Here is a 57,671-nt window from a genome sequence, read left to right as displayed (position 1 = left end):
GTCCAACGACGAGGATTGCGATCACGGCAACAACAAGGATCTCGGTCCAGCCGATATCGAACATGGCGTCCGCCCTACTGGGGTGGCGCGGCCTTCAATGGGGCCGGCGTCAGCTCGCCTTGCTCTGATCGTTGGCCTTGTCCATCGACGCCGTCGTGGAGTCGTGCTCGATCGTCTTGTTGTTGTCTTTTTCCTCGGTCTCGTCTTCGGCGAGCCCCTTCTTGAAGCTCTTGATGCCTTTCGCGACGTCGCCCATCAGCTCGGAAATCTTGCCGCGACCGAACAGGAGCACGACGATCACCGCGACGATGACGATCTGCCAAATACCTATGGACATGAATGACTTCTCCTCAAACGTCTCAAGCGCATCGCGCGCTGCACGTCATTTTTCGGCGGCACTATTGCAGAAAGGGTCCCGACCCGCAACACACCCTTAGGCGGACCGCAACCCACCGTTCCAGGTTGCCGGATTACCCTCGTTATTCGGCGGCGAAAACCAGCGCCGCGGCGGCGTCGAAGCCGACGACCACATGCTCTCCGGCCGCAAGGTCGGATCCGTGCCGGCGCACCGAAAGCGGCCGATCCAGCCCGCGCACCGCGATGTCGAGCAGGTCGACCTCGCCGAGGAACCGCCGCCGCAACACGCGGCCGGGAGTCCTGTCGAGCGCCAGCCGGTCCGATCCCCGCGTCACCCTGATATCGTGCGGCCTGAGGCCGACGACAACCGCCTCGCCTTCGGAAAATCCCGGCACGGGCGCCCCGCCGATCGGCGTTTCGACCTCGCCGCCGGTGACGCGGCCGGGAATTTCGTTGAGATCGGAGAAGAAGCGGGCAACGAAAAGATCCGCCGGACGCCGATAGAGATCCTCCGGCGTTCCGACCTGGACGATGCGGCCGCGGCGCAGCAGCGCGATGCGGTCGCCCATGCGCATCGCCTCTTCCGGATCGTGGGTGACGACGATGCAGGTCGCCCCGGTCCGCTCCACCGCCGTCAACGCGTTCTCGCGCACGTCCTCGCGCAGGCGCCGGTCGAGGCCGGAGAACGGCTCGTCCATCAAAAGCACGCTCGGGTTCGGCGCCATCGCCCGGGCAAGCGCCACGCGCTGCTGCTCGCCGCCGGAAAGGGCGTGCGGATAATCGTCGGCATAGGCGGCAAGGCCGACGGCCATCAGCGCCTCGCGGGCGACCTTTTCGGCCTCTGCCTTCGGCAGGTCGGTCAGGCCGAACATCACGTTTTTCACAATGGTCAGATGCGGGAACAGGGCATAGTCCTGGAACATCAGCCCGACGCCGCGGCGCTCCGGCGGCAGGAAGACGTCGGGGCCGGCGACCTCCCCGCCGTTGACGACGACCCGGCCGGCGCTCTGGCGCTCGATGCCGGCGGCGATCCGCAACAGGGTCGTCTTGCCGCTGCCGGACTGGCCGAGGAGGCACAGCACCTCGCCCGGCTCGACCTCCAGCGAGACGTCTTCCACGCTGGCGACGCTGTCATAGTGGTGGGTGATGTTCTCAAAGACGAGGCGGCCGGAGGCACCGGTGTCCTCGCCTTCTCGCTCTGCGGATAGGGCCAAGCCGCTTACCTTTCGTCCTCGTCGAGGGGATCCTCGTCGCCCCGCAGGTCGGCGCTGTCGGACGGCACCGGAATGGCGAGGTCGGCGGGAACATTGATATCGAGGAGGCCGGCGCCCTTCAACTCCTCCAGGCCCGGAAGGTCGCCGACCGCTTCCAGGCCGAAATGGTCGAGGAAGGCTTCCGTCGTGCCGTAGGTGACCGGCCGGCCGGGCGAGCGGCGGCGGCCGCGCATGCGTATCCAGCCCGTCTCGAGGAGCACGTCGAGGACGCCCTTCGACATGGAAACGCCGCGGATCTCTTCGATTTCGGCGCGGGTCACCGGCTGGTGATAGGCGACGACGGCAAGGGTCTCCAGCGCAGCACGGGAGAGCCTGCGCGGCTCGACCGCCTCCGGGGCAAGCAGGAAGGACAGGTCCTCGGCGGTCCGGAACGCCCATTTCTCCGCCACCCGGACGAGATTGACGCCGCGCCCGGCATAGGCCGACTGCAATTCGCGCAGCAGCGAGCCGACGTCGACATCGGAGGGCAGCCGTTCGGCCATGAACGCCTCCGACAGCGGCTCTGCGCTGGCAAAGAGCAGCGCTTCCAGCATGCGCAGATGCTGGCGCCGGTCTTCCGGAGAAAGGCTGGTGACGTTGTTCATGCCGGTCCCCTCGCCGCCCGCGCGATCATGGCTTGCCCTTTCCGGGCGTGTCGGCGCCCGGCTCGTCGCCCTGCCGCGGCGTCTGGCGCCGGCGCACATAGAGCGGCGCGAAGGCGTCCGCCTGGCGCAGTTCCACCTTGCCCTCGCGGACCATTTCCAGACTTGCCGAAAAGGTGCTGGCGATCGCTGTCGCCCGTTCTTCCGGCCGTGCCAGATAGGCGACCAGGTATTCCTGCAGGGAGGTCCAGTCGTCGGCCATGCCGACGAGGCGGGCGAGCACCTGGCGGGCCTCCTCCAGCGACCAGACATCGCGCTGGCGCACCGAGACGCGGCGCACGCAAGTGCGCTGGCGCTGGATCGCATAGGCCGACAGGAGCTCGTAGAGGTCGGCCTCGTATTCGGTGCGGCGGACCGTGTCGAGCGCCTCCGGCATGCCGCGGGCAAAGACGTCGCGGCCGAGCCGGTCGCGGTTCATCAGGCGGGCGGCGGCATCGCGCATCGCCTCCAGGCGCCTGAGCCGGAAGGCGAGCGCTGCGGCCATTTCCTCCGCGCTCGGCTCCTCCGGATCGTCGCCGGCCGGCAGCAACAGCTTCGATTTCAGATAGGCCAGCCAGGCCGCCATCACCAGATAGTCGGCGGCGATCTCCAGGCGCAGCCGGCGCGCCTCCTCGATGAAGCGCAGATACTGCTCCGACAGCGCCAGGATCGAGATCTTGGTCAGGTCCACCTTCTGGGTGCGGGCGAGTTCCAGCAGAAGGCCGAGCGGGCCCTCAAAGCCGTCCACATCGACGAGCAGGGTCGGGTCCGCGGCCGAGCGTTCCGGCTCAGCGCCCCAGGCCGCGTCTTCCTCCTCGCCGACGCCCATCAGGTCGTCCCGTCCGCCATCAATTCCATGAACTCCGCCCGCTCGGCCACAGGATCGCCGGCAATGCGCCTGCCGACCAGCGCCATCGCCCGGTCGGCCCGCGCCCTGGCCGCGCCTTCCAGCAGCGGGCTTGCCGCGGCGACGGCCTGCATCTCGTCCAGATCGCCGTTGCAGTGTAGGGCAAGATCGCAACCGGCGGCAAACAGCCCCTCGCAGCGCTCCGCGATGGTGCCGCCAAGCGCCTTCATGGAGACGTCGTCGCTCATCAAGAGGCCGGAAAAGCCGAGGTCGCCGCGGATGATGTCGGCAACGATAAGCGGCGAGACCGTCGCCGGGTTCGCCGGATCGAGCGCGCTGTAGACCACATGGGCGGTCATGGCGACGGGCAGGTCGGCGAGCGCCCGGAACGGCGGGAAGTCGTGGGCCGCCAAATCTTCCAGCGGCGTCTCGACCGTCGGCAGCGACAGGTGGCTGTCGGCGGTGCCGCGGCCATGGCCGGGAATGTGCTTGATGACCGGCAGGACGCCCTCCGACATCAGTCCTTCGGCGGCGGCCCGGCCAAGCGCCGCAACCGTTTGCGGATCGGTTGCGTAGGCGCGGTCGCCGATGACGTCGTGGGCGCCGGCGACGGGAACGTCGAGCACCGGCAGGCAGTCGGCGGTGATGCCGAGGTCGGCCAGGTCGCCGGCCATCAGCCTGGCGCCGAGGAACGCTGCTCGCTTGCCCCTTGCCGGGTCCGCCGCATAGATCTCGCCATAACGCCGGCCCGGCGGATAGATCGGCGCGAGCGGCGGCTTCAGGCGCTGCACCCGGCCGCCCTCCTGGTCGATGAAGACGGGCGCGTCGGCCGTGCCGACGGCGTCGCAGAAGGCGGCGACGAGGCCGAGGATCTGTTCGGGATCGGAAAGGTTCCTGGAAAACAGGATCAGGCCCCAGGGCCGCTCGGCTTCCAGGAAGTCGCGTTCGGCGTCGCCGAGGACGAGCCCGGAAACGCCGCAGATGAAGGCCTTGTGGGAAACAGTCATGACCCGGCCTTATCCGCAGGGATCGGCCGGGTCAAGACGCTTTGCTACGGCGATATCCGTCAGTTGCGCCGGATGAAACAGTCGCCTCCGGCGCTCTTCAGGTTGGAACAGAAGTTGTCCGCCGCGCCCCGCTCCATCGGCCCGACCCGCACGCGGTAATAGGTGCCCTTGTCGCCAAGGTCGGCGCGCAGGATCATGGCGTTCTGGTTGTTGAAAAGCTGCGGATAGCGGCTCTGCAGCGACTTGTAGGCTTCCTGGGCCTGGGCCTCGCTGCGCTGCGAGGAGACCTGGACGCTGTAGGTGCCGGCCGGCGGTGCTGCCGTGGCGGGCGTTGCCGCAGCCGCCTCGGCGGCATTGCTCGGCGGCGCCGACGGCGGCGGCGTCACGGCCGGGCCCCTTGCGGCCGCAGTCAGGTCGAGCGGACCGGTCTGGCCGCGATTCGTCGGCGGGATGTCCCGCCCTTGCGTGCGCACCGGCTGGGTGGTGACCCGGCGGGCGGTCGGCGAGACCGGCGAATCGGCCGTCGACGGACGGGCCTCCGGCAGCCGGGCATTGCGCGGCACGGCGGGGGTCGCCGGCCGGCTTGCCGGTGCCTCGGTCTGGACCTGGCGCGGCTCCGGCTCGCGGCTTGCGACGTCAGTCTCCGAGGACGTGTCATCGGTCGCCGCCGGGGTTTCCTCCGCCTCGGATGCCACGGGTTCTTCATCCGCCGCAGGACCGCTCGCCTCGGCGTCGTCGGTCGCCTCGGCAGGCGCTGCCTCGTCGGTGTCGAGCGCGGCAAGCTCGGTGCCGGGCTTCGGACGCGGCACGTCGGCCTCGCCGGAGAATTCCGGCGTGTCGGCGTTGCCGGCAAGGAGATCGGCGTCCGTGGCCTCGGCCGTGTCGGCGCCTTCCCCGGCATCGGCGGCCGCTTCATCCGCGGTCGCGCCGATGTCGTCGGTGGTCGGGCGGATGCGCACGGTTTCCACGGGCGCCGCCGCAGCGGGCGCCGCGTCGTCGGACTGGTCGACGATGGTGCCGTCCGGACGGACCACAACGGTCCGCACACGCCGCGGCACCGCGCCGCGGGCCTCGGCCTCCGGCACGCCGGTCTCACCCTCGGCGGCCAGCGGGTCGACCGGCTCCTCGGTGCGCACGATCAGGCGTTCCTCACCCGGCTCTCCGGAGCCGCCGACACGGTCGTAGATCAACTTGGAACGTTCCGGCTCGCCCGTGCCCTGCGGCTCTTCCGGCTTGACCTTCACCTCGCCGGTATCGGCGTAGATCATCGGCGGCGGGCCGCTTGCCTCTTCGCCGGCCAGGAAGCGGTAGCCGAGGAAGCCGGCAAGGCCGAGCACGACGATGCCGCCGACGACGGCAGCGACCATCATGCCGCGGCCGCGTTCGCCGTCGGCCGGGCTCGCTTCGAGCTCCTCTTCGGTGTGCGGCGGCAACTGGTGGTCGTCGCCGGAATATTGCGGCGCGGCCTCCTCGGCCGCCAGCGCGATGTCGTCGGTATCGGCATAATCGCCGTCCGGCGCGTAGCCGGCCTCGGCGTGATAGGTCTCGTCGTAGTGCTCGGCCTCGTAGCCGGCGGCGACGGGCGCGCCATAGGCCTCGTCGAGATCGACCGCGACCCGCGGCGGCTCGAGCGCGGCATCGTCAAAGGCCGGATCGTAGGCGTCGGACCGGTATTCCCGCGGCACGAATTCGCGGCTGTCGTCTTCGCCGTCCTCGTAGCCTTCGACCTCGGCGTACCCCTCAGCGGGATAGTCGGTTTCGTCTTCGGAGCCCGTCTCGGCATAGATGGCAGGCTCGTAAACGCCCTCGCGACCCTCCGCTGCAAGCGGAGAGCCGTCGGCGTCGTAGGAGCCCTCATAGGCCGCGCCGTCGCGGGGCGCTTCGGCGTAAATCTCCGGATAGGCGTCGCCTTCCCCAGGCTCGTCCGTCGTTTCCGTCAGGTCCGGGGCTTCCGGCGCCTCCGCATCCTCTTCCGGCGCGTAACGTTCGTCGATGCGGTAGGGCTCGCCGGCGGTGACTTCCGGGAAGAGCGCGGCTTCCACGGCATCGATATTGCCGTCGTCGCCGATGCCCTCGTCGGCCGGAACCTCGGCGTCGAGGCCGGGCTCGATCCGGCCATCGTCGGCATAGGCCGCGCTGTCGTCATCGTCCGCATAACGGCTGTCGGCCCTGAGGTCGGGACCCCGCCAGGCGACGTCGTCGTCCGCCGACGGGGCCTCGGTGATCACCTCGGGCGCGTCGTCGGCTTCGGGCTCGTCTATGCCCGGGTCTTCGGCAACAGGTTCTTCGACGGCAGGCTCTTCGACGGTAGCATCCGGAATTTCCGGCAACGGCGTCAGGTCGAGATCGGCCGGGGCCTCGTCCTCGAACGACGGCTCAAAGCGCGGCTTTGATATCTCCGGATCGTTGGCGATCGCCTCGCCGACGGCGGCGGCAAGTGCGCCTTCCAGGTCATCGAGGTCGATCGGAGGGGCTGTCGTCTCGGCCGGCTCCTCGTCGAGGGACGTTGTCTCGACCGGCGGAGCGGCATCGATCTCCGGCTCGTCGAAGGCCTCCACGGCCGGCGCGTCGTCTTCGGCGGCCGGCTCTTCGTGGACGACCGGCTCCTTGCGCGGCGCAGGCTCCTCAAAGCCGCGGCGCATGCGCGCCAGCAGCGAGGCCGACCCGCCTTCGATCGCCGGCGCGGATGGCTCGTCCCGGCTGGCCACCGGCCGGGCCGTCGTCGGCGTCACGCGGGAGCCGAGAATGGCGCTGAGCTGGCTGGCGAGGTCGAGCGGTTCGGGGCGTTCGGGCTCCGTGGTCTCCGGCTCGGCGGCTTCGGGCTCGGCAGGCTCCGGCGCGACCCGGACATCGTTCGTTTCGGCCGTTTCCGGTTCGGCCGCATTCGGCTCGGGGAAGACCTCGGGTGCCTCGAGCGCGGCGGCCGGGCTCTCGTTCTCGGCCGGGAGTTCGATTTCCGGTGCGGTATCTTCGGGAATGTCGTCTCGCGACGCGACCGGATCGGAGACGGCAGCATCGAGCGGATAGCCGGCAATCCGGTCCTCGGCCTCGTCGGCCTCCAGCGACGGTTCAACGTCGCGTTCGTCATAAGTATCCGGGAGCACTTCGCCGGATTCAACGGAAGCCTCGGCGCCGACATCGGCGTAGGGCCCGTCGTCCTCATCCGGCTCCGGCTCGTACCCGGCCGCCTCGATATCCGGGGCGGCCTGACGTTCTTCAGGTGAATCGGGCTCCGGCTCGGGCGGCGCAAAGCTCGCCTCGAACTCGGCCAGAAGCTCGCGCTCCAGATCGGCGGTCGGATCACCGGCGAAGACGTCGTCTTCCGGCGCGCGGCCCGGGTCCTGCGGCGTGCCGACGGGGGGCGTTACCGCTTCTACCTCCGGCGCGTCCTCTTCCGGCCCCTTGCCGTCCGACAGGTCCTCGCTCGGCGCGGCCTCTTCGGGCTCGGTTTCCCGGCGCCGCGGATAGAGCGGACCGCCGCTGACGATCCGCGCCAGTTCGACCAGCGGATCTTCCTCATAGGTCCGATCATCCGGCGCGTCGCGCTCGTAGCCGGCCCCGAATTTCTTGGCTTCTTTGGACATTTCGGCAGAGTTCCCACGCTGAATACGACACGCATGATCCCTCGCCGATCAGACCACCGTGTCTTAACGCATTTCATCCGGCGCGCTGGCGCCCAGAATAGCCAGGCCCGCTTGAATGACCGCCTGAACACTGTGAACGAGGGCAAGTCTGGCTAAGGATGACTGTCGATCTTCAACGTTAATAAAGCGTAATTGAGGCAAATCCTTGCCTCTGTTCCACTGGGCATGGAGCGCACTCGCCAGGTCGTAAAGGTAAAACGCGACCCGGTGCGGCTCGTGTGCCAGGGCTGCCGCCTCAACGAGGCGCGGCCATTCGGCGATCTTTGCAATGAGAGCGATTTCGCCCTCGTCGGTCAAGAGGTCCAGCGGCGCGGCCTCCAACGCGGCCGGCGTGAGGTCCAGGCCCGGCAGCTCGTTCGCTGCCTGGCGGAACACCGAGGCGCAGCGGGCATGGGCGTATTGCACGTAGAACACCGGGTTGTCGCGCGACTGCTCGGTGACCTTCTGGAAGTCGAAATCGAGCGGTGCGTCGTTCTTGCGGTAGAGCATCATGAAGCGCACCGCATCGCGGCCGACTTCCTCGACGACGTCGCGCAAGGTGATGAAGTCGCCAGAGCGCTTCGACATGCGCACCGGCTCGCCGGCCCGGTAGAGCTTGACGAGCTGGCAGAGCTTGACGTCGAGCGCCGCCTTGCCGCCGGTCACCGCCTTCACCGCCGCCTGCATGCGCTTGACGTAGCCGCCATGGTCGGCGCCCCAGACGTCGATCTGGGTGGTGAAGCCGCGCAGGAACTTGTCGTAGTGGTAGGCGATGTCGGAGGCGAAATAGGTGTAGCTGCCGTCGGACTTCAGGAGCGCACGATCGATATCGTCGCCGAAGTCGGTGGAGCGGAACAGCGTCTGCTCGCGGTCCTCCCAGTCGTCGGGAAGCTGGCCCTTGGGCGGCGGCAGGGTGCCGACATAGATGAGGCCCTGCTCTTTCAGCGCCTCGATCGCCTCGGCAACCCGGTCGCGGTCGCCGGAGACCAGCGAGCGTTCGGAAAAGAAGGTGTCGTGCGTGACGTTGAGCGCTTTCAGATCCTCGCGGATCATCGCCATCATCATGGAGATGGTCGTCTCGCGGACTACCGGCAGCCATTCGGCCTCCTCAAGGCCGAGAAGGCTGTCGCCATGGGCCTCGGCGATGGCCTGGCCGACCGGCATCAGGTAGTCGCCGGGATAAAGCCCTTCCGGGATCGCGCCGATCTCCTCGCCGATCGCCTCCTTGTAGCGCAGGTAGGCGGAGCGGGCGAGGACGTCGACCTGCACGCCGGCATCGTTGATGTAGTACTCGCGGCCGACGTCGTAGCCAGCATATTCCAGGAGGTTGGCGAGCGCGTCGCCAACGACGGCGCCGCGGCAATGGCCGACATGCATCGGCCCGGTCGGATTGGCCGAGACGTATTCGATGTTGACCTTTTCGTCGGTCTCGATGGCGCCCTTGCCGTAGGCGCTGCCGGCGCCGATGACCTTCTTGAGGTGGCGTGCCCAGAAGCCGGGCTCCAGGCGGATATTGATGAAGCCGGGACCGGCGATCTCGACGGCGGCAACGTCCGCATCCTCGCCGAGCCGGGCGGCGAGCGCGTCGGCGATGTCGCGCGGCTTCTGACCTGCCGGCTTTGCCAGCACCAGGGCCGCATTGGAGGCCAGATCGCCATGGGCGGGGTCGCGCGGCGGCTCGACGACGACGTTGGCCAGATCGAGTTCGCCACCGTCTTTTGTTTTGATATCAGATGCTTCAATAATTTTCTTGATGCGCGACGCGAAGTCTTTGAAGATGTCCATGGTCCGCTTTTCTGCTTCTTTCCGGCGCGGCGCGCGCCCGGGGCCGGCACCTATCGCAATTCCGGGGTATCGTCAAACAGCCGCTCGTGCTCGCGCCAGGCGTAGCGGTCCGTCATCCCGGCAATGTAATCGCAGACCCGGCGGGCCACCTTGTCCCGCGTCGCGCCTTCCAGCCCCTGGTGCCATTCCTCCGGCATCAGGTCCGGATCGGCAAAGAACGCCGCAAAGAGGTCGCGCGCGACCTTTCCGGCCTTGGCCCGCGCCTCCATCACCGAGGGGTGGCGGTACATGCACTCAAAGAGGAATTTCTTGATCGCACGCTCCGGGCCCGCGATGCGCTCGGAAAAGGCGACGAGCGGATGGTCGAGGAGGCGCACCGCCTCGGGCGTATCGACCTTGGAGCGCGCCACCCGCATGCGCACCTCTTCGGCAACGTCGCGCACGAAGGTTCCGATCAGGCGCCGTACCGTCTCGTGGATGAGGCGCGAGCGCTCCAGCCCCGGATAGGCGCGGTTGAGATCGGCAAGCGTCGGACCGACCAGCGGCACATCCAGAAGGTCCGCGGCGGTGAAGAGATCGGCTCTCAGGCCGTCGTCGATGTCGTGGGCGTTGTAGGCGATGTCGTCGGCAATGGCGGCAATCTGCGCTTCCGCCGACGGCCAGGACCACAGCATGAGATCGTTCAGCGGCACATAGGAGCGGATGGCGTGGGGCAGCGGGCGTCCGGCATAGCGGCCGACGGGCGTGCCCTCCCGGTCCGTCAGCGGGCCGTTGTGCTTGACGAGGCCTTCCAGGGTCTCCCAGGTGAGGTTCAACCCGTCGAAATCGGCGTAGCGCTGCTCCAGCCGGGTGACGATCCTCAGCGACTGGGCATTGTGGTCGAAACCGCCATAGTCGGCCATGCAGTCATCGAGCCTCTCCTCTCCCTCATGGCCGAAGGGCGTATGGCCGAGGTCGTGGGCAAGCGCCAGCGCCTCGGCGAGGTCCTCGTCGAGGCCGAGGGTCCTCGCCAGCGAGCGGGCGATCTGGGCGACTTCGATGGAGTGCGTCAGCCGCGTGCGGAAGTGATCGTCCTCGTGATAGACGAAAACCTGGGTCTTGTGCTTCAGGCGCCTGAACGCGGCGGAATGGATGACCCGGTCGCGGTCGCGCTGGAAGGCCGTGCGGCTGCTGCTGGCCGGCTCGGGAAAGAGGCGGCCGCGGCTGGCGTTGGGGTCCGCGGCAATCGGCGCGCGCGGTGGCGGAGAATAACGCGGCACCTTCCCTGTCCCCCGATTCCGGCGATGGCCGCGTCCTGGCGGCGACCGCGCAATTGACTCACCCGCCGTCGTTCATAACTATTTGGCAACGACGAACACAAGGTGACGCCCCGGCATCGATGCGCCGGACCCGCACCGCCCAGCCACGAGCGAGATCGCCATGACCGCCACTTCAGACGTTGTCGTAACAGAGCGCGCCGCCACGCGCATCGCCAAGATCCTTGCCGCGGAAGACGCCGGCACGATGCTGAGGGTCAGTGTCGAGGGCGGCGGCTGTTCCGGCTTCCAGTACAAATACGACCTGGTGCGCGAACGCGCCAGCGACGACATCGTCATCGAGAAGGCCGACGCCACCGTCGTCATCGACCCGGTCTCCCTGCAGTTCCTGGAAGGCTCGGAGATCGACTTCGTCGACGATTTGATGGGCCAGTCGTTCCAGATCAAGAACCCGCATGCCACTGCCTCCTGCGGCTGCGGCACGAGCTTTTCCATATGACGGTCTCGGTCGCGACCTGGAACGTCAACGGAATCAAGGCACGCATCGACAACCTGCTGACATGGCTTGAGGAATCGAAGCCCGACATTGCCTGCCTGCAGGAGATCAAGTCGGTCGACGAAAACTTCCCGAAGGCGAGGATCGAGGATCTCGGCTACAACGTCGTCACCCACGGCCAGAAGGGGTTCAACGGCGTCGCGATCCTGTCGCTTCTGCCAATCGACGAGGCGACGCCGCGGCTGCCGGGCGACGACGGCGACGAACAGGCCCGGTTCCTGGAGGCCGTCGTCTCGGTCGAGGGCGGTGCGCTGCGGGTCTGCTGCCTCTATCTGCCGAACGGCAACCCGGTTGATTCGGACAAGTTCCCCTACAAGCTCTCCTGGATGGAGCGGCTGGAGGCGTTCGCCCGCGACCGGCTGGCGCTGGAAGAACCGCTCATCCTTGCCGGCGACTACAACGTCATCCCGATGCCCGAGGACGCCAGGCATCCCGACGAATGGGTCGGCGATGCGCTCTATCGCCCCGAATCGCGGGGCGCATTTCGCCGGCTCGCCAATCTCGGCATGACGGATGCCCTGCGTGCTTCAAGCGATGCCGACGGGCTCTACACCTTCTGGGATTACCAGGCCGGCGCCTGGCAGAAGAACAACGGCATCCGCATCGACCATCTGATGCTGTCGCCCCAGGCGGCCGATCGGCTTTCGGGCGTCACCATCGAAAAACACGTGCGCGGCTGGGAAAAGCCGTCGGACCATGTGCCGGTGCGCATCGAACTCACCTGAGTCCGGCCCCGGACCGCGCGCCTGCCGCCGGCTATTCGCAGAAACACGCACCGCGTGCTACACTGGCCGCGATGGGATAACGCGCGCACTCACGATTGCTGCCTTCCTTGCGGCCCCTGCCGTTGCGGCTCCGGGCGCGCCGGCGTTCGCCGCCGGCCCGAAGGTGCCCTGCTCCTGCCGCTACCAGGGCCAGTCCTATCAACTCGGCAGCACCGTCTGCCTGAAGACGCCCGAGGGCGAGCGCCTGGCGCGCTGCGAGATGGTGCTCAACAACACGTCCTGGCACTTCCTTGAAAAAGGCTGCCCGCTTGCCGCCACGCCCGGACGACCCGGCGGGTGGCATCTTCAGGTGAGCGAGGCGCCGTTGGCCCGACCTGGCGGACGGGGAGGAAATCCGCCGCGTCGACGGATCGATCCGGCAGGATAGGACAACGGCTAACGAAACGTAGCGTACTCATCGGAACTTACAACGACGGTGCGCCGTGTCCGGCGCCTACTGCGCCGAGGCGTAGGTCGCGATCCAGCTCTCCGCGCGGCTCGAGGCCTTGCGGCGCTGGGTCTCCGTGGCCGCGGCAAAGGCGGCCTCCTGGCTGTCGAGGATCCACTGGTCCTTCGGCAGCACCGCCTGGTGGCGCGCGATGGTCAGCCAGGTGAGGCCCGCGGTCGGGCGCTGGGGCACAACCTCGCCATCGACCAGCAGCTTTCCGAGCAGCGCCTGTGCCTGGTAATGGCCCTTCTTGGCGGCGAGCTGCAGCCAGCGGGCGGCCTGGCGGCCGTCGCGCTTGCCGCCGCTGCCGTCCAGATACATGCGGGCCAACTGGAACTGGGCGTTGGCGTCGCCGAAATAGGACGCCGCATAGGAGAAGATCTCCCGGGCGCGGCGGGCATTCGGCTCGATGGCGGAATCCTTGATGCCGCTCAGATAGTAGGAGCCGAGCTCCACGAAGGCGTTGGCGACAAACGGCGCGTCCGGAGAGGACGGCGCCTCGTCTGCGTGGGCGTTGGCGATGCTGCGGAAATACTCGAACGCCTTCATGTCGTCCTCGGCGACACCGTCGCCTGCGGCATACATCCGTCCGAGCTTCCATTGCGCCAGCGGATGTCCCTTGTCGGCGGCAAAGCTGAGCGCATCCACGGCGGCGTCCTTGTCGCCGGCGTAGTAGGCGCGCGCGCCGGTCCGGAACGCCTCGACCGGCGAGCGGTCGGACGGCGCCACCGCCGTCGTACCGTCGAAGGCAAGGGCCGGAACGGCCGCCGTCAGGAGACTGGCCGCAACGGCTCCGGCGGCGACTGCCGCCGGGAGCCGTGACGCACTACTGGTCCGCATAGCAGATTTTTTCCACAGCTCCGCCCGGATGGGTGACCGCGCCCTTGTAGGCGGGCCCCACGGTCTGGGCGTATTTCCACAACGTGCCGGTGGTGTACATGGTCTCGCGCGGCTGCCATTCGGCGCGCCGCTTTTCGAGTTCCGCGTCGTCGAGCTTGACATCGAGCCGGCCCTCGATGGCGTCGATTTCGATGATGTCGCCGTCCTTCAGGAGGCCGATCGGGCCGCCGACCGCCGCTTCCGGGCCGACATGGCCGATGCAGAAGCCGCGGGTGGCGCCGGAGAACCGGCCGTCGGTGATCAGCGCGACCTTGTCGCCCATGCCCTGGCCGTAGAGCGCGGCCGTGGTCGACAGCATTTCGCGCATGCCGGGACCGCCGCGCGGCCCCTCGTAGCGGATGACGAGGACGTCGCCCTCCTCGTACTGGCGGTTGGACACGGCCTCGAAGCACTCTTCCTCGGAATCGAAGCAGCGCGCCGGGCCGGAGAACTTGAGGTTCTGCATGCCCGCGACCTTCACGATCGCGCCGTCGGTGGCGAGGTTGCCCTTGAGGCCGACGACACCGCCGGTCGGCTTGATCGGGGTGCTGGCCTGATAGATCACGTCCTGGTGCTCGTTCCACGCGACCTTTTCCAGGTTCTCCGCGATCGAGCGGCCGGTGACGGTCAGGCAGTCGCCGTGCAGGAAGCCATTGTCGAGCAGCGTCTTCATCAGCATCGGGATGCCGCCGGCCTCGAACATGTCCTTGGCGACGTATTTGCCGCCCGGCTTCAGGTCGGCGATATAGGGGGTCTTCTTGAAGATCTCGGCGACCTCGAAGAGGTCGAAGTCGATGCCGCATTCATGGGCGATCGCCGGCAGGTGCAGGGCCGCGTTGGTCGAGCCGCCCGAGGCGGCGACGACGGTTGCGGCATTCTCCAGCGCCTCGCGGGTGACGATGTCGCGCGGGCGGATGTTGTGGGCGATGAGCTGCATCACCTGCTCGCCGGCGGCCATGCAGAAGCGGTCGCGGATCTCGTAGGGCGCCGGTGCGCCGGCCGAATAGGGCAGCGCCAGGCCGATCGCCTCGGAGACGGTGGCCATGGTGTTGGCGGTGAACTGGCCGCCGCAAGAGCCGGCGGACGGACAGGCGACCTGCTCCAGCTCCTCAAGGTCGCTGTCGCTCATGCGGCCGACCGAGTGCAGGCCGACGGCCTCGAAGACGTCGACCACGGTGACGTCCTTGCCGCGGTAGGTGCCCGGCAGGATGGTGCCGCCATAGATGAAGATCGAGGGCACGTTGAGACGGCACATGGCCATCATCATGCCCGGCAGGGACTTATCGCAGCCGGCCATGCCGACGAGGGCGTCGTAGCAGTGGCCGCGAATGGTCAGCTCGACGGAGTCGGCGATGACCTCGCGGCTCGTCAGCGAGGCCTTCATGCCCTGGTGGCCCATGGCGATGCCGTCGGTGACGGTGATGGTGCAGAACTCGCGCGGCGTGCCGTGGGCCGCGGCGACGCCCTTCTTGACCGCCTGGGCCTGGCGCATCAGCGAAATGTTGCACGGCGCGGCCTCGTTCCAGCACGAGGCGACGCCGACGAAGGGCTGGTTGATCTGGTCCGGACCAAGGCCCATGGCGTAGTAATAGGAGCGATGCGGCGCCCGCTGCGGCCCTTCGGTCACATGGCGGCTCGGCAGTCGCGACTTGTCAAAAACCTTGGCGTCCATCTCTCAAATCCCTATCGGTCGTGCGGTTGCGGTTGTCGGGTCCGGGAGCGCGGCCTACTGCGTCAAAATCCTCGAAATGCGCAGGCGCCGTGCCTCCTTTTGTCCGCCGCTCGGACCGATCAGACGGTCCCCTCTCCGGGAACGTCGCATGGGAGACTTCCTCGTCCCACTTTGTGGCCGAACGGCGGCATATTCTCGCCCCGCCGGGTATAGTCGATCGATCAAAGGCTGTGTGTTGCATCAACGACACATTCGCGTCCCGGAGACTATTCCGGGGCGTCGCGGGCCCTCTGTTTGCGGCATCGGAAGCGTTTACCGTACGTGCGAAAACCGGTGCCGTGGCGTTGTCTTTTTGCGACGTCGTGCGGAGCGGGGGCCCGTTGTCGCGCGGGGCGCCTCAGGCGCTCGCCTCGAGCCCCGGCACCTCGGCTTCATCATCGGACGCGAGACGTTTCGGCGGCGGCGCCATCGCCTTGGCGAGATCGATATAGACCTTGCCGGGAAGCGCCGGGGCGAACAGAAACCCTTGCGCGGCCGTGACGCCGAGCTCGCGCAGGCGGTCGACCTGCTCGGCGTGCTCGACGCCCTCGGCAATAATGCCCATGTGCAGGTTGGCGGCGAGCTGGACGAGCTTGTCGACGATGGCGTCCGCATTTTCGTCGGTCAGCAGCGTGTCGATGAACATCTTGTCGATCTTGACGATATCGACGCCGAGCATCTGCAGGTAGGCGAGCCCGCTGTGGCCGGTGCCGACGTCGTCGAGCGCGATGCGCAGGCCGAGGGCGTGCATCTCGGCGATGATCTTGCGGGCCTTGTCCATGTCGGCCAGCGGCTGGCGCTCGGTGACCTCGAAGACGAGCTGGCGATAGCTGATCGGGCCGTCGCCGAAGATTTCCTCGATATCCTCGATGGTCCGCCTGTCCTTGAAGTGGATGGCCGACAGGTTGATGGAGACCTTCAGTTCCGGGCGGCTCTCGTAAAGCGGCCCCAGCTCGTCCCGGGTCTTGCGCATGAGCTGGCGGGTGATCTCGATGATATGGCCGCTGGTCTCGGCGAACGGCATGAACGAACCCGGATAGCCGATGGTGCCGTCGGGCTTGGCCCAGCGCGCCAGCACCTCGCAGCCGCGCAGGTGCCCGGTCTCGATGTCGACGACGGGCTGGTAGTAGGGCACGAACTCCTGCTTGACGATCGCCTCCAGGAATTCGCTCGAGTCGTTGCGGGAGGCGACCATCGCCATGCGCAGTGACACGATCATGATGATGAGGCCGAAGGCGATGGAACAGGCGGTGACCAGAACGTTGAGCGGCTGGATCGGCTCCCAGGCCGCGCTCCAGGGCGCCGAGAGACTGACGCTGACGGGAAAGTGGCGGGAGGTCCGGGTCGCTTCCAGCCAGTCGCCGCCCTCGTCGCGCAGCGACTTGCCCTCCTCCAGCCAGATCGTCCCGTCCTTCAGCCGAACCACCGCGTGCATATGGTCGCGAAGGTTCTCCGGCCCGGGGTCGATGTCGAGGACCTGGGGAGCGAGCCGGGCGACCAGCCGGCGCCCGTCCTTCAGCGCCCAGCCGATGACGGCGGCGTTCTCGCCCTTGGCGTCGCCGACAATGCCCATGGCAATCGACGAGGCCGACTTGCGGTAGGGCGGCAGCAACGTCGCCGCCGCCAGGCGCCCTTTCGGCTCCAGGCACATGGCAAGGCCCTTCTCGTCGACCATACCAACCGAATCGATGAAGCCGGAACCGCGGGCAACCTCGATGAATCCTTCCCGGGATTGCGGGGAACAGTCGGTCTGCTTCCTGTCGTGCAGCAGGTGGAGCGCCTGCGTCGCCTCGGAGATGACCCGGTCGGCCCGGTGCACATAGCGCAGGGCCGCGCCGTGCAGCTCCTCCATGCCGCGGCGCTCGGCGTGGCTCTGCAGGATGAAGCGGGCGAGCAGGAACGGCCCGATCGCCAGCAGCAGCGCCGTCAGGAACGCACGGAGGAAAGGGAGGCTGCGGGCTAACAAGGGAACACTGTCCGCGTGCACGGGTTTCGACGGCGACAGTTTGCCTTTTTTGGGTAAATGACTGCTGAACAGGGTTAATCGAATACCGCTCGCGGTCCCCCCTTGCCGAAAACGCAGACGGGGCGGCGCTGCCCAGGCAACGCCGCCCCGTCGAACCGTCAGGCCACCGGGTCTGTCGCTACATCTTGAATTCCGGCAGCTTCTTGTCGACCGCCACGTTCTTCAGCGTGACGAAGACCGGCATGCCGTCCTTGTAGGGCGGATAGTCCTCGCCGCCGATCAGCGGCAGCAGGTATGTGCGGCAGGCCTCGGTAATGCCGAAGCCGTCCTCGGAGATGAACTCCTTCGGCATCATCTTTTCAACGTTGGCCACATCCGCGAGCGGTGCCTTGCCGATCTCCCAGGCATAGGGAGCGTCGGAGGTGCGCACCACCGTCGGCATGATCGCGTTCTCGCCGGCGAGCGCCATTTCCACGCCCGCCTTGCCGAGCGCATAGGCCTGGTCGACATCGGTCTTGGAGGCCAGGTGCCGGGCCGCGCGCTGCAGGTAGTCGGCGACCGCCCAGTGGAACTTGTAGCCGTGGGCGTCCTTGACCATGTTGGCGACGACCGGCGCGGCGCCGCCGAGCTGGGCATGGCCGAAGGCATCGCGGGTGCCCTGGTCGGCCAGGAAGGTGCCGTCCTGCCAGTGGGCGCCCTCGGAGACGACGACAGTGCAGTAGCCGTGCGAGTCCACCTTGGCCTTGACGGCGGCAAGGAACTTCTCCTGCTCGAACGGCACTTCGGGGAAGATGATGATGACCGGGATGTCGTTGTCGGCATCGGCGGCAAGGCCACCGGCGGCCGCGATCCAGCCGGCATGGCGGCCCATCACCTCAAGCACGAACACCTTGGTGGAGGTCAGCGCCATGGAGTTGACGTCGAACGAGGCCTCGCGGGTGGAGACGGCGATGTATTTGGCGACGGAGCCGAAGCCCGGGCAGTTGTCGGTGATCGGCAGGTCGTTGTCCACGGTCTTGGGGACGTGGATGGCCTGGATCGGGAAGCCGAGGGATTCGGAGATCTGCGAGACCTTGTGGCAGGTGTCGGCGGAATCGCCGCCGCCATTGTAGAAGAAATAGCCGATGTCGTGGGCCTTGAAGACCTCGATCAGGCGCTCGTATTCGCGCCGGTTGTCCTCAAGGCTTTTCATCTTGTAGCGGCAGGAGCCGAAGGCGCCGGCCGGCGTGTGGCGCAGGGCGGCGATGTCGGCGTCGGACTCCTTGGAGGTGTCGATCAGGTCCTCCGTCAGCGCGCCGATGATGCCGTTGCGGCCGGCATAGACGGTGCCGATCTTGCCGGCATTGGCGCGCGCGGTCTCGATGACGCCGCAGGCCGAGGCGTTGATGACCGAGGTGACGCCGCCCGACTGCGCGTAGAATGCGTTCTTTGCCATAGACCGTTTTCCCCTTTTCAAATGGATTGCAGCAGGACTTGCCCGGCCCGCTTATACAGGATCGTGGCGGTAATTTTAGCCGCCTTTCGCTGCGGCGCAGTGACATTGCCGCAACGCCGCACAAAAACGAACGGGAGCGCCGGGCGTTTCCCCGGCACTCCCGCAATCATCGCTGGCAACGGACCGTCAGGCGTTCCCGCTGCGGCCCTTTTCAACGAGGTCGCCGATATAGCGCGGCAGGGCGAAGGCCGCCCGGTGCACCTCCGGCGTATAGTAACGGGTCTCGATCGCGGCAGCCTGGAAGCGCTCCTGGAGGGTCTCCAGCGGAACGGTCCGCAATGCCTTGTCGTCGCTCGCCCAGCCGAGCGCCATGTGGCCGCCGATATAGGTCGGCACCGCCACCACATAGGCGCTGGCATCGGCAAAGAGCTTTGAGAAATGCCCGATGCTGGAGACCAGTTCGCCGCCCTGCAGGAACGGCACGCCGTTCTGGGTGACGAGCACGCCGCCCGGCTTCAGGCAGCGCTTGCAGCCGGCATAGAATTCGGCACTGAAAAGCACCTCGCCCGGCCCGATCGGGTCGGTGGAGTCGATCAGGATGGCATCGAAGAGCCGGTCGGTCTCGGCAACGAACTTCATGCCGTCGGCGATCACCAGGTCAAAGCGCGGATCGTCGAAGACGGGCGCGTTGAAGCTTGAAAAATGCTCGCGCGAGAACTCCACCACCGAGGCGTCGATCTCGACCTGGGTGAGCCGCTCCACGCCCTTGTGCTTCAACGCCTCCTCGGCCATGCCGCAGTCGCCGCCGCCGACGATCAGGACCTCGCGCGCCGCGCCATGGGCGAGGATCGGCACGTGGGCCATCATCTCGTGGTAGACGAACTCGTCGCGGGCGGTGACCTGCACCACCTCGTCGAGCATCAACACGCGGCCGTAGGCGGCGTTCTCGATCAGCGCCAGGTGCTGGTGCTCGGTCTTTTCCTCGTAGAGGACGTCGGACGCTTCGAGCGAGAACCGGAGGCCGTTGTGCAGCGTTTCGGAAAACCAGCGCCGCCCGGTCAAGCCCCCCGCCCCCTCAGGATTTCGCTGACGACGATACGGTCCGGCTTGAAGGCGGACCGGATGACCTCCACGCAGCGCTCCGGCATGGCATCGCCGCACATGAAGACGTCGAACGCCGCATAGCCATTCTCCGGCCAGGAATGGACCGAGATATGGCTTTCGGCGAGGACGGCAACGCCGGAGACGCCGTTCGGCTCGAAGCGATGCAGATGGATGTGCAGCAGCGTCGCGCCGGCGGCCTCGACGCACTCGACCAGGGTCTTTTCGATATGCCCGCAATCGTCGAGGTGCTCGGCACCGTGAACGTCGATGATCAGGTGCGAGCCGGCGCAGCGAATGCCGTTCTTCTCGATGAAGTGGTCTTTCCGGTCGAGCCCTTGCCCGTGCGGATTGAATTGCTCCTCGGGCGCAACGCCTTTGGGGTGGGTGTCGTGATCTTCCTTTTGGGCGATGCTTGGAGCGTCCAAGTCCATCCCCAGCGGGAAGAGGGCGGCGTTTGACATCGCGTCCTCCTGACCTGCCAGTAGATGTACCCGGGATGTTTTCCGGAGAGCCGCGGATATAGGCTGATTGGCCGTCACATTCAACATGTGAACCCTGCAAAACGTGCGGATTCGTCAAGTATTTTTCGCCGCTCGCAAAGCCGTGAAGCCTTCTAAAGAAAAATACTTACGAAGTTGGGCGGAACGGGTTGCCGTGCCCGGCCCGGTCACGCACACTGTCCGCCGCCGGCCGACGACGCACCGTTTGGAGATCGCGCGCGACCGGAAAAGGGGCACGGGGGTCGCCTTTATCGGAGAAACCACATGACGTTTTTCAAATCACCGGGCGTAGCGGCCCTCGCCTTCGTCGCCCTGGTGGTCGGCGCCCCGGCGAGCTATGGCTTCGAGCCCACCGGCAATCCCGTCGCGGACGCGCTGTTCGCGTCGCTTGAAGCCGGCGGCGCCAAGAGCATCGAAGCCGGCAGCGTTTCCGGCGACGAGAGCCAGACCGAGATCAGCGATCTGAAGGTCACCAGCAACAAGGCCGGCAGCAAGCAAGAGGTGAGCATAGGCAGCCTGGTCATCAAGGACGCGACCGTCGAGGACGGCAGCGTCAAGGCCGAGTCGATCGCCATGGACGACGTCGCCCTCAGCAAGGACGACGGCTCCAAGCTGACGATTGCCAACGGAATTACCGAAGGCGCCGTCATACCCAGCGCCGAGGCGGTGAAGGCCGCCGGTGACGAAGAACCGAACCCGAGCTTCGATCGCGTCCTCCTGGCGGATGCCAAGTTCACGACCGAGAACGGCGTCACCATCCCGGTCGGGGCGATCGAGGTCGAGGTCGGCGAGGAGATCGACGGCGTCCCGTCCTCCGGCTCCATGAAGGTTAGCGACATCGTCGTTTCCAAGGATGCCCTCGACGAGGAAGGCAAGAAGGCCTTCGACCGCTTCGGCTACGATACCGTCACCTTCTCGTTCAGTTCCGCCGGCGCCTATGACCCTGGTTCCGGCGAAGCGACGATCAAGGAGATCAAGGTTTCCGGCACGGATGTCGGCACGCTGACGATCACCGGCGGCTTCGGCGGCCTGACACCGGCGGTCCTGGCGCAGCTCAATTCCGGCGGCAACGCCCAGCAGCAGATGGGTGCCCTGCAGGCCGTCTCGGTGCAGAACCTCGCGATCCGCTTCGACGACGACAGCGTCACCAAGCGGGCGCTTGCGGCACAGGGCAAGGAAATGGGCGGCGCCAGCGCCGACGAGGTGGCCGAGCAACTGGCCGCCGGCCTGCCGATGATGCTGCGCTTCCTGCAGAACAAGCAATTCGAGGAACAGGTCGCTTCGGCGGCCGGCACCTTCCTGCGCCAGCAGGGCTCGATCCTGATCGAGGCAAAGCCGCCCCAGCCGGTCACCTTTGCGCAGATCTTCGGGCTGATGATGGCGCCGCAGGCGCTGCCGTCGGTGCTCGCCGTTGAGGTCAGCAACCCGTAAGGCCAAAACGAACAGAGACGGAGGCGCCGGTCACGACCCCGGCGCCTCCGCCCGCCGCCACGACCCGGAGGACGCGGCAACCCGAAGATCGAGCCGGCGCCTCCTTGACCTCTTCCTGGGGAGGATTGTTCAATGACCCGCACCGCGCGCCGTTTGTCGACCGGCCTTGTCGCCGTCGCCGCGCTTTCCTGGCCGATTGCCGCCGCAGCCGATCCGATCGGCATCGTCGAGGATTTCTTCTCCGAGGCGCGCATCGCCGGGGCCAAGACCGCCGATCACGGGCCCATCGACTACGATCCGGGCAGCGGTCTCGTCACCGTTCCGGACATCGTCATTTCCTGGCCGGTGTCGCTGCCGTTCGGCAAGGGCGGAGCGACCTTCGATATCGACATCGAGGCGCCGTCGGTGGAGATCCGGAACCTGCGCGAGGTCGAGGACGGGTTCAGGATGGACGCCTGGCACTATGCCGACGGCACCCGGATGAGCTTCCGTTTCGGCGTCGGCGACAAGCTGGCGCACGCCACCAGTACGCTGACCGGCGCCGATGCCGAGGACCTTTTCTGGCCCTACATGCCGAGCGTGCAGGTCGACAGCAACCGGCCCGTTTCCAGCTATTTCCCGTATCTGCGCTGGGTCAGCCGGTTCGAATACGGCCGGTCCGTCGCCGCCAAGCTGACGGTCACCCAGCAACAGCCCGATATGGCTCCGCAGGTGACGACCTACGAGGATATCGAGAGCTCCGGCATGAAGGACGGCCGGATCGCCTATGCCCGCATCGGACGCATGGTGTCCGTGACCACCCTGCCCAGGCCCACCAGTGCGCAACCCCACGACACGCCCGGCTTCGACCTTGAGCCGCCGAAGGAGATGCGCATCGAGACCGGCGCAATCACCTATCGTGGTCAGAACCTCAAGACGCCGATCGACCTGCTCGATCCGGAGAACTACCTCTTCGGCGAGACCGATCCGGACCTGAAGACCGTTCTCGACGAGTCCACCGTCGCCGACACGGTCGTCACGGTCGGCGACGACGTGACCTTCCGCATCTCGCGTCAGGCCTTCTACGGCATCAAGATGCGCCAGCCGGCGGAATCGCCGTTCGCCTTTTTCGACCGCGCCGTGCGCGGCGAGGAGCCGAACGAGGAGGAAGCGGCGGCCTTCGGCTTTGCGGTGCTCGGCTCGATCGGCATCGACCGCATGTCGATCGACGACATCCGCCTCAATGCCCCCGGCCAGGTGTCGGGGGGCGTGGAGCGCATCGCGCTGCGCGGCCTGACGCCCGACGGGCTCGAAGAATTCGCCGTCGAACGGGCAGAACTGGACGCCGGTGCCCAAGGCCGGATGGCCATGAAGAAGAGCTATCTGGAGGGCCTCGTCTTCCCGCGCGCCGCCGCAATCCAGCACCTGGTCGCAATCGGCGACAAGGGCAACCCGCCGGCCCGCGCCATCCTCGATGTGATCCCGATGCTGAGCACCGCCGGAATCGAGGACTTTTCCTTGGACGGTCCCGACGGCATGTCGGTGTCGCTTGAGCGCTACAAGACGGAAATGCGCGACCATATCGCGCCGATCCCGACGGACTGGCGCGAGCAGATCGTCAATTTCGTGCTGCCGGTTGCCGCCTTCCGCGACGAGCCGCAAACGCAGGAGCTGCTGCGCTCCATGGGGCTCGACCACATCCGCAGCAACGGCGACTTCCGCCTGCGCTGGGACGAGGCGAGCAAGGACCTCATCGTCGGGCCGATCATCCTGGACATGGACGGTATCGCCAGCGTGCGCATCGACGCCACCATCGGCGGCGTGCCGCGCTTCGTCTTCGAGGACCCCGAAAAAGCCCAGGCGGCGATGGCGACCCTTTCGGTTAGCGCGATCCGCTTCGAATTGCAGAACGAGCGGATGGTGCAGACCGCCCTTGCCAACTTCGCCGAGGAACAGGGCATCAGCCCGGTCGAGGCCCGCGACAGGATCATCGCCGAACTGGGCCAGAAGCTTGCGATGCTTCAGAACCCGGCGTTTTCGGAAGAGGTGATTGCGGCCGCGACCGACTTCCTCAACGATCCGCGCACGCTCACCGTCGTCGCAAAGCCGGACCAGCCGGTGCCGGCGAGCCAGATCCTCGGCATGGCGGCGATGGCCCCGGGAGCGCTGGTCAAGCTCCTCGGCGTCGGCGTTTCGACGGGCAACTAGGGGAAGCAACAAAAACCCGGCGCCAGTCGGCGCCGGGTTTTCGTTTCTTCGGCTATTTCTCGTCCGGCAGGTTGAGCCGGATGTGCAGCTCGCGAAGCTGGCGCGGCGAGACCGACGACGGTGCGCCCATCATCAGGTCCTCGGCCTGCTGGTTCATCGGGAACATGACGACTTCGCGCAGGTTCTCCTCGCCGCACAAAAGCATGACGATGCGGTCGATGCCCGGCGCGATGCCGCCATGCGGCGGGGCGCCGTATTCCAGCGCCCGCATCATGCCGCCGAACTTTTCCTCCAGCACCGCCTCGTCGTAGCCGGCAATGGAGAACGCCTTCTTCATGATCGCCGGCAGATGGTTCCGGATCGCACCGGACGACAGCTCGATGCCGTTGCAGACGATGTCGTACTGGTAGGCGAGCACGTCCTCGGCATTGGTGGTGCCGGCGATCACCGCGTCCAGCACCTCCTCGCCGCCCTGGGGCATGGAGAAGGGGTTGTGCGAGAAGTCGATCTTCTTCTCCTCCTCGTTCCACTCGAACATCGGGAAGTCGACGATCCAGCAGAATTCGAAGCGGTCCTCGTCGATCAGCTTCAGGTCGAAGCCGGCCTTCTGGCGGGCGGCACCGGCGAACGACGCGAACTTGGCCGGCACGCCGGCGACGAAGAAGACGGCATCGCCGTCCTTCAGGCCGAGCTGGGTACGGACCGCCTCGGTGCGCTCAGGCCCGATGTTCTTGGCGATCGGTCCGGCGCCCTCGCCGTCGCGGAAGAAGATGTAGCCAAGGCCCGGCTGGCCCTCGCCCTGCGCCCACGAATTCATGCGGTCGCAGAAGGCGCGGCTGCCGCCGCCCGGCGCCGGGATCGCCCAGACCTCGACCTTCTCGTCGGCCTCGATCATCTTGGCGAAGATCTTGAAGCCGGAGCCGCGGAAATGCTCCGTCACCGATTCCATGACGATGGGGTTGCGCAGGTCCGGCTTGTCGACGCCGTATTTGCGCATGGACTCCGCATAGGGGATGCGCGGGAAATTCTGGGTCACCTTCTTGCCGTCGGCGAACTCCTCGAAGACGCCGCGCAGCACGGGCTCGACGGCATTGAAGACGTCGTCCTGGGTGACGAAGCTCATCTCCACGTCGAGCTGGTAGAACTCGCCCGGCGAGCGGTCGGCGCGGGCGTCCTCGTCGCGAAAGCACGGCGCGATCTGGAAATAGCGGTCGAAGCCGGCGACCATGGTGAGCTGCTTGAACTGCTGCGGCGCCTGCGGCAGGGCGTAGAACTTGCCCGGATGGATGCGCGAGGGCACCAGGAAGTCGCGCGCGCCTTCCGGGCTGGAGGCCGTCAGGATCGGCGTCTGGAACTCGAAGAACCCGTCCTCCACCATGCGCCGGCGGATCGAGGAGATGATCGCGCTGCGCTTCATGATGTTGGCGTGGAGCGTTTCCCGGCGCAGGTCCAGGAACCGGTAGCGCAGGCGGATGTCTTCCGGATATTCCGGCTCGGCAAAGACCGGCAGCGGCAGCTCGCGCGAGGCGGACAGTACTTCGATGTCGCTCGCGAAGACCTCGACATGGCCGGTCGGCAGCTTTTCGTTGATGGTCTCGTCGGTGCGCGCCTTGACCTTGCCGTCGATGCGGATGACCCATTCGGAGCGGACCTTTTCCGCCGTCGAAAAGGCCGGCGAATCCGGATCGGCGACGACCTGGGTCAGGCCGTAATGGTCGCGCAGGTCGATGAACAGCAGGCCGCCATGGTCGCGCACGCGATGGACCCAGCCGGAAAGGCGGACGGCGGCGCCGACGTCGGACTGGCGCAATTGGCCACAGTGATGGCTTCGATAGGGATGCATGGGTCTTCCCGGGAACAGCTGTTGAGGCGGCCAGGCCGCAGTTGCCGCGACTGGCCGAAACGGCCGGCCGGCAAGGCGCGCCGACAGGGCCGCAAACCGGCGCCGAAAAGCGCATGGGCCATGTGATTTGTCAAGTCGCGCGCCCGGGCGCCGGCATTGCCGGGCATGGCCATGCTTTTAACGAAAATATGTCGCCTTTTGCCGAGCAGCACCGTTGTCGCTTGCTATCCCTTTGCGCCGCCGCGAAGGTTATCGGCGCGGCACTCCTGTCCACTGGCCCGTTCGATGAAGAACCTTTCCGCCCTCGTCCCACTCTTGACCGCTGCCGCCATCCTGCTCGCGGGCAACGGCATCCAGGGCACGCTGATCGCCCTTCGCGCGGTGGAGGAAGGGTTCCGCACGACCTCCGTCGGCCTCATCGGCACGGCCTATTTCGTCGGCTTCATCACCGCCTGCATCTACGCGCCACGCTTGGTCCAGGCCGTCGGCCATATCCGCGTCTTTTCCGCCCTTGCCGCAGTCGCCGCCGCCGGCACGCTGGTGCTGGTGCTGGCGCCGGACCCGGTGGTCTGGCTGGTCGTGCGCTTCATCATGGGGTTCTGCTTTTCCGGGCTCTTCACCGTCATCGAGAGCTGGCTCAGCCAGCGCGCGGACGACGCCAGCCGGGCAAGGCTCTTGGCCGTCTACCGCATCATCGACATGCTCGTCGTCACCGGCAGCCAGTTCCTGATCGGCGCCACCGGCGTTTCCGGCTTCGCGATCTTCGCCATCACCGCGATCCTCTTTGCGCTGTCGCTGGTGCCGGTCTCGCTCGGCGACCGCTCGCAGCCGAAGCCGCCGGAATCCTTTCGCTTCGACCTGCCGCTGATCTGGCGGCTGTCGCCGCTCGCCTGCAGCGTCTGCGTCACCATCGGGCTCACCAACGGCGCGTTCCGCCTGGTCGGCCCGCTCTATGCCCGCGACATCGGCCTCGACCTTTCCGGCATAGCCTTCTTCATGGCCGCCGGCATCTTCGGCGGCAGCGTCCTGCAATACCCGTTCGGCTGGGCCTCGGACCGTTTCGACCGGCGCTGGGCCATCCTCGTCGCCACGGCCGGCGCTACCGTTGCCGGCCTATATTTGACCGTCGTCGATGGCGATACGCCGCTGCGCGTCTATACCGGCGCCTTCTTCTTCGGCGCCTTTGCCATGCCGCTCTATTCGCTGGCCGTCGCCCACGCCAACGACCGGGCCTCGTTCGACGACTATATCCTCGTCTCCGCCGGCCTCACCTTCTTCTATTCGATCGGCGCTTCGGTCGGCCCGGCGGCAGCGTCCGCGATCATCGAGCGCTTCGGCGGACCGGCGTTCTTCACCTACACCAGCGTGCTGCACGGCTCGCTGATCGCCGTCGGCCTGATGCGGATGATATCGACCCCGCCTTCGCCGGCATCGCGGCGCGTGCGATTCGTTTCGCTGCTCAGGACATCGCCGTCGATGGTCCGGCTTGCCCGCCGGGCCGCCCGCAGGCGCCACTAACCGGGTTGCAGGCGCGGCGGGCGCGCCGATTCGGACAAAAACTGCGGCGTATAGCTGCGTGACTCAATCAGAGTGGCAGACAAGCGCCGCAGGCTGGGCTATAGCAACCTTATGGACATCGTCGTTACAACAAAAAAACTGGCGGAAAGCTGCCGCGAACTCGCCCGATCCGACTTCGTCACCGTCGACACGGAATTCCTTCGCGAAACCACTTTCTGGCCCAAGCTGTGCGTCATCCAGATGGCGAGTCCGGATCATGCCGTCCTCGTCGACGCACTTGCCCCCGATCTCGACCTGGAACCGTTCTTCGAGCTGATGCGCAACGATGCGGTGATGAAGGTCTTTCATGCCGCCCGCCAGGACATCGAGATCATCCACCATCTCGGCGGCTTCCTGCCGGATCCGGTGTTCGATACCCAGGTCGCGGCGATGGTGTGCGGCTTCGGCGACTCGATCAGCTACGACCAGCTCGTCAACAAGATCACCGGCGCCAGGATCGACAAGTCGCACCGCTTCACCGACTGGAGCCGGCGCCCGCTCAGCGAAAAGCAGCTCACCTACGCGCTTGCCGACGTCACCCATCTGCGCGACGTCTACCAGTTCCTGAAGGCCAATCTGGAAGAGCAGAACCGGGCCGACTGGGTGCGCGAGGAAATGCAGGTGCTGACCTCGGTCGGTACATACAACGTGCATCCGGAGGACGCCTGGAAGCGGCTGAAGATGCGCGTGCGCAAGCCGCGCGACCTGGCCGTCATGCAGGCGGTCGCGGCCTGGCGCGAGCTTGAGGCTCAAAAGCGCGACGTGCCGCGCAACCGCATCATCAAGGACGATGCGATCTACGAGATCGCCGCCCAGCACCCGACGACGCCGCAGGCGCTCGGGCAACTCCGGACGACGCCGAACGGCTTTGAGCGCTCGCGCGCGGCCGGCGGCATCCTGGAGGCGGTGAAGGCGGCGCACGCGATCCCGGACAAGGACCTGCCGGCGATCCCCAAGGGCAAGGCGACGCCGAACGGCTCAAGCGCCGCCGTCGATCTCCTGAAGGTGCTCCTGAAGCTGGTCAGCGAGGCGAACGGCGTTGCCGCCAAGATCATCGCCACGGTCGACGACCTGGAAAAGATCGCCGCCGACGACGACGCCGACGTTGCCGCCCTCAAGGGCTGGCGGCGCGAGCTCTTCGGCGAGACGGCGCTGGCGCTGAAGCAGGGCCAGATGGCGCTTGCCTTCGACGGCAAGCGGGTGATCGCGACCGAGCGCAACGGCAAGCGCATTCCGCGGGAAAAGCTCCGGGCGGGGAAATAGCGCCCGGGCCGCGCGCTCAGACGATCTCGACCTCGGTCGAAAGATCCATCAGCCGGCCGAGCTGGCTGAAGCGCTTGCGCAGCCGTTCGCCGTCGAGGTCGGCGAATTCCTTCGGCAGTTCCAGCACCAGATCGCCGTTGCGGCGGCGCACCGTCGTCTTCGGCATGACGCCGGGCATGGCGGCGGAAATCAGATAGGCGACGCGGAACGCCGAGCCGAGGATGCGCGCCCGCTCCATCAGCCGCGTCGTCGCCAGCTTACGGATCCAGGGCGACAATTCTTCCTCGATCAGCCCGACATGGCGGTAGAAATTGGCGAGCGCCAGATAGGCCCGGCCCGGATGGTCGATGCCGATGAAGGCGGCGTGGGCGATGATGTTGAGGCTCTGCTCGCCGCGATAGTCGGGATGGGCGCGCCAGCCGATGTCGGCCAGCAGGCAGGCGGCGGTCCGCAGCCGGCGTTCGTCGGCGCTCTCCTCCACCTCCAGCACCTCGAACAGCCGGCCCGTCCACTCGCCGAGTTCGCGGGCGTGTTTCGGCGAACGGGCGCGCAGGATCGCCAGTTCTTCGCTCGCCGCGATCAGCGGGTCGCGCGCCCGCTCCTTCTTCGAAAGCAGCTTGTAGAGATGGCCCTCGCGCACGCCGAGCGCGGACAGGACGACTTCCGTCGGCTGGGCGCGGCGGATGATCTGCTCCATCACCGCCGCGCCATAGGGCAGCAGCGCCCGGCGCGAGCGCGAGATGACGTCGATGTGCTCGAAACCGGAGAGGTCCTCGCGCGCCACCTTGCGGCAGAAGTCGAGGGCCTCGCCGGCGGGGATGGCGAAATGGTGCATCACCTTCAGCGGATAGCCGGTCTCGAACATGAACAGCCGGGCGAGCGAGCGCCAGGTGCCGCCGATGGCGTAGAAGGCGCGGCCGGCACCGCCGTCGAGCAGCGAGCAGCCGTCCAGCGTGTCGGCGGCGATCTTTTCCGCCTTGCGGACGGAATCCTCAGCCGCGTCCTGCAGGCGCAAGCCGCCAAGCGGATAGGTGCGGCCGTCGCCGATCTCCTCGCCGCGGATGTCGACGAGTTCCAGGCTGCCGCCGCCGAGATCGCCGGCAATGCCGTTGGCCCGCCAGATGCCGGAGATGATGCCGCAGGCCGACCGCTCCGCCTCGTCGCGGCCGGAGAGCACCTCGACCTTGGCGCCGGTGATCTTTTCCACCTCGCGGATGAAGTCCGGGCCGTTCTCGGCCTCCCGCGCGGCCGCCGTGGCGAGCACGTAGAGCGTTTCGGCGCCGGCCTGGGTGGCCAGGAACCGAAAGCGCTTCAGCGCGAACAGCGCCCGCTCGACGCTCTCGCCCGCCAGCCGGTTGGTGACGCCGACGCCGCGGCCGAGGCCGGCCAGCACCTTTTCGTTGAACAGCACCGTCGGCGAGCGGGTCAGGCGCTCATAGACCACCAACCGGACGGAATTGGAGCCGATATCGATGATGCCCACCGGCTCGGTATCGTGGAGCCGGCCCTGGGCCTGGGCGTGGTCTGGACTCAACTGGATGTCCGCTTCTTGCGTCGGGCGAACGGTTTCGGCGAATGCAGGGTGATCGCACTGCCGCGGCCCGACAGGGAGGGGTTGGTCATGAAATACTTGTGGGCGTTGAACGGTTCCACACCCTCGGCGCGCTCGATGCGCTGGTGGCCGCCGTCCGGCAGCAGCCACCAGCTCTGCTCGTTGTCGCGCAGATTGGCGCCCATGATCTGGTCGAGCACCTGCTCGTGCACCGTCGGATTGGTGATGGAGACCAGAACCTCCACACGCCGGTCGAGGTTGCGCGGCATCAGGTCGGCCGAGCCGATATAGACCAGCGACTCCTTCGACGGCAGGCCGTAGCCGGCGCCGAAGCAGTAAATGCGGCTGTGCTCCAGGAAGCGGCCGACGATGGACTTGACGCGGATGTTGTCCGACATGCCGGGAACGCCGGGCCTGAGGCAGCAGATGCCGCGCACGACGAGGTCGATCTCGACGCCGGCCGAACTCGCCTCATAGAGCTTGTCGATGATCTTCGGATCGACCAGCGAGTTGGTTTTGCCCCAGATCCTGGCCGGGCGGCCGGCCTTGGCGTGGGCGATCTCCGCGTCGATGCATTCGGTCAGCGTCTTGCGCATCAGCACCGGCGAGGCGGTCAGGCGGTCGAGCCGGTCCGGCATGGCGTAGCCGGTGATGAAGTTGAAGACCCGGGCGACGTCGCGGGCGGTCACCGCGTCGGCGGTGAAGAACGACAGGTCGGTGTAGATCTTGGCAGTGATCGGATGGTAGTTGCCGGTGCCGATGTGGCAGTAGGTGGCGAGCCGGCCGCTTTCCCGGCGCACCACCATGGAAAGCTTGGAGTGGGTCTTGTACTCCAGGAAGCCGTAAACGACCTGGGCGCCCGCCCGTTCCAGGTCGCGGGCCCATTTGATGTTGGCCTCCTCGTCGAACCGCGCCTTCAGCTCGACCACCGCCGTCACCGACTTGCCGGCCTCGGCCGCCTCGGCCAGCGCCTTGACGATCGGCGAGTCGTTCGACGTGCGGTAGAGCGTCTGCTTGATCGCCATGACGTCGGGGTCTTCGGCCGCCTGCTTCAGGAACTGGACGACCACGTCGAAGGATTCGTAGGGGTGATGGACGACGATGTCCTTCTGGCGGATGGCCGCGAAGCAGTCGCCGCCATGCTCGCGAATGCGCTCCGGGAAGCGCGCCGCGAAGGGCGTGAATTTCAGGTCCGGGCGGTCGACGTCGATCAGTTGGGAGATCTCGTTGAGGGCCAGCACGCCATTGACGTCGAAGATGTCTTCCGCCGTCACGTGGAGCGCCTGGGCGACGAAACCGCGAAGCCCCTCCGGCGTTGCCTGGTCGATCTCAAGCCGGATCACGGAGCCGCGTCGACGGCGCTTCAGCGCCGTCTCGAACAGCCGCACCAGATCCTCGGCCTCTTCGTCGATTTCCATTTCCGAATCGCGGATGACCCGGAACGAGCCCTTGCCGCGGACCTCGTAGCCGGGGAACAGGCGGGCGGTGAAGAGGCTGATCGCGGTCTCGCGCGACACGAACCGGATCGGGCCGCTGTCGTCGTTCTGTGGCAGGGAGATGAACCGGTCGAGCTTGTGGGGGATGCGCAGCAGCGCGATCATCCCTTCGCCGCCGCCGGTCGGCGACAGCTCCAGGATCAGCGAAAAGCCGAGATTGGGGATGAACGGAAACGGGTGCGCCGGATCGATGGCGAGCGGCGTCAGCACCGGGAAGATGCTGGTCAGGAAGCACTCGTCGAGCCAGTCGATGTCGGCATCGCTGAGGTCGGCCTCGTCGACGATGTCGATCCCGGCCTCGCCGATCTCGTGGCGCAGCACCGCCCAGCGCTCCTGCTGCTCGGTCTGCAGGCGCATCACCTCCTGGGTGATCAGGTTCAGCTGCTCGGTCGGCGTCAGGCCGTCGGCGCTGAGGGTCTCGATCTTCTCGCGCTGCTGGCCCTTGAGGCCGGCGAAGCGGACCATGAAGAATTCGTCGAGGTTGTTGGCCGAGATCGACAGGAACCGCAGCCGCTCCAGCAGCGGGTGGTTGGCGTTGTCGGACTCTTCCAGGACACGGCGGTTGAAGTGCAGCCAGGAGAGCTCGCGGTTGACGAACCGCTTTGGCGAGGTCTTCAGCGCCTCGGCGTCTTCGCGGGGCTGTTCCTCGTCAACGGACGCCGGCGGTGCTGTCTGGTCTAGGGCCATCGATCTCTCCTTTGCGCGCAATCCCTGTCCGTTACCCGGTCCCCGTCGGTTACCCGGTTAATGTGACCGTTTCGTCGCAGCGGCGTCAGGGCTCCGCGCCATTGCCGTGCGACAGGCGGGCAAGGACATCGGCCGCGATCGGCCGGGTGACGGCGCGCCCTCGCGCCAGCGCCTCGCGGTCGAGTTCCGCGACCAGGCGGCTGGCGGTCGCCAGCGACCGCTCCATGCGCACGAGGAGGTAGTTGACGACCGCGGCATCGATGGAAATCTGACGGTCGGCGAACAGTTTGACAAGCACGCGGCGGATGAGGTCGTCGTCCGGCTCGCCGATTTCCACAGGCGTTGCCGCCCGCAGCCGCGATTTCAGGTCGGCAAGCCTGATGCCCCAGGCCTCGGGCCAGTGCCGGCAGGTGATCAGCACGAAGGCGCCGGCGGCCCGGGCGGCGTTGAGGAGATGGAACAGCGCGGTGTCGTCGCAGCGGCCGGCCGCACCCGTCGCGCCGTCCGCATCCTCAACCGCGATCGCACGGGCCTCGACGAGGCGCAGCGGATCGGCGCGCGACAGGGCATCGGCGGGAATGATCGTGCCGCCGGTCCGCTCGCGCCAGATATCGGCCAGATGGGATTTGCCGGAACCGGTCGGGCCGGCCAGCACCACCAGCTTGGAGGGCCAGTCCGGCCAGCGCTCGACAAGCTCGAAGGCGGCCCGGTTGCAGTCGGCAACGAGGAAGTCGTCGCGGGCAAAGGACGCTTCGTGGGGCAGATGGAGAGGCAGTTGCGCGGCCTCGTCGGGACGGCGTTTGACCACGCTCACTCCCCTTCCCCGCCGCCGGTTCCCGGCGGTCCGCGGTAAAGGGAGCTCTGCAGATACTGCTCGATGGCGAAGCGGGCGAGCACGCCGACCATGGCCGCGATCGGAACGGCAAGAAGCATGCCGACGAAGCCGAACAGGGAGCCGAAGGCAAACAGCGCGAACATCAGCCAGACCGGATGCAGGCCGACGCTCTCGCCGATCATCTTCGGCTGCAGGATGTTGCCTTCCAGGAACTGGCCGACGACGAAGACGCCGACGACGATGGCGATCATCGTGTAGTCGGGCCAGAACTGCATCAGGGCGACACCGACCGACAGCACGAAGCCGACCGAGGCGCCGACATAGGGGATGAAGCTGATGAGGCCGGCGATAATGCCGATCAGGAAGCCGAAATTGAGCCCGACGACGCTGAGCGAGACGCTGTAATAGGTGCCGAGGATGACGCAGACCATCATCTGGCCGCGCATGAACCCGGAAATGCTGGCGTCCATGTCGCGGGCCAGCCGGTGGATGGTGTCGCGGTGCTGGCGCGGCAGCCAGGAATCGACTGTGGCGACCATGCGGTCCCAGTCGTTCAGCATGTAGAAGGCGACGACGGGAGTGACCACCAGCAGTGCCAGGACCGACAGCAGCGACTGGCCGCCGCTCCACAGGGACTTGGCGAGGCTGGCGAGCCAGCTTGCGCCCTGCTTGACGAAGTCGCCGAGCTGCCCTTGCAGGTCGCCGGTGGTGATGCCGAGGGTTTCCGCCGCCCGGCCGTCGAGGAAATTGGCGGCCAGCGCCTGCAGTTTTTCCGCATAGGTCGGCAGGTTGGCGACGAAGCCGGAGAGCTGGTGGCCGAGCAGCGGCACGAAGATGACCAGTGCCAGGACGAAGCCGATGATGAAGAAGACGAGGATGATGACAGTGGAGAAGAGCCGTCCGATGCCGTGGTTTTCCAGCCAGTCGGCAACCGGATCGAGCAGATAGGCGAGCACCATGCCGGCCACGAACGGCAGCAGGATCCCGCGAAGCACCCAGAGAATGAGGACAGTGACAGCGAGCGCGATGACCCAGAAACTGACCTGGCGACCGAGGCTCAAGATGTCTGCTCCCCTTGCCCGTGATCGTCGCCGTCGGTCATGTGCCGCAGCCACTCAACGAGATATGCCACTGCCGAAAGAAGTGTCAAGAACGCGGTCACGATGACCATCAGGTGGCGGATCGGCGTCAGCTCGGAGGAAAGGCCCAGATCGGCGAGCACCACGGAGGCCAGCACGATCTGCGCCAGCGTGTTGGCCTTGCTGACCAGAAGCGGCTGCATCGGCACCGGCCGGTCCATCATCCAGGACAGCATGACGCCGCCGACGATGAGGACGTCGCGGCTGACGACGGCGATCACCAGCCAGAACGGAATCTCGTTGACCATCGCCAGCGCGATGTAGATGGAGACCAGCAGCGCCTTGTCGGCGATCGGGTCCAGATACGCGCCGAGGTCCGAGCGCGAGGCGAAATGGCGGGCGATGAAGCCGTCGACCCCGTCCGAAACACCGGCGATGACGAACAGCCAGAAAGCCGCGGCATAGGCCTCGGTCCCGATCAGCCAGACGATCACCGGCACCAGGAAAAGCCTCGCCACGGTTATCAGGTTCGGAACCGTCAATCCGCTGTGTTCAGTGTCCATTATTGCAACTGCCTTGCCGCGCCCCCACGCCGCTCCCTCCCGTGCCGCTTTTCTCCCCCAGCTTTCCCGGCGCCATGCCCTTGACGGCGGCCTTGGGGAAAGTGCATCTGCGGCTTGCTTTCCAGGCAGCATATGTTTGGATGCCCGGCGCCGCGTCAATTGTTTTGGGCCGGCGACGATATCGCGCAAGAAAAGGATCGGCCAGACGCCATGAGCGAGACCAGCGAGGGCAAGAGCCCCTACACCTATGCCGGCGCAGGGGTCGATATCGGGGCCGGCAACGCCTTCGTCAAGGCGATAGGGCCGGCCGTGCGCTCAACGGCGCGCCCTGGCGCCGACGGCTCCATCGGCGGTTTCGGCGGCGCCTTCGACCTGGCAGCGACGGGCCTCAAGGACCCGGTACTGATCGCCGCCACCGACGGCGTCGGCACCAAGCTGAAGATCGCGATCGAGACCGGACGGCTCCAGACCGTCGGCGTCGATCTCGTCGCCATGTGCGTCAACGACCTCGTCGTCCAGGGCGCCGAGCCACTGTTCTTCCTCGACTATTACGCCTGCGGCAAGCTCGCCACGGATGAGGCGGCAACGGTGGTCGAGGGAATCGCGGAGGGCTGCCGCCAGGCCGGCTGCGCGTTGATCGGCGGTGAGACGGCGGAAATGCCGGGCATGTACGCGGCCAAGGACTTCGACCTTGCCGGCTTTGCCGTCGGCGCCGCGGAGCGCGAGGCGCTCCTGCCGCGCACCGATATCGACTCGGGCGACGTCCTCATCGGCATTGCCTCCAGCGGCATCCACTCCAACGGCTTTTCGCTGGTCCGCAAGATCGTCACCGACAACGGCCTCTCCTTCGACGATCCCGCCCCGTTCGATAGCTCGCGCAGCCTCGGCGAGGCACTGCTTGAGCCGACACGTATCTATGTGCGCTCCGCCCTTGCCGCGATCCATGCCGCCTCCGGCGGGGTCAAGGCGCTCGCCCACATCACCGGCGGCGGCCTGACGGAGAACCTGCCGCGGGTGCTGCCGGAGGGAACCACGGCGCGGATCGACCTCGACCGCGTCGCCGTCCTTCCCGTCTTTTCCTGGCTGCGCGACCTCGGCACCATCGCCGACGCCGAAATGCTGACGACCTTCAATTGCGGCGTCGGCATGGTCATGGTGGTCTCGCCGGGCGCCGCCGATGCCGTCCTCGACGCACTGACCATTGCCGGCGAGCGGGCCGAGGTGATCGGCCGCTGCCTCGGCGGGCCGGACGCGCAAGCAGGCGTCCCGGTCGTCTATGACGGCGCCCTCTCCTTTCCGGAAACCGGTTCGGCACAATGAGCGATCGCGCCCGCGTCGTCGTGCTGATTTCCGGGCGCGGCTCCAACATGGCCGCGCTCATCGGGGCCGCCAAGGACCCCGCCTACCCGGCCGAGATCGTCGCCGTGATCTCCAACCGGCCGAATGCGGGGGGGCTTGAGACCGCGCGCAGCGCCGGGATTGCGACGGACGTGGTCGACCACAAGGATTTCGACAGCCGCGAGGCGTTCGAAGAAAAGCTCAACGCGGCCATCGACGCGTTCCGGCCGGACGTCGTCTGCCTTGCCGGCTTCATGCGGCTGCTGACGGCAGGGTTTGCGGAGAAGTGGCGCGACCGGCTGATCAACATCCACCCCTCGCTGCTGCCCTCCTTCAAGGGCCTCGACACCCACCTCAGGGCCCTTGCGGCCGGTGTCAAGCTGCACGGCTGCAGCGTCCATTTCGTGCGGCCGGAGATGGATGCCGGACCGCTGATCGCGCAAGGCGCCGTGCCGGTGCTTTCCAGCGACACCGAGGAGACGCTGGCCGCCCGGGTGCTCGCGGCCGAGCACGAGCTCTATCCGGCGGCGCTGGCGCTGGTTGCCAGCGGCCGCACGCGCGTCGTCGAGCACCGGGTCATCGTCGAGCCGGAAGAGGACGGAGCGTTGCCGCCGGCGCTGATCTGGCCGAGGGGAAAATTCTCTCCCGACGGGCATTGACCGCGGCGACCGTCGCCATGTGCGGGATCGTTAGTTGCAGGACTTCAGAGAGGCCTTCAGGGCATCGCTCTGGGTCGAGGTCAGCCCGTCGCCGAAGAACGGCTCGTCGGCGATGTCGGCCGCGGAGAGCTTCTTAACGGCAGAACTCGCCGCGCATTTGCAGCGCGTTGCCGCCGACTCCCGCTGGTCCGGCCGTTTCCAGAGATCGAACACACATTCGTCGACCATCTTCACGCGAAGGTCCTCGCGTCCGGCAGCCCGGGCCTCGTCAGGGCCGCCGAAGATGGCGAGCCCGACAACAGCCGCGCCGCCTAGTGCCAACAGGGAAAGCCGCATCCACCGCTCCTTATTCCGCTTGCATGCCTGAAACTCACCGCCGGAAACGCGCAACTGTGCGGCGCCTCCGGCTTCCCTAAGGTAGGCACCGGTTACCGGTTCGCAAACGCCTCACGCCGCTTTTTCGACGACTTTTTTCAGCCACACCTTGGCATCGTGGAACGCCGCGCCGCCATGGGGCGCGATCGGATCGGCGCCGATGAGGACGTTGATGCCGATGCCGTCGACGAAGGCGCCGTTCGGCCAGATGCTCTCCACGATGAGGACACCCGGCCTCACCGCATCGGCGATCCGCGCGTGGAGCCGCACCGCGCCTCGGGTGTTGCCGAGGGTGACGAGGTCGCCGTCCGCAATGCCGGCGCCCTTGGCGTCGTCCTCATGGACCATCACCTCGGGCCGGCCCTCGCGTTTTGTCGACGACGGCGTCTCGGTGAAGGAAGTGTTGAGGAAGGAGCGCGCCGGCGATGTCGCCAGCCGGAACGGATGGTCGGCGTCCGTCGTCTCGATCACCGGAACGAAATCGGGAAATTCCGGCAGGGCGTCCCAAGCGCCGTGCAGCCCTTCGGCCGGGCCGAAATGGACGTTGTCCCAGCCGGGCTTGAACCGGAATTTGCCGTCCGGATGGGCGAAGCCTTCGGTGAAGTGCGCACGCTCGAAGGCCGGCTGGCAATCGATCCAGCGCGTTTCTTCCAGCTCGTCAAGCGTGCCGAGGCCGGAGTGCTGCAGCAGCCAGTCGACGTGCTCGCGCGCGCTCATGGCAAAGCCGGGATGTTCCAGGCCGAGCCGCTCGGCAAGGCCGGCGAGGACCTCGACATTCGAGCGGCATTCGCCCGGCGCCTCGACCTGCGCTCCCCCGAACAGGAGATGCTGCTGGCCACCGGCCTGGTAGACGTCGTCGTGCTCCAGGAACATGGTTGCCGGCAGCACGATATCGGCCATCTTCGCCGTATCGGTCAGGAACTGTTCGTGGACACAGGTGAACAGATCCTCGCGCAGGAAACCATCCCGGACCTTCGCCGATTCCGGCGCGATGCAGACCGGGTTGGTGTTCTGGATGAAGAGCGCCTCGACCGGCGGGCCGCCGCGCAGGGCCTCGGCATCGCCCGTCAGCACCCGGCCGATCTGCGACTGGTCGAGATTGCGCACCGAGGTGTCGAGAAGCTCGGTTCCCATGATCATCGACTTGTCTAGCTTGAAGATGGCGCTGTTGGAGAGGAACGCGCCACCCCCTTCATGGGCCCAGGCTCCCGTCACCGTCGGGATGGAAATCACCGCATGCATGGAGACGGAGCCGGTGCGCCCTCGGGTGAAACCATAGCCGGTGCGGAAATAGGTTTTTTTGTTATTCCCGATGAGCGCTGCAAGCGCTTCGATCTCCTCGATGGTGACGCCGCAGATATCCGCCGCCCATTCCGGCGTCTTGTCGGCCAGATGCGCCTCGAAGGGCTCCGGCGCATCGGCGTAGCGGGAAAGATACTCCCGGTCGGCGTGGCCGTCGCGAAAGAGGATATGCATGATGGCGCAGGCGAGCGCCGCATCGGTCCCCGGCCGGATGATCAGGGCAAGATCGGCCTGTTTCGCCGTCTCGGTCCGGTAGATGTCGACGGCGGCGATCTTGGCCCCGCGGGTCTTTCTGGCCGTCACCGCATGGGTCATGACGTTGACCTGGGTGGCGACCGGATTGGTGCCCCAGATGACGACGCAGTCGGATTTCGCCATCTCGCGCGGATCGGGACCGGCGACGCGCCCGGTGCCGGCGGCATAGCCGGTCTGGGCGGCCATGGAGCAGACCGTGTCGTATTGCCGCGAATAGCGTTTCTCAAAGCGCAGCCGGAAGATGCTGTCGCGCTGCACCAGGCCCATGGTGCCGGCATAGTAGTACGGCCAGACGGCCTCCGGGCCGTGTCGGCTTTCTGCCTTCAGAAGCGCCTCGGCGGTGATGTCGAGGGCGGCCTCGAAGGAGATCTCCTCGAACCGGCCCTCGCCCTTGGCGCCAATCCGGCGCAGGGGCCTTGTCAATCGGTCCGGGTGGTGCAGCCGTTCCGCATAGCGCGCGACCTTGGCGCAGATGACACCGGCCGTATAGGGATTGTCGGGCGCGCCCCGCACCCGGCCGATCCTGTCCGGCGCCAGCACCTCCACCTCCAGCGCGCAGGTCGACGGACAGTCGTGGGGACAGGCGGACGGCACCGTCCGGGGAAAGGTCTCGCTCGGCATCTCGGCCTCCGATTGGCATGCGGCCCCGCGATGGCCGGAGCCGTCGGTGGGTCCCTGTTCAAAGGGCACCGACACATGCGGGATCGCACAAGTGATATCGCGTCAAAGGGTCTTTCGAAACGGCGATTTATTGAAAATGGATGGCAAATGCGCTTGAAACGGAGGGTCGGCGCAACAACCTAGAACCTGTGTCCGCCGCCGCGCTGCCCTGCCTTCCTGGCGCGCCCCGGGCAATCGCCACCCCAAACCGACGGGACGCAATGAATTTCTCCAACTCGATCGCAGCCAACGTCACCGCCGGAGAATGGGCGGTGTTCATTGCGGTCGTGTCGGCGATCCTCATCTTCGACCTCGGCTATTTGCACCGCCAGGCCCGCGCCATCAAGCTGAAGGACAGCCTCCTCCTCGTCGGGCTCTACGGTAGCATAGCTTTCGCCTTCGGCATCTGGGTCTGGCTGGAATTCGGCACCGATGCGGGCGCGCTGTTCTTCACCGCGTTGATCATCGAGCAGAGCCTTTCCATCGACAACGTGTTCGTGATGTCGGTGATCTTCACCTATTTCGCGATCCCCCAGGAACACCGGCACCGGGTGCTGTTCTGGGGCATTCTGGGGGCCATCGTCTTCCGGGCGATCATGATCTTTGCCGGCACGGCGGCGGTCGCCTCCTTTGACTGGCTGCTGCTGATCTTTGCCGCCATCCTCGTCTTTACCGGCATCAAGCTCCTGTTCATGCAGGAGGAGGACGAGCCGGACCTGGAGCGCAACCGGGTCGTGCGCTTCGTCATCCGCCACCTGCCGGTGACCAAAACCATCCACGGCAAGAAGTTCTTTGCCCGCGAGCCCGATCCGAAATCAGCTTCCGGAACGGCGCTGAAGGCGACGCCGCTGTTCCTCGCCCTGGTCATCATCGAGGGCGCCGATATCGCCTTTGCGGTGGACTCCATCCCGGCCGTGCTCGCCCTCTCCCAGGACGTCTTCATCGTCTACACCAGCAACATCTTCGCGATCCTGGGCTTGCGCGCCCTCTTCTTCGTCGTCGATGCGCTGATCGCCAAGTGCCGCTACCTGAAGCCGGCGCTCTCGGCCATCCTGGTGCTGATCGGCGGCAAGATCGTCTGGGATCATATGATCGGCAAGGTCGACCCGGTGCTCTGCCTCATCGTCACCGTGGCGATCCTCGGCGGCGCCTTCACGCTGTCGGCCATCCGCGGCAGGGCCGCGTGCGAGCGCGGTGAAATCCCGGCGCCGAAGACCCAACCTGTCCGCGACGAGTAGTCCCCTCTCCCGGCCCAAACGAAAACGGGCCGGCGCAAAGGCCGGCCCGTTCCGATATTCCTGACAGCGAGACGCTGCTTCAGCCGACCACTTCCGTCGCGGCGAAGAAGTAGGCGATCTCTTCCTTTGCCGTATCCGGTCCGTCGGAGCCGTGCACGGAGTTCTCGCCGATCGATTCCGCGAAATCCTTGCGGATGGTGCCCTCCGCGGCCTCGGCCGGGTTGGTGGCGCCCATCACTTCGCGGTTCTTGGCGATGGCGTTCTCGCCTTCCAGCACCTGCACGACGGTCGGGCCGGAGCTCATGAACTCGCACAGCTCGTCGAAGAACGGCCGTTCCTTGTGGACCGCATAGAAGCCCTCGGCCTCGCGGCGGGACATCCAGATGCGCTTCTGCGCGACGACGCGCAGGCCCGCGCTCTCCAGACGGTCGACGATCTTGCCGGTGAGGTTGCGCTTGGTGGCATCCGGCTTGATCATGGAGAAGGTGCGTTCGATCGCCATCTCCGGATCCTTTCCTTGAAATCTCGATGGGGAAATGTGGCGTCAGCCTTCAAAAAGGTCGCCGGACGTATAGCGACGGCGCCAGCTTCCCGCAAGCCCGCAGCTGAAACGCCGTTTGCGGGAGGCCGGGACCGAGCGGCGGATCGACGCAATCCGGTAAAGCCGCTATCCCTTTTCCTTCCCCTCGGCGGGAGCAATCCCCTATTGTCTCCCCGACGATCAGCGACGCGCAACGCCCGTGCAGCGGAGAGACCTCGATGAAAGACTATTTCCTCATGAACGCGGAATATGGCCGCTGGGCCAACGCCCGCCTCCTCGACGACTGCGCGACGCTGACCGACCACGAATACCACCGCGACATGAACGCCGTGTTCGGCTCGGTCCACGCAACGCTCAACCACCTCTATGCGACGGACACGATCTGGCTGCACCGCTTCACCGGCGAGGGCGAGCCGCTGGAGACCTATGAGGACATCCTGTTCGAGGACCTCAATGACCTTCGCGAGGCGCGGGCCGTTCTGGACGAGCGCATCATTGCCTTCTTCCAGCTCCTCGACCCGGAGGACATCCACCGCGAACTGCTGTTCCGCACCGCGCGCCGGCCGTCGGTGACCTCGCGCCCGTTCCCGGTCGCCGTTGCCCATTTCTTCACCCACCAGACGCACCACCGCTCGCAGATCCATCTGTGCCTGCGCCAGTTCGGCAAGAGCCCGCGGCCGATCGACATCATCCATTTCCACAAGGCGCCCGCGACCGAGGAAGGCTGATCGCCCCTTGCCGCTTCTGCCCACCGCCATGCCCTTGCCTTGGGACCTGAAATAGGTCACCAAGCTCGCCATGTTACGCATCACCGACCTCACCTACCGGATCGCCGGCCGGATGCTTCTGGACGCCGCCTCGGCGCGCATTCCGGACGGCGCCAAGATCGGCCTCGTCGGCAAGAACGGCACCGGCAAGACGACGCTGTTCCGGCTCGTTGCCGGCGACGCCGCGCCGGAGAGCGGCGAGATCGTCCTGCGCAAGGGCGCGCGGATCGGCGGCGTTGCCCAGGAGGCGCCGGGCGGCCCGCAGCGGCTGATAGACTTCGTGCTCGCCGCCGACACCGAGCGCGCGGCGCTGATGGCGGAGGCCGAGACCGCCACCGATCCGCACCGCATCGCCGACATCCACACGCGCCTTGCCGATATCGACGCCCACGGTGCGGAGGCGCGGACCGCGACCATCCTTGCCGGCCTCGGCTTCGACGAGCCGGCGCAGCAGCGACCCTGCTCGGATTTCTCCGGCGGCTGGCGCATGCGCGTGGCGCTCGCCGCGGCGCTCTTTTCCGCGCCCGACCTGTTGCTCCTCGACGAGCCGACCAACTATCTCGACCTGGAAGGCACGCTCTGGCTTGAAGCCTATATCGCGCGCTATCCGCACACGGTGCTCCTCATCAGCCACGACCGGGATCTCCTCAATTCTGCCGTCGACGGCATCCTGCACCTGGAGACCCTGAAGCTCTTTTCCTATCGCGGCGGCTACGACCAGTTCGAGCGCCAGCGCCGGGAAAAGATGCTCCTCAACGAAAAGGCGCGGGAAAAGGCCGAGGCACAGAAGAAGCACATGGAAGCGTTCGTGGAGCGCTTCCGCTACAAGGCCTCCAAGGCGCGCCAGGCCCAGTCGCGGCTGAAGATGATCGCCAAGCTGGAGCCGATCGCGGCGATGGTCGACGACAGCCTGCGCCCGTTCGAGTTTCCGAACCCGGACAGGCAGCTTTCGCCGCCGATCATTGCGATGGAGAATGTCGCCGTCGGCTACGAGCCGGGCAAGGCGATCCTGAAGGGGCTGTCGCTGAGGGTCGACGACGATGATCGCATCGCGCTGCTGGGCCCCAACGGCAACGGCAAGTCGACCTTCGCCAAGCTGATCTCCGGGCGCCTCAAGGAGCAGTCCGGCACCATCACCACGGCGTCGAAGCTGGACGTTGCCTATTTCGCCCAGCACCAGCTCGACGAACTGGTGCCGAGCCAATCGGCCGTCGACCATGTGCGCGCGCTGATGCCGGATGCGACGGAGCCGAAGGTGCGCGCAAGGGTCGCCCGCTTCGGCCTGCCGACCGACCGGATGGAGACGCCGGCGGGTGACCTTTCCGGCGGCGAGAAGGCGCGGCTCCTGCTCGGGCTCGTCACCTTTTCCGGCCCGCATCTCCTGGTGCTCGACGAGCCGACCAACCATCTGGACGTCGATGCCCGCGAGGCCCTTGTCCAGGCGCTCGCCGAATATTCCGGCGCCGTGCTGATCATCAGCCACGACCGGCATCTGATCGAGGCCTCCTCCGACCGGCTCTGGCTGGTCGCCGACGGGACGGTGAAGGCCTTCGACGGCGACATGGCCGACTATCGCCGCCAGGTGCTGAAAAAGCCGGAAAAGGGCGACAGTTCAAAGGCCAACGGCAGCGCCGAGGCGAACGGCGACAGGCTGACCGGCCAGGAAAAGCGCAAAGCGGCCGCCGCCCGCCGGGCCGAGATGGCGCCCCTGAAGCGGGACATCGACCGGCTGGAAAAGGACATCGAGAAGCTCAACGCCAAGATCGCCGACCTGGACGGCCGCCTCGCCGACCCCGACCTTTTCGCCAGCGATCCGGACGCCGGCGCGCGGCTCGCCAAGGAGCGCTCCGATACCGCGGCCCGCCTTGCCGCGACGGAGGAAACCTGGCTGGAAAAATCGGCGGACTACGAAGAGGCGATGGCTGAGGTTTAGAGGCTGCTGCCGCGTACCATGTCCGCATTCGCCGACGCCGGGCGGGCTGCCCCTGGATCGCTTCGCTTTCGCTCGCGATGACGATTGAGGTGACCTCTTCGCTCGGACACTCATCGTCATCGCGAGGAGGCCGTCAGGCCGACGCGGCGATCCAGCGAGCGTCGGCAGCGGACTCCGCATTCCTCTGGGCACTCCCGGACGCTAACGGCATCCGGCATCCCGCATCCGGCATCCGGCATCCGGCATCCGGCATCGAGTACTAATCTAGCACATTAGAAAAATAATTTATTATTCTGTTTCTATTTCTCTTTTTGATACTCCGAAATCGTGTGCGGAATGGTCTTGTCGGGCCGTGTGACGACATAGTCCTCGGACCAGACGCGCGTCAATCCAAGGTCCTCGAAGCGGGCGAGTTCCGATGGCGTCAGCGGCACCGGCGGGCCGGCCGGTGGCGCGTCCTCGGGCCGCGTGCGGGCGATCACCAGCAGCCGGCCGCCGGGGGCGATGAGATCGGCGACGGCGGAAAAGGCCGCCTGGCGCAAATCGTCCTGGAAGGACTGGATGGTGTAGCACTCGTGGACGAGATCGAAGGCGCCGACCCATTCCGCCGGCGGATTGAACAGGTCGGCGAGCCGGAAGTGGACGCCGGCCTTCGGAAACCGCTCCCGCGCCCAGGAGATCGCGTGCTCGGCGAAATCGAAGCCGACGGTCGTAAAGCCGGCATCGGCGAGCGCCACGGCATTGTCGCCGAGGCCGCAGGCGACGTCGACGGCGCGGCCCTGCCGCTCGCCTTCCGGCAGGCGGGAAAGCCAGTCGGCAAGCGCCGGCTTGGGCTGCAATTCGGCCCATGGCACGGCGGCCGGATCGTGGTGGGCGCCCTCATAGACCGCCTCGAAGAATGCGTGACGCTCGTCGATCGTCCTGCCGTCCTGGGCCTCATGGGACAGCCGGTCCCGGGCAGCAGAACGGCGGGCCTCGAAATCGTCGCTCATGCCTTTTTCTCCCAGCGCCCGCTTTCGGACTGTTGCCAGTAGGTGATGTCCAGGCCGGCGGCCTTTGCCGCCTTCCAGTGTTCGCGTGCATCGGCCAGCTCGTCCGCATCGCGGCCGTCGAAGACGAAGACGGCACGCTCATAGGTGCCGAGATCCGGCGGGTCGGCCCGGTCGACGAGGAAGCGGACCGTGGCGCCGTTCGGATTGTCGGCCTGGTCCGTGAGAAACACCGGCTGGTCGGCGTCGAAGCCGTCACCGGAGGTGCCGTGCGGCAGGAAACTGTCGTCGCGATAGTCCCAGAGCCGCTGGTTCAGCGCCTCGCAGCGCTCGCGCGAGCCGGTCTGCACCACGGTGCGCCAGCCGCGCTCGAGGCACTTCTCCAGGAGGCCGGGCAGCACCTCGTCGAGGCCCCGGCGCTCCAGATGGTAGAACAGCACCTCGGTCATGGCCCACCGGCGCCCTGCCCTATTCGTAGTTCTCGGCGATCAGGCGGTCGAGCAGGCGCACGCCGAAGCCCGACGCCCAGCCCTGGCTGATGTCGCTCTTGGGCGAACCCATCGCCGTGCCGGCGACGTCGAGATGGGCCCAGGGCACATCGTTGACGAAGCGCTGCAGGAACTGCGCCGCCGTGATGGAGCCGGCCCAGCGGCCGCCGGTGTTCTTCATGTCGGCGTTCTTGGTGTCGATCAGCTTGTCGTATTCCTTGCCGAGCGGCATCCGCCAGAGCTTCTCGCCGGTGGTCTCGCCGGCCGACGACAGCGCCGCGGCGAGGTCGTCGTCGTTCGAGAAAAGACCCGCGCGCTCGTGACCGAGGGCGACAATGCAGGCGCCGGTCAGCGTTGCCAGGTTGACCATGAAGCGCGGCTTGAAGCGGTCCTGGCAGTACCAGAGCGCATCGGCGAGCACGAGCCGGCCTTCCGCGTCGGTGTTGATGACCTCGATGGTCTGGCCGGACATGGAGGTGACGATGTCGCCCGGCCGCTGGGCAAGGCCGTCGGGCATGTTCTCGACGAGGCCGATGATGCCGACGACGTTGACCTTGGCCTTGCGCGCGGCAACGGCGTGCATCAGGCCGGTAACGGCGGCAGCGCCGCCCATATCGCCCTTCATGTCCTCCATGCCGCCGGCCGGCTTGATGGAAATGCCGCCGGTGTCGAAGACGACGCCCTTGCCGACGAAGGCGACCGGCGCGTCCTTGGCCTTGCCGCCGTTCCAGCGCATGATCGCCATGCGCGCCGGGCGGGCCGAGCCCTGGGCGACGCCGAGCAGCGCGCCCATCTTCAGCTTCTTCATGTCCTTGTCGGTGAGGATCTCGACCTCGACGCCGAGCTTTTCCAGCTTCTTGGCGCGCTTGGCGAATTCCTCCGGACCGAGCGCATTGGCCGGCTCGTTGACGAGGTCGCGGGCGAGGATCGTACCGTCGGTGACGGCATCGAGCACCGTCCAGAGCTTCCTGGCCTTGCGGGTGTCCTCGACCAGCACCGACACCTTGGAGAGCGGCTTGGCGCCGTCGTCGTCCTTCTTGGTCATGTAGGCATCGAACTTGTAGGCCCGCAGCTTCATGCCGGCGGCGATGGCGGCACCCGCATCGGCGGCGATTTCCTTGCCTGCCGGCGCCTCGACCAGGATATCCACGGCCTCCGCCCCGAGCGAGGCGAGCTTAGCGAGAATGACGCCGCCGAGCTTCATCCAGTCCTGCTCGTCCGGCACTTCGTCCAGTTTCCCGAGCCCGACGACGACGATGCGGTCGAGGGAAAGTCCGGACGGCGCAACCAGATCGAGGCTGCTGCGGGCCTTGCCCTTGAAGTCCGCCGCCTTGAAGGCGCGGGCGATCTGGCCGCCGCTTGCCGAATCGAGTTCGGCGCCGATCGGCCCGAGAGAAAGCGCATCGTCGGTGAAAAGGACTGTGACGCCCGCCTTCGGCGTGGCCACTTTGGAAAAGGAGAAGCTGGGGAGTTTTGCCATGGTATCGCTCAAAAAGGAGGGATGTTGGTGGACGGCGGAGCGCCGGCCCGAAGAGGCAAAGATGGCGCGCCGCGGCGCCAACGGCAAGTCGCGGACACGAATCGGCCTTGGTGCCGTCCTAACCCGGCTGCATGAATACAGGGAATAGCAGGCTTTTGCCCCGCAGCTTTCGGACACCGCCGGCGGGCATTTGCCACGAAAACGATGCGGGAACGCCACAGGGGGCGCCGAAGCGGCCGGGCCGGCGGCAGAAAGACCTGATTAACCTTACATTTTCGCATCCTATTAGCCATTCTTGGGCAACATTCCTGGCGGACGGTGAGACCGGCTGCGATGCGGCAACAAGGGGAAGGCTTCCGGACCGGCGACGGCCGGCATCCGGATACGGTGCATGAGGGTACTTGAGCGTTACGTCTTGTGGCGGCTGGCGATCGCCTTCATCGGAACGACGGTCTCGCTCGCCGGCGTCGTGTGGACGACTCAGGCGCTGCGCCAGTTCAACCTCGTCACCGTCAAGGGACAGACCCTTTGGGTGTTCCTGGAAATCACCCTGCTCGCCCTGCCCCTGCTGCTGCTGCTGATCATGCCGTTCGCGCTCGCCATCGCCATGGTCGTCGTCCTCAACCAGATGAACGGCGACAGCGAACTGGTCGTCATCAACGCCACCGGCGCGCCGCCCTCCGCCTTGCTGCGGCCCTTCGTGATTCTCGCCATCGTCGTCAGCCTGACCGCCGCGGCGCTGTCCACAGTGATCGCGCCGGCCGGGATGAGATTGCTGCGCACCGAACTGACGCTGGTGCGGGCAGATCTCGTCGCCAACATCATCAAGCCGGGCCGATTCATCGAGATCGAGGACGGCCTCACCTTCCACATCCGCGACCGGCTCGGCGACGGCTCCCTGAAGGGCCTGTTGCTCGACGACCGGCGCGAGGCCAACGAGGCCTTCACCTATCTGGCGGAGCGCGGCCAGATCCTGGAAGCGTTCGGGCGCACGGTGATCGTCATGAACGACGGCACCATCCAGCGCCGCACCGCCGACGGCGACCTGTCCGTCGTCGAGTTCGAGGCCTACGGTTTCGACCTCACCAACCTGACGGCGCAGGACCGGGACCCGGTCTACAAGGCGAGCGAGCGGCCGCTGTCGGAACTGATTGCGCCCGACGAGAGCGATGCCTATGTGGCCAAGAATATCGGCCGGATGCGCAGCGACCTGCACGACCGCCTCTCCCAGCCGTTCTATCCGATCGCCTTCGCCCTGGTCGCCTTCCTGTTCCTCGGCGAGGCCCGGACCACGCGCCAAAGCCGCGGCGTCGGCATCGCTATCGTCCTGACCGTCTGCCTCGTCATTCGCCTGCTCGGTTTCTTCTGCACCAATCTCGCGGTGCGCTCACCGCTGGCGGTTCCGTTCCCCTATCTGGTGCCGATCACTGCGGCCGCCATCGCCTATGTCTTCATCGCCACGGAGACCCGCCCGTCCATGCCGCGTGCGGTGACCCGGCTCGGCGATCGCCTCTACGATCTCGCGAGCCGTGCCGCGCGGCGCTTCTCCCCCAGCACATCGGCGCGGGGGTGACGGCGATGATGATGGTCGGCCCGACGCTGCTGCGCTACTTTTCCCTGCGGTTCGCCAAGTGGATCCTCGGCCTGTTCCTGTTGGTCACGCTGTTGATCTTCATGGCCGACTTCCTGGAGGTCGTGCGCCGGACCGCCGACAAGGAGGCCTTCACCCTGTGGCGGGCCCTCGCCATGTCGGCCTTCCGTGTGCCCTCCCTCGTCGAACAGGCGATCCCGTTTGCGACGCTGTTCGGCGCGATCGCCGCCTTCGTCGGGCTGTCGCGCCGCCTGGAACTGGTGATCTCGCGGGCCGCCGGCATCTCCGTGTGGCAGTTCATCGCACCGGCGCTGATCACCGTGCTGGTCATCGGCCTTTTCAGCGTCGCCGTCTTCAACCCGATCTCGGCGATGCTGAAGGAACGCTCCGACGAGATCGGCATCCTCCTGTTCGGCAACGAGCAGCGGGTGGTGCTGCAGACCACTGGCGCGGTCTGGCTGCGCCAGAGCGGGACCGACGGCGAATCGGTGCTGCACGCCGAATACGCCCTCGACCAGGGCGCCCATCTGGTCGGCGTCACGGTCTACACCTTCAACGACCAGGGCCACTATCTGCAGCGCATCGACGCCAAGGACGCCTTTCTGGGCGAAGGCCGCTGGGAAATGAAGGATGCGACCGTCCACCGGCTCGATGCCGACCCGGTCAGCTTCGAGTCCTACATCCTGTCGACCTATCTCGACCCGGCGCAGGTCCGCCAGAGCCTCACCAAGCCTGACACGATCTCCGTTTGGGAACTGCCCGCCTTCATCCGCCTCGCCCAGAATGCGGGCCTGCCCGCATATCAATATCGGTTGCAATATCAAATGCTTCTCGCCAGGCCGCTGCTTCTTGTCGCAATGGTTCTGGTGGCCGCCACGGTGTCCCTTGGCTTCACCCGGGCGGGGGGAGTTGGACGCCTGATTCTGGGTGGAATCGTTGCGGGCTTCGTGCTTTATGTGGTGACGGAATTCGCCAAGGGCCTCGGCGGTGCGGGAATCGTGCCGCCGAGCGTTGCCGCGTGGACGCCGGGAATGATCGCCACCTTGTTGGGTTTTACTGTGTTGCTGTATCGGGAGGACGGTTGATCACTAGGGCATCCGGACACGGCGCAACGGGCACCGCGGGAGCGCGCATCACGCGCCTGCGAACCCTTTTGCTCGCCTCCGTGGCCCTCTTCTCCGCCGCCGCCCTCACCGTCTCGGCGACCCTTGCCCAGGTCTCGACGATCCAGGAGTTCATCGACAAGCCGTCCGATGCCGAGGTCGCCAGCGACATGCTGGTGGAGGCCGATCAACTGGTCTACGACTTCGACAACGACCGGGTCAGCGCCGTCGGCAACGTCCAGATCTACTATCGCGGCTTCACGCTGGAAGCCGGTCGCGTCACCCTCGACCGCAAGACCAACCGGCTGATCGCCGAAGAAGGCGCCCGTCTCGTCGAGCCGACCGGCAACATCATCGAGGCTGAGACCATCAACCTCAGCGACAATTTCCGCGACGGCTTCATCAGTTCGCTGCGCGTGCGCACCATCGAGCGCACCTGCTTTGCCGCCGAAAAGGCGACCCGCAGCGAAGGCGAGACGACGGTCTTCGAGGACGGCATCTACACTGCCTATCCGGAATGCGTCGGCAAGGACGGCAAGCCGCCGCTGTGGCGGATCAAGGCCAAGAAGATCGTCCACAAGCAGTCGGAGCAGATGGTCTACTACGAGGGGGCCCGGCTGGAATTCTGGGGCACCCCGATCGCCTATCTGCCGTTCCTGTCGCATCCCGATCCGTCGGTGAAGCAAAAGAGCGGCCTCCTGGTGCCGAGCTACGTCCATTCCGACGAACTCGGCTTCGGCGTCACCATCCCGTACCATTATGTGATCGCGCCCAATATGGACGTGACCTTTGCCGCCACCCCGCTGTGGCGCCAGGGCCTGTTCGTCCAGGGCGAATGGCGGCACCGCACCCTCAACGGCCAGTATTCCGTCAATGCGGCGGGCATCCGCCAGCGCGATCCGGGCGCCTTTTCCGGCACCAGCGGCGACCGGGACTTCCGCGGCTCGGTGCGCACCTTGGGCGAATTCCATATCAATCCGCGCTGGAAATGGGGCTGGGACGTCACCGCCGTCACCGACCGCGGCTTCATCAAAGACTACAGCCGGGACAACAAGAACGATGACGAGGCGGTTTCCTCGCTCTATCTGCGCGGTATCGGCGGGCGTTCCTATTTCGACCTCAGCACCTACAAATTCCAGGTCTTCCAGGAGGAAGGCACAGGCCGCGACGGCCGCCTCAGGCTAAATCCGCCGGCCTTCTCGCCGCCCTGGCGCGACCTGCAGGACAAGCAGCCGGTGGTCCATCCGGTGCTCGACTATTCGACCGTGTTCGGCAAGCCGGTGGCCGGCGGCGAGTTGAAGCTCGGCGCCAACCTGACGAGCCTGACCCGCGACACCACGGACGCCTATACGGTGCTAAGGAAGTCGGGCGGGCGTCTCACCCGGTTCCGCGGCGTTTCCGGCACCTTCACCCGCACGACGGTGGAGGCCGAATGGCGGCGCGAGATCATTGAGCCGACCATGGGCCACGTGGTGACCCCGTTCATCGCCTTCCAGGGCGACATGTTCAACCTGTCGAATGCCGACCACAACGTGCGCCGGCAGACCAGGGCGACGGCGTTGACCAATCCGGCGGTCGAGCCGTTCAGCAACGACGACGCCGTGTTCCGCGCCATGCCGGCAGTCGGCCTCGACTATCGCTGGCCGTTCCTGATCAGCAGCGACTGGGGCAACCAGGTGATCAGCCCGCGGGCCCAGGTCGTCTCCCGGCCGGATGAGACCAGCATCGGCAAACTGCCGAACGAGGACGCCCAGAGCCTCGTCTTCGACGACACCACCCTGTTCGACCGCGACAAGTTCTCCGGCTTTGACCGGACCGAGGGCGGTACCCGGGCCAATGTCGGGCTGGAGTACAACATCCACGCCAAGGGCGGCGGCTATATCTCCATGCTGGCCGGCCAGTCGTTCCATCTCGCCGGCCGCAATTCCTACGCCGCGCCGGACATCCTCAACACCGGCATCGAATCGGGTCTGCAGGGCGACCAGTCGGACTATGTGGGCCGCATCTATCTCGACACGTCGCGCGGCCTGCTCCTCGGTGCCCGTGGCCGTTTCGACAAGGACGATTTCGATCCGGCCCGCACGGAACTGCAGGCGACGGCCTTTGCCGGTCCGGTGGTCAGCACGGTCACCTATGCCTATCTGCGCCAGCAGCCCGAGTCGGGCATCCTCGACGACCGCGAGGAAATACAAAACGCGACCAACCTCAGGATCGCCGAAAACTGGCGCCTGTTCGGTGCGGTGCGCTATGATCTGAACGACAGGGACGTGGTCAGCGACGGCGCCGGCATTGCCTATGACGACGAGGGCTTTTCCATGTCGCTTGCCTACGCCCAGGACCGCAGCCGCTTCGACGGGGATTCGGTCGACCGGACGATCTTCTTCCGGTTCGGGCTGCGGACCATCGGCGACGGCCAGGTCAGCACCGACAAGCTGGACTGACCGCCGCACGGCGCCAGGCGGTGGCGTCGGGCCGGATTCCAGGGCTTTTTCGCCCTTGTCCTGCCTAAAAGACCTACTAGGAAAAGAACGAGAATGAGCATTTTCGGAGGAACCGAACCCATGACGACCCGTTTTCCGGGCATTCGTTCGCTCGGAACCGTGACGATCGCCGCAATGGTTCTGGCATCCGTCGCCGTTTTCGCCGGCCCCATCGCCGCGGTTGCGCAGTCGACGATCCGCGTGATCGTCAACGACACCGTCATCACCAGCCACCAGATCGAGCAGCGTGCCCGCCTGCTCAGGCTCATCACCCGCAAGAGCCTCGGCACCGCGCGAGCCCTCGCCAGGGAAGAGCTGATCGACGAGGCCCTGCAGCTTCAGGAAGCCAAGCGCCGCGGCTACGACGTCGACGACGAGCGGGTCGAGGCGGCCTATGCCTCGATCGGCCGGGGCGTCAAGCTGTCGCCGAAGCAGCTCACCGCCGCACTGCGCCGCTCCGGCATCACGCCGAAGACGCTGAAGACGCGCCTCAAGGCCCAGATCGGCTGGGGCCAGCTCGTGCAGGGCCGCGCCCGCTCCGCCGTCAACATCCCCGAGCAGGAAATCATCAGCGCCCTGAAAGAAAAGAAGCCGGACGAGGTTCGCGAGATCACCTACGAGTACGACCTCTATCAGGTCATCTACGTGGTGCCGTCGAACGCCTCCAACGGGTTCAAGGCCCAGCAGCAGCGCGCCGCCAACAGCACGCGGGCGAGCTTCCGCTCCTGCTCCAGCGATCTCGCCGGGTTGCGCGGCAAGAAGGACATCGTCGTCAAGCGCATCGGCATCCGGCTCGAAAGCGACATCCGCGGCGAACAGCGCGAGCGGCTGAACGAAACCGATGTCGGCCGGCTCAGCAAGCCCCAGGAGATCGGCTCGGGCTACGAAATGATCGCCGTGTGCGACCGCAAGGAACTGAAGAGCAATGCCGCCGAGCGCAGCCTGATCGAGGACAAGCTCAAGGACGAGGAAAGCGACCTACTTGCCCGGCGATATATTCGCGAATTGCGCAACAACGCCGTCATTATCGAAAAATAGGCCATGACCACGACCTTTGACGCCGCCATGCCACCGCTTGCCCTGACCATGGGCGAGCCGGCCGGCGTCGGCCTCGACATCACGCTGATGGCCTGGGCCGCCCGCCGCCAGCGCGCCGTGCCGCCGTTCTACCTGCTGGCCGGCTTCGACGCGATCCGCCGCCGCGCCGACAGGCTCGGCCTCGACGTCCCGGTGCGCGAAACCAGGCCCGAGGACGCCGCCATGGTGTTCAACGAGGCCCTGCCCGTGGTGCCGCTGGAGGCACCGGTGAAGGCGGAACCGGGCGCGCCCGATCCGGCCGATGCGCCCGCCGTCATCGAGGGCATCGAACGGGCGGTCAAGGATTGCCGGGCCGGGCTTGCCAGCGCCGTCGTCACCAACCCGATCCACAAGAAGACCCTTTACGACGCCGGCTTCATCCATCCCGGACATACCGAGTTCCTCGGCGTGCTCGCCGATATCTGGGACGGCGGGCCGTGGAGCCCGGTGATGATGCTGGCCGGGCCGGAGCTGCGGACCGTGCCGATCACCGTCCACGTTCCGCTCGCCAGGGTGCCGGAGGTTCTGACGACGAAGCTGATCACCGATATCGGCGAAAAGGTCGCCAACGAGCTGATCCGCCGCTTTTCCATCGCCGCGCCGCGGATCGCTGTCGCCGGCCTCAACCCCCATGCGGGCGAATCCGGCTCGATCGGCACCGAGGAGGCGGATATCATCGCCCCGGCGATCGCCAACCTGATCAGGAAGCGCATCAATGCCGTCGGGCCGCTGTCCGCCGACACCCTGTTCCATCCGGAAGCCCGGCGCAGCTATGACGCCGTGCTGGCGATGTACCACGACCAGGCGCTGATCCCGGTCAAGACCATCGCCTTCGACGAGACCGTCAACGTCACTCTCGGGCTGCCCTTCGTGCGCACCTCGCCGGACCACGGCACCGCCTTCGACATTGCCGGAACCGGCAAGGCCCGTGCCCTCAGCCTGACGCGGTCGCTCAGGCTTGCCGGGCGCCTTGCCCGGGCCGATGCGCGCGCGCCTGCCTGATGGGGCAGATCGACGACCTGCCGCCGCTGCGCGAGGTCATCCGCACCCACGACCTCGGCGCCAAAAAATCGCTCGGCCAGAACTTCCTCCTCGATCTCAACCTGACGGCGCGGATCGCCCGCGCGGCGGGACCGCTTGAGGACGTCACCGCCGTGGAAGTCGGCCCCGGCCCCGGCGGGCTGACCCGCGCGCTGCTGGCTGCCGGCGCGAAACGGGTGCTGGCGGTGGAGCGCGACGAGCGCTGCCTGCCGGCGCTCGCCGACATCGCTTCTGCCTATCCCGGACGGCTTCAGGTGCTCGCCGAGGATGCGCTGAAGGTCGACTGGCAGGCACATCTGGGCGGGCCGGCGGTGCTGGTCGCCAACCTTCCCTACAATATCGCAACGCCGCTCCTCATCGGCTGGCTGCAGGACGAGACCTGGCCGCCCTTCTGGCGGTGCGCGACGCTGATGTTCCAGCGCGAGGTCGCCGAGCGCATCGTCGCTCCCCCCGGCAGCAGGACCTTTGGCCGGCTTTCCGTCATGGCCGGCTGGCGCACGGAGGCGCGGCTCCTCTTCGACATCCCGGCCCGCGCCTTCACCCCGCCGCCGAAGGTCGTCTCCTCCGTCGTCCATCTGGTGCCGCGAACTGACGCCGCGAACATCTCGCCGAAGCTCCTGGAACGGGTGACGGCCGCCGCCTTCGGCCAACGCCGCAAGATGCTGCGCTCCAGCCTCAAGTCCCTGGCGCCCGACGCCGCAGACCTGATCGCCGCTGCCGGACTCGATCCGACCGCGCGGGCGGAGGACATTTCCGTTGCCGGCTTCATCGACCTTGCAAGGACCCTTGAAAAGAAGGGATCGGTCGCGCTCAATACGCCAAGTCCATAACCGGAAAAAACAACGGGGCTCAGAGGGAATGAAACGCCAATCCATGATCGACTACGGCCGGCCGCTGGAAGAGACCGACGCGGCGATGCCCGAGCCGCAGGGCACGGAGGTCGTCGTCGCGGTCCGCCATTGCGGCGTCTGCCACTCCGACCTGCACCTGCATGAAGGCCATTTCGAGCTCGGCAACGGCCGGACGCTCGACGTCAAGGGCGGGCGCGCCCTGCCCTTCACCCTCGGCCACGAAATCGAGGGATCGGTTGCTGCTATCGGACCGGAGGTGGAGGGCGTTTCGATCGGCGACCATTACGTCATCTATCCCTTCATCGGCTGCAACGACTGTCCGGCCTGCCGCGCCGGCGAAGAACACATCTGCGACCGCCCGCAGCAGATCGGCATCCAGGTCGACGGCGGCTACGCCACCCATGTGGTCGTGCCGCATCCGCGCTACCTGCTCGACGCCGACGGCATCCCGCCAGAAATCGCCGGCACCTATATGTGCTCCGGATTGACCGCATTTTCCGCAATGGAGCGGCTCGGCCGCGAGGCCGCGCGGGGTCCCCTCCTCATCGTCGGCCTTGGTGGCGTCGGCATGATGGGGCTTTCCTTCGCCCGCGCACTCTACGGCACGGCGCCCTATGTCGCCGACATCGATCCGGCCAAACGCGCCGCGGCGATGGACGCCGGGGCCGCAGCGGCCTTCGATCCGGCCGCGCCCGATGCCCGCAAGGCGTTCCTCAAGGCGACCGGCGGTGTCTATGGCGCGGTCGATTTCGCCGGCGCGGAAGGCTCGCTCAATTTCGCCCAGAGCGTCGTCCAGAAGGGCGGCACGGTGGTGGTTGCCGGGCTCATCGGCGGCTCGTTCTCGCTGCCGATCCCGATGTTCCCCTTGCGCGCCATCACCATCGCCGGCTCCTATGCCGGCACCCTCGACCAGGCACGGCGCATGCTCGACCTGGTGCGCGGCGGCCAGGTGGCGGGAATTCCGGTGACCTTGCGCGATCTATCCGATGCGAACGCGTGTCTGGACGAGTTGCGGGCCGGACAGGTATCGGGGCGGCTGGTGTTGACGGTCGGAGAGTAGCGGTCAGTCTCCGAAGATCATGTTGTCATCGCGAGGAGACCGTTAGGCCGACGCGGCGATCCAGAGCGACTTGCTCAGAGCGTGCCGCCCTGGATTGCCGCGCTCGCTTCGCCCGCTCGCAATGACGGCAAACGATGACAACACGGTCAGCGAGCGAAAAACCTACTCCACCAGCGTCCTTACAAAAGCCTCTAACCCCGGCCGGCGCTCGCGCTTCAGGCGGCCGGCGGCGAGGATCGCGCGGACGTCGGCGAGCGCACGGTTCAGGTCGTCGTTGACGATGACGTAGTCGTATTCCTGCCAGTGGGCGATCTCGGTGCGGGCATTGGCGAGGCGCCGCTCGATGACGTCCGGGCTGTCCTCGGCCCGCCGCTCCAGCCGCGATTTCAGCTCGGCCATCGACGGCGGCAGGATGAAGACGCTGACGATGTCTTCGCGCGCCTTCTCGTAAAGTTGCAGGGTGCCCTGCCAGTCGATGTCGAAGAGGACATCGCGGCCGGCGGCCAGCGCCTCCTCCACCGGACCGCGCGGCGTGCCGTAGAAATTGCCGTGCACCTCCGCCCATTCCAGCAACTCGTCGCGCTCGCGCATGACCGCGAAGTCGCGCTCCGACAGGAACCGGTAGTGGACGCCGTCGACCTCGCTGCCGCGGCGCGGGCGCGTCGTCACCGAGACCGAGAGAGTCACCTCGGGTGCCCCGGCGTCCTTTCCGGGCGACAACAGCGAGCGGGCGATCGACGACTTCCCGGCGCCCGACGGCGAAGAGAGCACCAGCATGACCCCGCGGCGCTCGATAGTGGTCGTCGTTCCCATGGATGCCCCCGCCGCCTTGCCGCCTATTCGATGTTCTGGATCTGCTCGCGCAACTGGTCGACGACCGCCTTCAGGTCGAGGCCGATGGTGGTCAGCTCCACCGAGTTCGACTTGGAGCAGAGCGTGTTGACCTCGCGGTTGAATTCCTGGGCCAGGAAGTCGAGCTTGCGGCCGACCACCTTGCCGTCGGCGAGAAGCGCGCGGGCCGCCGCCACATGGGCGGTCAGCCGGTCGAGCTCCTCGCGGATGTCGGCCTTGTTGGCGATGAACACCGCTTCCTGGTGCAGGCGCTGGGGATCGAGTTCGCCGGAGGCCTCGGTGAGCGTTGCGACCTGTTCGGCGATGCGCTTGCGGATCGCCTCCAGGCTGCGTTCCGGGCAGGCTTCGGCCGCCGCCGTCAGCCGTTCGATCTCGTCGATCTGGCGTCCGGCGATCTCGGCAAGCGCCCGGCCCTCGTCGGCACGGGCCGCGACCAGATCCGTCAGCGCCCGTTCGAAACCGGCGACAAGCGCGGCATCGAAGGCCGCCCTTTGCTCCTCGGTTTCCTCGTTTTCGGTGAATTCCAGCACGCCGCGCAGGCCAAGCAGGCCGTCGACACTCGGCGCCGTCGCGTCGATGCGCCCGGCAACCGCTGTCGCAATCTTCAGCACGTCCTCCAGCACCTCTTCGTTGAGCTGGATGGTGGTGCGCGGCGTGTCGTGGGTGATCGACAGGGTGGCATTGAGATTGCCGCGGGTCAGGTGCTCACGCGCAAGGGCCCGGACCGCGGGATCGACGCTCTCCCGGCCATGCGGAACGCGCAGGCGCACATCGAGGCCCTTGCCGTTGACCGAGCGCAGCTCCCACGTCCAGCGGGCATCGGCATGGGTTCCGTCGACCCGGGAGAACCCGGTCATGCTGGCAAGCGCCATTGGGTATTGCGGCCGCGGCCGCCCTTCTTCGTCGCGGTGCGAAAAGGTGCCGTGGGAGGAGTGATGCCGTGACGGACCGTCCCATCGATCTCGA

At 66.7% G+C, this 57,671-nt stretch carries 47 protein-coding genes (1 of these 47 running past the window's edge); 18 read left to right on the top strand and 29 right to left on the bottom strand.

The features are described from left to right. The 9 genes from tatB to CH339_RS08470 all read right to left on the bottom strand — a co-directional run. Nucleotides 1–64 carry the 5' end (the start) of a Sec-independent protein translocase protein TatB gene (gene tatB / locus CH339_RS08510; RefSeq protein ID WP_111433919.1) on the bottom strand. Its footprint begins 467 nt before the window's first position, so the window shows 64 of its 531 coding nt (coding positions 1–64); its start codon is at nucleotides 62–64; the stop codon falls past the left edge of the window. 45 nt (nucleotides 65–109) lie between these two features. After that, on the bottom strand, nucleotides 110–337 hold the full coding sequence (locus CH339_RS08505) for a twin-arginine translocase TatA/TatE family subunit (RefSeq protein WP_111433918.1): 228 nt from the start codon (nucleotides 335–337) through the stop codon (nucleotides 110–112). A 142-nt stretch (nucleotides 338–479) separates the two neighbouring features. Next, nucleotides 480–1,571 carry an ABC transporter ATP-binding protein gene (locus tag CH339_RS08500; protein ID WP_111433917.1) on the bottom strand — a complete coding sequence of 364 codons (1,092 nt, stop codon included), beginning with the start codon at nucleotides 1,569–1,571 and terminating at the stop codon, nucleotides 480–482. Nucleotides 1,572–1,576: 5 nt separating this feature from the next. Further along, nucleotides 1,577–2,215 carry an SMC-Scp complex subunit ScpB gene (scpB, locus tag CH339_RS08495; protein WP_111433916.1) on the bottom strand — a complete coding sequence of 213 codons (639 nt, stop codon included), beginning with the start codon at nucleotides 2,213–2,215 and terminating at the stop codon, nucleotides 1,577–1,579. A gap of 25 nt (nucleotides 2,216–2,240) precedes the next feature. After that, entirely contained in the window at nucleotides 2,241–3,080 is an 840-nt protein-coding gene (locus CH339_RS08490) for a segregation and condensation protein A (RefSeq protein ID WP_111433915.1), read from the bottom strand. After that, nucleotides 3,080–4,105: a beta-N-acetylhexosaminidase gene (gene nagZ, locus CH339_RS08485; protein WP_111433914.1), complete on the bottom strand. Its 1,026-nt coding sequence runs from the start codon at nucleotides 4,103–4,105 to the stop codon at nucleotides 3,080–3,082. The genes CH339_RS08490 and nagZ overlap by 1 nt, the downstream gene beginning before the upstream one ends. A gap of 59 nt (nucleotides 4,106–4,164) precedes the next feature. Continuing rightward, a complete protein-coding gene (locus CH339_RS08480; RefSeq protein WP_111433913.1) occupies nucleotides 4,165–7,689 on the bottom strand; it encodes an SPOR domain-containing protein in 3,525 nt (1,174 codons plus the stop codon). A gap of 63 nt (nucleotides 7,690–7,752) precedes the next feature. Continuing rightward, nucleotides 7,753–9,513 (bottom strand): arginine--tRNA ligase, encoded by a 1,761-nt coding sequence (gene argS, locus CH339_RS08475; RefSeq protein WP_111433912.1) that lies wholly within the window; start codon nucleotides 9,511–9,513, stop codon nucleotides 7,753–7,755. A gap of 50 nt (nucleotides 9,514–9,563) precedes the next feature. Continuing rightward, complete coding sequence (locus tag CH339_RS08470; protein WP_111433911.1) at nucleotides 9,564–10,772, bottom strand: deoxyguanosinetriphosphate triphosphohydrolase; 1,209 nt, start codon at nucleotides 10,770–10,772, stop codon at nucleotides 9,564–9,566. Between the two features lie 160 nt (nucleotides 10,773–10,932). Here CH339_RS08470 and erpA point away from each other — a divergent pair, with 160 nt between their 5' ends. Both erpA and xth read left to right on the top strand, forming a co-directional pair. After that, nucleotides 10,933–11,268, top strand: a complete 336-nt coding sequence (gene erpA, locus CH339_RS08465) for an iron-sulfur cluster insertion protein ErpA (RefSeq protein WP_184443272.1) — start codon at nucleotides 10,933–10,935, stop codon at nucleotides 11,266–11,268. After that, nucleotides 11,265–12,050, top strand: a complete 786-nt coding sequence (gene xth / locus CH339_RS08460) for an exodeoxyribonuclease III (RefSeq protein ID WP_111433909.1) — start codon at nucleotides 11,265–11,267, stop codon at nucleotides 12,048–12,050. Before erpA ends, xth begins: the two co-directional genes overlap by 4 nt. 493 nt (nucleotides 12,051–12,543) lie before the next feature. On the opposite strand, the gene CH339_RS08450 is transcribed toward xth, so the two are convergent. The 6 genes from CH339_RS08450 to speD form a co-directional block, all read right to left on the bottom strand. Further along, a complete protein-coding gene (locus CH339_RS08450; protein WP_111433908.1) occupies nucleotides 12,544–13,377 on the bottom strand; it encodes a tetratricopeptide repeat protein in 834 nt (277 codons plus the stop codon). Next, nucleotides 13,364–15,088 (bottom strand): dihydroxy-acid dehydratase, encoded by a 1,725-nt coding sequence (ilvD, locus tag CH339_RS08445; RefSeq protein WP_111433907.1) that lies wholly within the window; start codon nucleotides 15,086–15,088, stop codon nucleotides 13,364–13,366. The genes CH339_RS08450 and ilvD overlap by 14 nt, the downstream gene beginning before the upstream one ends. Nucleotides 15,089–15,485: 397 nt before the next feature. Further along, nucleotides 15,486–17,093, bottom strand: a complete 1,608-nt coding sequence (locus CH339_RS08440) for an EAL domain-containing protein (RefSeq protein WP_111433906.1) — start codon at nucleotides 17,091–17,093, stop codon at nucleotides 15,486–15,488. Nucleotides 17,094–17,271: 178 nt separating this feature from the next. Further along, nucleotides 17,272–18,528: a 6-phosphofructokinase gene (locus tag CH339_RS08435; protein WP_111433905.1), complete on the bottom strand. Its 1,257-nt coding sequence runs from the start codon at nucleotides 18,526–18,528 to the stop codon at nucleotides 17,272–17,274. Between the two features lie 186 nt (nucleotides 18,529–18,714). Continuing rightward, nucleotides 18,715–19,590, bottom strand: a complete 876-nt coding sequence (gene speE / locus CH339_RS08430) for a polyamine aminopropyltransferase (RefSeq protein ID WP_111433904.1) — start codon at nucleotides 19,588–19,590, stop codon at nucleotides 18,715–18,717. Continuing rightward, nucleotides 19,587–20,093 (bottom strand): adenosylmethionine decarboxylase, encoded by a 507-nt coding sequence (gene speD, locus CH339_RS08425; protein WP_111433903.1) that lies wholly within the window; start codon nucleotides 20,091–20,093, stop codon nucleotides 19,587–19,589. The genes speE and speD overlap by 4 nt, the downstream gene beginning before the upstream one ends. A 303-nt stretch (nucleotides 20,094–20,396) precedes the next feature. Between speD and CH339_RS08420 the strand changes: the two genes are divergently transcribed. Both CH339_RS08420 and CH339_RS08415 read left to right on the top strand, forming a co-directional pair. Next, nucleotides 20,397–21,563, top strand: coding sequence for an aq_1923 C-terminal domain (locus CH339_RS08420; RefSeq protein ID WP_111433902.1), 1,167 nt, complete (start codon nucleotides 20,397–20,399; stop codon nucleotides 21,561–21,563). A 132-nt stretch (nucleotides 21,564–21,695) separates the two neighbouring features. Further along, nucleotides 21,696–23,750 (top strand): aq_1923 C-terminal domain, encoded by a 2,055-nt coding sequence (locus tag CH339_RS08415; protein ID WP_111433901.1) that lies wholly within the window; start codon nucleotides 21,696–21,698, stop codon nucleotides 23,748–23,750. A gap of 52 nt (nucleotides 23,751–23,802) precedes the next feature. Here CH339_RS08415 and aspS read toward each other — a convergent pair whose 3' ends face one another. Next, nucleotides 23,803–25,593, bottom strand: coding sequence for an aspartate--tRNA ligase (gene aspS, locus CH339_RS08410; protein ID WP_111433900.1), 1,791 nt, complete (start codon nucleotides 25,591–25,593; stop codon nucleotides 23,803–23,805). Between the two features lie 285 nt (nucleotides 25,594–25,878). Between aspS and CH339_RS08405 the strand changes: the two genes are divergently transcribed. Beyond that, nucleotides 25,879–27,111, top strand: coding sequence for an MFS transporter (locus CH339_RS08405; RefSeq protein ID WP_111433899.1), 1,233 nt, complete (start codon nucleotides 25,879–25,881; stop codon nucleotides 27,109–27,111). Between the two features lie 111 nt (nucleotides 27,112–27,222). Continuing rightward, nucleotides 27,223–28,413: a ribonuclease D gene (gene rnd, locus CH339_RS08400; RefSeq protein ID WP_111433950.1), complete on the top strand. Its 1,191-nt coding sequence runs from the start codon at nucleotides 27,223–27,225 to the stop codon at nucleotides 28,411–28,413. A 16-nt stretch (nucleotides 28,414–28,429) separates the two neighbouring features. Here the strand turns inward: rnd and CH339_RS08395 are convergent, their stop codons facing one another. The 5 genes from CH339_RS08395 to CH339_RS08375 form a co-directional block, all read right to left on the bottom strand. Beyond that, nucleotides 28,430–29,947, bottom strand: coding sequence for a Ppx/GppA family phosphatase (locus CH339_RS08395; protein WP_111433898.1), 1,518 nt, complete (start codon nucleotides 29,945–29,947; stop codon nucleotides 28,430–28,432). Then, a complete protein-coding gene (locus CH339_RS08390; protein ID WP_111433897.1) occupies nucleotides 29,944–32,148 on the bottom strand; it encodes an RNA degradosome polyphosphate kinase in 2,205 nt (734 codons plus the stop codon). Before CH339_RS08390 ends, CH339_RS08395 begins: the two co-directional genes overlap by 4 nt. Nucleotides 32,149–32,233: 85 nt before the next feature. Then, nucleotides 32,234–32,962: an HdaA/DnaA family protein gene (locus CH339_RS08385; RefSeq protein ID WP_245408125.1), complete on the bottom strand. Its 729-nt coding sequence runs from the start codon at nucleotides 32,960–32,962 to the stop codon at nucleotides 32,234–32,236. Further along, nucleotides 32,959–34,044, bottom strand: a complete 1,086-nt coding sequence (locus tag CH339_RS08380; protein WP_111433895.1) for an AI-2E family transporter — start codon at nucleotides 34,042–34,044, stop codon at nucleotides 32,959–32,961. The genes CH339_RS08385 and CH339_RS08380 overlap by 4 nt, the downstream gene beginning before the upstream one ends. Then, nucleotides 34,041–34,625, bottom strand: coding sequence for a CDP-alcohol phosphatidyltransferase family protein (locus CH339_RS08375; protein ID WP_306461172.1), 585 nt, complete (start codon nucleotides 34,623–34,625; stop codon nucleotides 34,041–34,043). The genes CH339_RS08380 and CH339_RS08375 overlap by 4 nt, the downstream gene beginning before the upstream one ends. A 210-nt stretch (nucleotides 34,626–34,835) precedes the next feature. On the opposite strand from CH339_RS08375, the gene purM reads away from it, so the two are divergent. Next, nucleotides 34,836–35,945 carry a phosphoribosylformylglycinamidine cyclo-ligase gene (purM, locus tag CH339_RS08370; protein ID WP_111433949.1) on the top strand — a complete coding sequence of 370 codons (1,110 nt, stop codon included), beginning with the start codon at nucleotides 34,836–34,838 and terminating at the stop codon, nucleotides 35,943–35,945. Continuing rightward, on the top strand, nucleotides 35,942–36,622 hold the full coding sequence (purN, locus tag CH339_RS08365) for a phosphoribosylglycinamide formyltransferase (RefSeq protein WP_111433893.1): 681 nt from the start codon (nucleotides 35,942–35,944) through the stop codon (nucleotides 36,620–36,622). Before purM ends, purN begins: the two co-directional genes overlap by 4 nt. Nucleotides 36,623–36,652: 30 nt before the next feature. On the opposite strand, the gene CH339_RS08360 is transcribed toward purN, so the two are convergent. Together CH339_RS08360 and CH339_RS08355 are read right to left on the bottom strand one after the other, a co-directional pair. Beyond that, nucleotides 36,653–36,958 carry a hypothetical protein gene (locus tag CH339_RS08360; protein ID WP_111433892.1) on the bottom strand — a complete coding sequence of 102 codons (306 nt, stop codon included), beginning with the start codon at nucleotides 36,956–36,958 and terminating at the stop codon, nucleotides 36,653–36,655. Nucleotides 36,959–37,069: 111 nt separating this feature from the next. Next, nucleotides 37,070–39,175, bottom strand: a complete 2,106-nt coding sequence (locus tag CH339_RS08355) for a molybdopterin-containing oxidoreductase family protein (RefSeq protein WP_111433948.1) — start codon at nucleotides 39,173–39,175, stop codon at nucleotides 37,070–37,072. A gap of 260 nt (nucleotides 39,176–39,435) precedes the next feature. Here CH339_RS08355 and CH339_RS08350 point away from each other — a divergent pair, with 260 nt between their 5' ends. Continuing rightward, nucleotides 39,436–40,452, top strand: a complete 1,017-nt coding sequence (locus tag CH339_RS08350) for a TerC/Alx family metal homeostasis membrane protein (protein ID WP_111433891.1) — start codon at nucleotides 39,436–39,438, stop codon at nucleotides 40,450–40,452. Between the two features lie 79 nt (nucleotides 40,453–40,531). Here the strand turns inward: CH339_RS08350 and ndk are convergent, their stop codons facing one another. Then, complete coding sequence (gene ndk / locus CH339_RS08345) at nucleotides 40,532–40,954, bottom strand: nucleoside-diphosphate kinase (RefSeq protein WP_111433890.1); 423 nt, start codon at nucleotides 40,952–40,954, stop codon at nucleotides 40,532–40,534. A gap of 257 nt (nucleotides 40,955–41,211) precedes the next feature. Between ndk and CH339_RS08340 the strand changes: the two genes are divergently transcribed. Beyond that, nucleotides 41,212–41,721, top strand: a complete 510-nt coding sequence (locus tag CH339_RS08340; RefSeq protein WP_111433889.1) for a DinB family protein — start codon at nucleotides 41,212–41,214, stop codon at nucleotides 41,719–41,721. Between the two features lie 70 nt (nucleotides 41,722–41,791). Continuing rightward, nucleotides 41,792–43,693: an ABC-F family ATP-binding cassette domain-containing protein gene (locus CH339_RS08335; protein ID WP_111433888.1), complete on the top strand. Its 1,902-nt coding sequence runs from the start codon at nucleotides 41,792–41,794 to the stop codon at nucleotides 43,691–43,693. A 299-nt stretch (nucleotides 43,694–43,992) separates the two neighbouring features. Here CH339_RS08335 and CH339_RS08330 read toward each other — a convergent pair whose 3' ends face one another. From CH339_RS08330 to CH339_RS08320, 3 genes are read right to left on the bottom strand one after another with little or no spacing between them, the layout of a single operon-like run. Then, nucleotides 43,993–44,685 (bottom strand): class I SAM-dependent methyltransferase, encoded by a 693-nt coding sequence (locus CH339_RS08330; protein WP_111433887.1) that lies wholly within the window; start codon nucleotides 44,683–44,685, stop codon nucleotides 43,993–43,995. Then, on the bottom strand, nucleotides 44,682–45,131 hold the full coding sequence (locus tag CH339_RS08325; RefSeq protein WP_111433886.1) for a DNA polymerase III subunit chi: 450 nt from the start codon (nucleotides 45,129–45,131) through the stop codon (nucleotides 44,682–44,684). The genes CH339_RS08330 and CH339_RS08325 overlap by 4 nt, the downstream gene beginning before the upstream one ends. 19 nt (nucleotides 45,132–45,150) lie before the next feature. Further along, nucleotides 45,151–46,650 (bottom strand): leucyl aminopeptidase, encoded by a 1,500-nt coding sequence (locus CH339_RS08320; protein ID WP_111433947.1) that lies wholly within the window; start codon nucleotides 46,648–46,650, stop codon nucleotides 45,151–45,153. Between the two features lie 391 nt (nucleotides 46,651–47,041). Here CH339_RS08320 and lptF point away from each other — a divergent pair, with 391 nt between their 5' ends. The 7 genes from lptF (at nucleotide 47,042) to CH339_RS08285 (ending at nucleotide 55,853) form a co-directional block, all read left to right on the top strand. Then, the gene (lptF, locus tag CH339_RS08315; protein WP_111433885.1) at nucleotides 47,042–48,223 is read left to right on the top strand and encodes an LPS export ABC transporter permease LptF; all 1,182 of its coding nucleotides are present in this window, start codon (nucleotides 47,042–47,044) and stop codon (nucleotides 48,221–48,223) included. A 5-nt stretch (nucleotides 48,224–48,228) separates the two neighbouring features. Next, complete coding sequence (gene lptG, locus CH339_RS08310) at nucleotides 48,229–49,326, top strand: LPS export ABC transporter permease LptG (protein WP_306461171.1); 1,098 nt, start codon at nucleotides 48,229–48,231, stop codon at nucleotides 49,324–49,326. Beyond that, entirely contained in the window at nucleotides 49,323–51,785 is a 2,463-nt protein-coding gene (locus CH339_RS08305; RefSeq protein ID WP_146610140.1) for an LPS-assembly protein LptD, read from the top strand. The genes lptG and CH339_RS08305 overlap by 4 nt, the downstream gene beginning before the upstream one ends. A gap of 120 nt (nucleotides 51,786–51,905) precedes the next feature. Continuing rightward, complete coding sequence (locus CH339_RS08300) at nucleotides 51,906–52,862, top strand: SurA N-terminal domain-containing protein (protein ID WP_170138445.1); 957 nt, start codon at nucleotides 51,906–51,908, stop codon at nucleotides 52,860–52,862. A 3-nt stretch (nucleotides 52,863–52,865) separates the two neighbouring features. Next, nucleotides 52,866–53,903: a 4-hydroxythreonine-4-phosphate dehydrogenase PdxA gene (pdxA, locus tag CH339_RS08295; protein WP_244668956.1), complete on the top strand. Its 1,038-nt coding sequence runs from the start codon at nucleotides 52,866–52,868 to the stop codon at nucleotides 53,901–53,903. Then, the gene (rsmA, locus tag CH339_RS08290) at nucleotides 53,903–54,772 is read left to right on the top strand and encodes a 16S rRNA (adenine(1518)-N(6)/adenine(1519)-N(6))-dimethyltransferase RsmA (RefSeq protein WP_111433882.1); all 870 of its coding nucleotides are present in this window, start codon (nucleotides 53,903–53,905) and stop codon (nucleotides 54,770–54,772) included. Before pdxA ends, rsmA begins: the two co-directional genes overlap by 1 nt. Before the next feature lie 28 nt (nucleotides 54,773–54,800). After that, nucleotides 54,801–55,853, top strand: coding sequence for an alcohol dehydrogenase catalytic domain-containing protein (locus tag CH339_RS08285; protein ID WP_111433881.1), 1,053 nt, complete (start codon nucleotides 54,801–54,803; stop codon nucleotides 55,851–55,853). Between the two features lie 162 nt (nucleotides 55,854–56,015). Here the strand turns inward: CH339_RS08285 and gmk are convergent, their stop codons facing one another. Together gmk and CH339_RS08275 are read right to left on the bottom strand one after the other, a co-directional pair. Beyond that, nucleotides 56,016–56,666 (bottom strand): guanylate kinase, encoded by a 651-nt coding sequence (gene gmk / locus CH339_RS08280; protein WP_244668957.1) that lies wholly within the window; start codon nucleotides 56,664–56,666, stop codon nucleotides 56,016–56,018. Between the two features lie 23 nt (nucleotides 56,667–56,689). Continuing rightward, nucleotides 56,690–57,562: a YicC/YloC family endoribonuclease gene (locus CH339_RS08275; RefSeq protein WP_306461170.1), complete on the bottom strand. Its 873-nt coding sequence runs from the start codon at nucleotides 57,560–57,562 to the stop codon at nucleotides 56,690–56,692. Nucleotides 57,563–57,671: the final 109 nt, after the last annotated feature.

This window comes from Rhodobium orientis (assembly GCF_003258835.1).
GTDB lineage: Bacteria > Pseudomonadota > Alphaproteobacteria > Rhizobiales > Rhodobiaceae > Rhodobium > Rhodobium orientis.
This window is presented reverse-complemented; position numbering and strand designations above follow the sequence as displayed.

Coding starts and splice junctions, on each gene's coding strand:
- gmk (WP_244668957.1), bottom strand. CDS start 56,666: ATGGGAACGACGACCACTATCGAGCGCCGCGGGGTCATGCTGGTGCTC.
- CH339_RS08350 (WP_111433891.1), top strand. CDS start 39,436: ATGAATTTCTCCAACTCGATCGCAGCCAACGTCACCGCCGGAGAATGG.
- aspS (WP_111433900.1), bottom strand. CDS start 25,593: ATGCATCCCTATCGAAGCCATCACTGTGGCCAATTGCGCCAGTCCGAC.
- CH339_RS08335 (WP_111433888.1), top strand. CDS start 41,792: ATGTTACGCATCACCGACCTCACCTACCGGATCGCCGGCCGGATGCTT.
- purN (WP_111433893.1), top strand. CDS start 35,942: ATGAGCGATCGCGCCCGCGTCGTCGTGCTGATTTCCGGGCGCGGCTCC.
- CH339_RS08330 (WP_111433887.1), bottom strand. CDS start 44,685: ATGAGCGACGATTTCGAGGCCCGCCGTTCTGCTGCCCGGGACCGGCTG.
- CH339_RS08490 (WP_111433915.1), bottom strand. CDS start 3,080: ATGGGCGTCGGCGAGGAGGAAGACGCGGCCTGGGGCGCTGAGCCGGAA.
- CH339_RS08325 (WP_111433886.1), bottom strand. CDS start 45,131: ATGACCGAGGTGCTGTTCTACCATCTGGAGCGCCGGGGCCTCGACGAG.
- erpA (WP_184443272.1), top strand. CDS start 10,933: ATGACCGCCACTTCAGACGTTGTCGTAACAGAGCGCGCCGCCACGCGC.
- xth (WP_111433909.1), top strand. CDS start 11,265: ATGACGGTCTCGGTCGCGACCTGGAACGTCAACGGAATCAAGGCACGC.
- CH339_RS08300 (WP_170138445.1), top strand. CDS start 51,906: ATGACGACCCGTTTTCCGGGCATTCGTTCGCTCGGAACCGTGACGATC.
- CH339_RS08390 (WP_111433897.1), bottom strand. CDS start 32,148: ATGGCCCTAGACCAGACAGCACCGCCGGCGTCCGTTGACGAGGAACAG.
- lptG (WP_306461171.1), top strand. CDS start 48,229: ATGATGATGGTCGGCCCGACGCTGCTGCGCTACTTTTCCCTGCGGTTC.
- rsmA (WP_111433882.1), top strand. CDS start 53,903: ATGGGGCAGATCGACGACCTGCCGCCGCTGCGCGAGGTCATCCGCACC.
- CH339_RS08275 (WP_306461170.1), bottom strand. CDS start 57,562: ATGACCGGGTTCTCCCGGGTCGACGGAACCCATGCCGATGCCCGCTGG.
- purM (WP_111433949.1), top strand. CDS start 34,836: ATGAGCGAGACCAGCGAGGGCAAGAGCCCCTACACCTATGCCGGCGCA.
- nagZ (WP_111433914.1), bottom strand. CDS start 4,105: ATGACTGTTTCCCACAAGGCCTTCATCTGCGGCGTTTCCGGGCTCGTC.
- CH339_RS08320 (WP_111433947.1), bottom strand. CDS start 46,650: ATGGCAAAACTCCCCAGCTTCTCCTTTTCCAAAGTGGCCACGCCGAAG.
- CH339_RS08505 (WP_111433918.1), bottom strand. CDS start 337: ATGTCCATAGGTATTTGGCAGATCGTCATCGTCGCGGTGATCGTCGTG.
- pdxA (WP_244668956.1), top strand. CDS start 52,866: ATGACCACGACCTTTGACGCCGCCATGCCACCGCTTGCCCTGACCATG.
- CH339_RS08435 (WP_111433905.1), bottom strand. CDS start 18,528: ATGGCAAAGAACGCATTCTACGCGCAGTCGGGCGGCGTCACCTCGGTC.
- CH339_RS08450 (WP_111433908.1), bottom strand. CDS start 13,377: ATGCGGACCAGTAGTGCGTCACGGCTCCCGGCGGCAGTCGCCGCCGGA.
- CH339_RS08355 (WP_111433948.1), bottom strand. CDS start 39,175: ATGCCGAGCGAGACCTTTCCCCGGACGGTGCCGTCCGCCTGTCCCCAC.
- CH339_RS08375 (WP_306461172.1), bottom strand. CDS start 34,625: ATGGACACTGAACACAGCGGATTGACGGTTCCGAACCTGATAACCGTG.
- CH339_RS08415 (WP_111433901.1), top strand. CDS start 21,696: ATGACCCGCACCGCGCGCCGTTTGTCGACCGGCCTTGTCGCCGTCGCC.
- CH339_RS08285 (WP_111433881.1), top strand. CDS start 54,801: ATGAAACGCCAATCCATGATCGACTACGGCCGGCCGCTGGAAGAGACC.
- scpB (WP_111433916.1), bottom strand. CDS start 2,215: ATGAACAACGTCACCAGCCTTTCTCCGGAAGACCGGCGCCAGCATCTG.
- ndk (WP_111433890.1), bottom strand. CDS start 40,954: ATGGCGATCGAACGCACCTTCTCCATGATCAAGCCGGATGCCACCAAG.
- ilvD (WP_111433907.1), bottom strand. CDS start 15,088: ATGGACGCCAAGGTTTTTGACAAGTCGCGACTGCCGAGCCGCCATGTG.
- lptF (WP_111433885.1), top strand. CDS start 47,042: ATGAGGGTACTTGAGCGTTACGTCTTGTGGCGGCTGGCGATCGCCTTC.
- rnd (WP_111433950.1), top strand. CDS start 27,223: ATGGACATCGTCGTTACAACAAAAAAACTGGCGGAAAGCTGCCGCGAA.
- speD (WP_111433903.1), bottom strand. CDS start 20,093: ATGTCAAACGCCGCCCTCTTCCCGCTGGGGATGGACTTGGACGCTCCA.
- CH339_RS08420 (WP_111433902.1), top strand. CDS start 20,397: ATGACGTTTTTCAAATCACCGGGCGTAGCGGCCCTCGCCTTCGTCGCC.
- argS (WP_111433912.1), bottom strand. CDS start 9,513: ATGGACATCTTCAAAGACTTCGCGTCGCGCATCAAGAAAATTATTGAA.
- CH339_RS08340 (WP_111433889.1), top strand. CDS start 41,212: ATGAAAGACTATTTCCTCATGAACGCGGAATATGGCCGCTGGGCCAAC.
- CH339_RS08405 (WP_111433899.1), top strand. CDS start 25,879: ATGAAGAACCTTTCCGCCCTCGTCCCACTCTTGACCGCTGCCGCCATC.
- CH339_RS08360 (WP_111433892.1), bottom strand. CDS start 36,958: ATGCGGCTTTCCCTGTTGGCACTAGGCGGCGCGGCTGTTGTCGGGCTC.
- CH339_RS08480 (WP_111433913.1), bottom strand. CDS start 7,689: ATGTCCAAAGAAGCCAAGAAATTCGGGGCCGGCTACGAGCGCGACGCG.